The organism is Dankookia rubra (assembly GCF_004355005.1).
Taxonomy (GTDB): Bacteria; Pseudomonadota; Alphaproteobacteria; order Acetobacterales; family Acetobacteraceae; genus Paracraurococcus; species Paracraurococcus ruber_A.
The window spans coordinates 1-54,517 of sequence record NZ_SMSJ01000006.1; the positions used below are offsets into that span (position 1 = coordinate 1).

The 54,517-nt window shown below is 72.4% G+C and carries 55 protein-coding genes and 2 pseudogenes; 37 read left to right on the top strand and 20 right to left on the bottom strand.

All coding sequences use genetic code 11. The features are described from left to right. Window positions 1–98 precede the first annotated feature (98 nt). The 5 genes and pseudogenes from E2C06_RS41035 to E2C06_RS06975 form a co-directional block, all read left to right on the top strand. Window positions 99–213 (top strand): annotated as a pseudogene (locus tag E2C06_RS41035) (transposase); the annotation flags it as partial. Window positions 214–911: 698 nt separating this feature from the next. Continuing rightward, a complete protein-coding gene (locus tag E2C06_RS06960) occupies window positions 912–1,409 on the top strand; it encodes a hypothetical protein (protein ID WP_133287879.1) in 498 nt (165 codons plus the stop codon). A gap of 27 nt (window positions 1,410–1,436) precedes the next feature. Continuing rightward, entirely contained in the window at window positions 1,437–2,072 is a 636-nt protein-coding gene (locus E2C06_RS06965) for a hypothetical protein (RefSeq protein WP_133287880.1), read from the top strand. A gap of 53 nt (window positions 2,073–2,125) precedes the next feature. Further along, on the top strand, window positions 2,126–2,905 hold the full coding sequence (locus tag E2C06_RS06970; protein ID WP_133287881.1) for a DsbA family protein: 780 nt from the start codon (window positions 2,126–2,128) through the stop codon (window positions 2,903–2,905). 87 nt (window positions 2,906–2,992) lie between these two features. Next, window positions 2,993–3,241 carry a hypothetical protein gene (locus tag E2C06_RS06975; protein WP_133287882.1) on the top strand — a complete coding sequence of 83 codons (249 nt, stop codon included), beginning with the start codon at window positions 2,993–2,995 and terminating at the stop codon, window positions 3,239–3,241. Window positions 3,242–3,394: 153 nt separating this feature from the next. Here the strand turns inward: E2C06_RS06975 and E2C06_RS06980 are convergent, their stop codons facing one another. Further along, a complete protein-coding gene (locus E2C06_RS06980; protein ID WP_133287883.1) occupies window positions 3,395–4,381 on the bottom strand; it encodes a Bug family tripartite tricarboxylate transporter substrate binding protein in 987 nt (328 codons plus the stop codon). Here E2C06_RS06980 and E2C06_RS06985 point away from each other — a divergent pair. Next, the gene (locus E2C06_RS06985; protein ID WP_133287884.1) at window positions 4,380–4,835 is read left to right on the top strand and encodes a hypothetical protein; all 456 of its coding nucleotides are present in this window, start codon (window positions 4,380–4,382) and stop codon (window positions 4,833–4,835) included. The genes E2C06_RS06980 and E2C06_RS06985 overlap by 2 nt on opposite strands. Window positions 4,836–4,885: 50 nt before the next feature. Here the strand turns inward: E2C06_RS06985 and E2C06_RS06990 are convergent, their stop codons facing one another. Then, complete coding sequence (locus tag E2C06_RS06990; protein WP_193560432.1) at window positions 4,886–5,329, bottom strand: nucleoside deaminase; 444 nt, start codon at window positions 5,327–5,329, stop codon at window positions 4,886–4,888. A 46-nt stretch (window positions 5,330–5,375) separates the two neighbouring features. Here E2C06_RS06990 and E2C06_RS06995 point away from each other — a divergent pair, with 46 nt between their 5' ends. The 6 genes and pseudogenes from E2C06_RS06995 (at window position 5,376) to E2C06_RS07015 (ending at window position 13,415) form a co-directional block, all read left to right on the top strand. Further along, window positions 5,376–6,095 carry a gamma-glutamyl-gamma-aminobutyrate hydrolase family protein gene (locus E2C06_RS06995; RefSeq protein ID WP_133287885.1) on the top strand — a complete coding sequence of 240 codons (720 nt, stop codon included), beginning with the start codon at window positions 5,376–5,378 and terminating at the stop codon, window positions 6,093–6,095. Beyond that, a pseudogene (locus E2C06_RS38625) lies at window positions 6,088–6,885 on the top strand (pseudouridine synthase); the annotation flags it as partial. The gene E2C06_RS06995 and the pseudogene E2C06_RS38625, both read left to right, overlap by 8 nt. 138 nt (window positions 6,886–7,023) lie before the next feature. Further along, entirely contained in the window at window positions 7,024–7,593 is a 570-nt protein-coding gene (rsmD, locus tag E2C06_RS38630) for a 16S rRNA (guanine(966)-N(2))-methyltransferase RsmD (RefSeq protein WP_165982272.1), read from the top strand. Then, the gene (locus tag E2C06_RS07005) at window positions 7,590–8,747 is read left to right on the top strand and encodes a glycosyltransferase (RefSeq protein WP_133287887.1); all 1,158 of its coding nucleotides are present in this window, start codon (window positions 7,590–7,592) and stop codon (window positions 8,745–8,747) included. Before rsmD ends, E2C06_RS07005 begins: the two co-directional genes overlap by 4 nt. After that, window positions 8,740–11,436 (top strand): glycosyltransferase, encoded by a 2,697-nt coding sequence (locus E2C06_RS07010; RefSeq protein WP_133287888.1) that lies wholly within the window; start codon window positions 8,740–8,742, stop codon window positions 11,434–11,436. The genes E2C06_RS07005 and E2C06_RS07010 overlap by 8 nt, the downstream gene beginning before the upstream one ends. After that, window positions 11,433–13,415, top strand: coding sequence for a DUF6212 domain-containing protein (locus tag E2C06_RS07015; RefSeq protein ID WP_133287889.1), 1,983 nt, complete (start codon window positions 11,433–11,435; stop codon window positions 13,413–13,415). Before E2C06_RS07010 ends, E2C06_RS07015 begins: the two co-directional genes overlap by 4 nt. Window positions 13,416–13,530: 115 nt before the next feature. Here the strand turns inward: E2C06_RS07015 and E2C06_RS07020 are convergent, their stop codons facing one another. The 6 genes from E2C06_RS07020 to bdcA all read right to left on the bottom strand — a co-directional run bounded on the left by E2C06_RS07020 (window position 13,531) and on the right by bdcA (window position 18,614). Then, window positions 13,531–14,295 carry a sensor histidine kinase gene (locus E2C06_RS07020; protein ID WP_133287890.1) on the bottom strand — a complete coding sequence of 255 codons (765 nt, stop codon included), beginning with the start codon at window positions 14,293–14,295 and terminating at the stop codon, window positions 13,531–13,533. Window positions 14,296–14,344: 49 nt separating this feature from the next. Continuing rightward, window positions 14,345–14,650, bottom strand: a complete 306-nt coding sequence (gene rpmB / locus E2C06_RS07025; RefSeq protein WP_133287891.1) for a 50S ribosomal protein L28 — start codon at window positions 14,648–14,650, stop codon at window positions 14,345–14,347. A 122-nt stretch (window positions 14,651–14,772) separates the two neighbouring features. Next, complete coding sequence (locus tag E2C06_RS07030; RefSeq protein WP_133287892.1) at window positions 14,773–15,042, bottom strand: hypothetical protein; 270 nt, start codon at window positions 15,040–15,042, stop codon at window positions 14,773–14,775. Between the two features lie 110 nt (window positions 15,043–15,152). After that, a complete protein-coding gene (locus E2C06_RS07035) occupies window positions 15,153–17,057 on the bottom strand; it encodes an ABCB family ABC transporter ATP-binding protein/permease (protein ID WP_133287893.1) in 1,905 nt (634 codons plus the stop codon). A gap of 243 nt (window positions 17,058–17,300) precedes the next feature. Then, window positions 17,301–17,699, bottom strand: coding sequence for a nuclear transport factor 2 family protein (locus tag E2C06_RS07040; protein ID WP_133287894.1), 399 nt, complete (start codon window positions 17,697–17,699; stop codon window positions 17,301–17,303). A 201-nt stretch (window positions 17,700–17,900) separates the two neighbouring features. Further along, window positions 17,901–18,614 carry an SDR family oxidoreductase gene (gene bdcA / locus E2C06_RS07045; protein ID WP_133287895.1) on the bottom strand — a complete coding sequence of 238 codons (714 nt, stop codon included), beginning with the start codon at window positions 18,612–18,614 and terminating at the stop codon, window positions 17,901–17,903. A 72-nt stretch (window positions 18,615–18,686) separates the two neighbouring features. Between bdcA and E2C06_RS07050 the strand changes: the two genes are divergently transcribed. After that, on the top strand, window positions 18,687–19,280 hold the full coding sequence (locus E2C06_RS07050) for a TetR/AcrR family transcriptional regulator (protein WP_133287896.1): 594 nt from the start codon (window positions 18,687–18,689) through the stop codon (window positions 19,278–19,280). Between the two features lie 97 nt (window positions 19,281–19,377). Here the strand turns inward: E2C06_RS07050 and E2C06_RS07055 are convergent, their stop codons facing one another. Beyond that, window positions 19,378–20,319, bottom strand: a complete 942-nt coding sequence (locus tag E2C06_RS07055; protein WP_133287897.1) for an MYG1 family protein — start codon at window positions 20,317–20,319, stop codon at window positions 19,378–19,380. 359 nt (window positions 20,320–20,678) lie between these two features. Here E2C06_RS07055 and E2C06_RS07060 point away from each other — a divergent pair, with 359 nt between their 5' ends. Beyond that, the gene (locus E2C06_RS07060) at window positions 20,679–21,533 is read left to right on the top strand and encodes an NUDIX hydrolase (protein WP_133287898.1); all 855 of its coding nucleotides are present in this window, start codon (window positions 20,679–20,681) and stop codon (window positions 21,531–21,533) included. A 5-nt stretch (window positions 21,534–21,538) separates the two neighbouring features. On the opposite strand, the gene E2C06_RS07065 is transcribed toward E2C06_RS07060, so the two are convergent. The 4 genes from E2C06_RS07065 to E2C06_RS07080 all read right to left on the bottom strand — a co-directional run bounded on the left by E2C06_RS07065 (window position 21,539) and on the right by E2C06_RS07080 (window position 24,233). Continuing rightward, a complete protein-coding gene (locus E2C06_RS07065) occupies window positions 21,539–21,913 on the bottom strand; it encodes a hypothetical protein (protein ID WP_133287899.1) in 375 nt (124 codons plus the stop codon). 90 nt (window positions 21,914–22,003) lie between these two features. Next, window positions 22,004–23,125, bottom strand: a complete 1,122-nt coding sequence (locus tag E2C06_RS07070; protein ID WP_241671158.1) for an alpha/beta fold hydrolase — start codon at window positions 23,123–23,125, stop codon at window positions 22,004–22,006. 18 nt (window positions 23,126–23,143) lie between these two features. After that, the gene (locus E2C06_RS07075; protein ID WP_133287900.1) at window positions 23,144–23,932 is read right to left on the bottom strand and encodes an aldolase; all 789 of its coding nucleotides are present in this window, start codon (window positions 23,930–23,932) and stop codon (window positions 23,144–23,146) included. A 34-nt stretch (window positions 23,933–23,966) separates the two neighbouring features. After that, complete coding sequence (locus E2C06_RS07080) at window positions 23,967–24,233, bottom strand: hypothetical protein (protein ID WP_133287901.1); 267 nt, start codon at window positions 24,231–24,233, stop codon at window positions 23,967–23,969. Between the two features lie 79 nt (window positions 24,234–24,312). Between E2C06_RS07080 and E2C06_RS07085 the strand changes: the two genes are divergently transcribed. The 4 genes from E2C06_RS07085 (at window position 24,313) to E2C06_RS07100 (ending at window position 27,667) form a co-directional block, all read left to right on the top strand. Continuing rightward, on the top strand, window positions 24,313–24,921 hold the full coding sequence (locus tag E2C06_RS07085; protein ID WP_133287902.1) for a VOC family protein: 609 nt from the start codon (window positions 24,313–24,315) through the stop codon (window positions 24,919–24,921). Then, window positions 24,854–25,705: a methyltransferase domain-containing protein gene (locus E2C06_RS07090; RefSeq protein WP_165982259.1), complete on the top strand. Its 852-nt coding sequence runs from the start codon at window positions 24,854–24,856 to the stop codon at window positions 25,703–25,705. The genes E2C06_RS07085 and E2C06_RS07090 overlap by 68 nt, the downstream gene beginning before the upstream one ends. 202 nt (window positions 25,706–25,907) lie before the next feature. Beyond that, window positions 25,908–26,699, top strand: a complete 792-nt coding sequence (locus E2C06_RS07095) for an enoyl-CoA hydratase/isomerase family protein (protein WP_133287904.1) — start codon at window positions 25,908–25,910, stop codon at window positions 26,697–26,699. 2 nt (window positions 26,700–26,701) lie between these two features. Continuing rightward, the gene (locus E2C06_RS07100; protein WP_133287905.1) at window positions 26,702–27,667 is read left to right on the top strand and encodes a tripartite tricarboxylate transporter substrate-binding protein; all 966 of its coding nucleotides are present in this window, start codon (window positions 26,702–26,704) and stop codon (window positions 27,665–27,667) included. 135 nt (window positions 27,668–27,802) lie between these two features. Here E2C06_RS07100 and E2C06_RS07105 read toward each other — a convergent pair whose 3' ends face one another. Beyond that, complete coding sequence (locus tag E2C06_RS07105) at window positions 27,803–28,639, bottom strand: NAD(P)-dependent oxidoreductase (RefSeq protein WP_133287906.1); 837 nt, start codon at window positions 28,637–28,639, stop codon at window positions 27,803–27,805. A gap of 39 nt (window positions 28,640–28,678) precedes the next feature. Here E2C06_RS07105 and E2C06_RS07110 point away from each other — a divergent pair, with 39 nt between their 5' ends. The 16 genes from E2C06_RS07110 (at window position 28,679) to E2C06_RS07185 (ending at window position 43,744) form a co-directional block, all read left to right on the top strand. After that, complete coding sequence (locus E2C06_RS07110) at window positions 28,679–29,578, top strand: ABC transporter substrate-binding protein (RefSeq protein ID WP_133287907.1); 900 nt, start codon at window positions 28,679–28,681, stop codon at window positions 29,576–29,578. Beyond that, the gene (locus E2C06_RS07115) at window positions 29,575–30,297 is read left to right on the top strand and encodes a maleate cis-trans isomerase family protein (RefSeq protein ID WP_206664457.1); all 723 of its coding nucleotides are present in this window, start codon (window positions 29,575–29,577) and stop codon (window positions 30,295–30,297) included. The genes E2C06_RS07110 and E2C06_RS07115 overlap by 4 nt, the downstream gene beginning before the upstream one ends. 77 nt (window positions 30,298–30,374) lie before the next feature. Continuing rightward, complete coding sequence (locus E2C06_RS07120; RefSeq protein ID WP_206664458.1) at window positions 30,375–31,370, top strand: TRAP transporter substrate-binding protein; 996 nt, start codon at window positions 30,375–30,377, stop codon at window positions 31,368–31,370. Beyond that, window positions 31,371–31,868, top strand: coding sequence for a TRAP transporter small permease (locus E2C06_RS07125; protein WP_133287908.1), 498 nt, complete (start codon window positions 31,371–31,373; stop codon window positions 31,866–31,868). Then, window positions 31,865–33,145 carry a TRAP transporter large permease gene (locus E2C06_RS07130; protein ID WP_133287909.1) on the top strand — a complete coding sequence of 427 codons (1,281 nt, stop codon included), beginning with the start codon at window positions 31,865–31,867 and terminating at the stop codon, window positions 33,143–33,145. The genes E2C06_RS07125 and E2C06_RS07130 overlap by 4 nt, the downstream gene beginning before the upstream one ends. 21 nt (window positions 33,146–33,166) lie before the next feature. Then, window positions 33,167–34,138, top strand: a complete 972-nt coding sequence (locus tag E2C06_RS07135; protein WP_165982260.1) for a Bug family tripartite tricarboxylate transporter substrate binding protein — start codon at window positions 33,167–33,169, stop codon at window positions 34,136–34,138. 9 nt (window positions 34,139–34,147) lie between these two features. Continuing rightward, window positions 34,148–35,005: an FAS1-like dehydratase domain-containing protein gene (locus E2C06_RS07140; RefSeq protein ID WP_133287911.1), complete on the top strand. Its 858-nt coding sequence runs from the start codon at window positions 34,148–34,150 to the stop codon at window positions 35,003–35,005. After that, the gene (locus E2C06_RS07145; protein ID WP_133287912.1) at window positions 35,005–36,198 is read left to right on the top strand and encodes a CaiB/BaiF CoA transferase family protein; all 1,194 of its coding nucleotides are present in this window, start codon (window positions 35,005–35,007) and stop codon (window positions 36,196–36,198) included. Before E2C06_RS07140 ends, E2C06_RS07145 begins: the two co-directional genes overlap by 1 nt. Before the next feature lie 11 nt (window positions 36,199–36,209). After that, a complete protein-coding gene (locus E2C06_RS07150; protein ID WP_133287913.1) occupies window positions 36,210–37,070 on the top strand; it encodes an HpcH/HpaI aldolase/citrate lyase family protein in 861 nt (286 codons plus the stop codon). Between the two features lie 14 nt (window positions 37,071–37,084). After that, a complete protein-coding gene (fahA, locus tag E2C06_RS07155; RefSeq protein ID WP_206664459.1) occupies window positions 37,085–38,362 on the top strand; it encodes a fumarylacetoacetase in 1,278 nt (425 codons plus the stop codon). Window positions 38,363–38,432: 70 nt separating this feature from the next. Then, the gene (locus E2C06_RS07160) at window positions 38,433–39,542 is read left to right on the top strand and encodes a CaiB/BaiF CoA transferase family protein (protein WP_133287915.1); all 1,110 of its coding nucleotides are present in this window, start codon (window positions 38,433–38,435) and stop codon (window positions 39,540–39,542) included. A 71-nt stretch (window positions 39,543–39,613) separates the two neighbouring features. After that, on the top strand, window positions 39,614–40,822 hold the full coding sequence (locus tag E2C06_RS07165; RefSeq protein WP_206664460.1) for a lactonase family protein: 1,209 nt from the start codon (window positions 39,614–39,616) through the stop codon (window positions 40,820–40,822). Window positions 40,823–40,897: 75 nt separating this feature from the next. Beyond that, window positions 40,898–41,263: a nuclear transport factor 2 family protein gene (locus E2C06_RS07170; protein WP_133287916.1), complete on the top strand. Its 366-nt coding sequence runs from the start codon at window positions 40,898–40,900 to the stop codon at window positions 41,261–41,263. 5 nt (window positions 41,264–41,268) lie between these two features. After that, complete coding sequence (locus E2C06_RS07175) at window positions 41,269–41,670, top strand: hypothetical protein (protein WP_133287917.1); 402 nt, start codon at window positions 41,269–41,271, stop codon at window positions 41,668–41,670. A 39-nt stretch (window positions 41,671–41,709) separates the two neighbouring features. Further along, window positions 41,710–42,765, top strand: a complete 1,056-nt coding sequence (locus E2C06_RS07180; protein ID WP_133287918.1) for an Ldh family oxidoreductase — start codon at window positions 41,710–41,712, stop codon at window positions 42,763–42,765. A 16-nt stretch (window positions 42,766–42,781) separates the two neighbouring features. Beyond that, window positions 42,782–43,744 (top strand): Bug family tripartite tricarboxylate transporter substrate binding protein, encoded by a 963-nt coding sequence (locus E2C06_RS07185; protein WP_165982261.1) that lies wholly within the window; start codon window positions 42,782–42,784, stop codon window positions 43,742–43,744. Here E2C06_RS07185 and E2C06_RS07190 read toward each other — a convergent pair. From E2C06_RS07190 to E2C06_RS07205, 4 genes are all read right to left on the bottom strand, one after another. Beyond that, window positions 43,731–44,243: a GFA family protein gene (locus E2C06_RS07190; protein ID WP_133287920.1), complete on the bottom strand. Its 513-nt coding sequence runs from the start codon at window positions 44,241–44,243 to the stop codon at window positions 43,731–43,733. The two genes, E2C06_RS07185 and E2C06_RS07190, sit on opposite strands and share 14 nt — an antisense overlap. Before the next feature lie 5 nt (window positions 44,244–44,248). Continuing rightward, window positions 44,249–44,575 (bottom strand): hypothetical protein, encoded by a 327-nt coding sequence (locus E2C06_RS07195; protein ID WP_133287921.1) that lies wholly within the window; start codon window positions 44,573–44,575, stop codon window positions 44,249–44,251. 80 nt (window positions 44,576–44,655) lie between these two features. Further along, a complete protein-coding gene (argH, locus tag E2C06_RS07200; protein ID WP_133287922.1) occupies window positions 44,656–46,176 on the bottom strand; it encodes an argininosuccinate lyase in 1,521 nt (506 codons plus the stop codon). Next, window positions 46,173–46,706, bottom strand: a complete 534-nt coding sequence (locus E2C06_RS07205) for a MaoC family dehydratase (protein WP_277751795.1) — start codon at window positions 46,704–46,706, stop codon at window positions 46,173–46,175. Before E2C06_RS07205 ends, argH begins: the two co-directional genes overlap by 4 nt. Window positions 46,707–46,714: 8 nt before the next feature. Here E2C06_RS07205 and E2C06_RS07210 point away from each other — a divergent pair, with 8 nt between their 5' ends. Continuing rightward, complete coding sequence (locus E2C06_RS07210; RefSeq protein WP_133287923.1) at window positions 46,715–47,428, top strand: metallophosphoesterase; 714 nt, start codon at window positions 46,715–46,717, stop codon at window positions 47,426–47,428. Window positions 47,429–47,492: 64 nt separating this feature from the next. Here E2C06_RS07210 and E2C06_RS07215 read toward each other — a convergent pair whose 3' ends face one another. After that, window positions 47,493–49,007, bottom strand: a complete 1,515-nt coding sequence (locus tag E2C06_RS07215) for a Dyp-type peroxidase (RefSeq protein ID WP_133287924.1) — start codon at window positions 49,005–49,007, stop codon at window positions 47,493–47,495. A 191-nt stretch (window positions 49,008–49,198) separates the two neighbouring features. After that, the gene (locus tag E2C06_RS07220; RefSeq protein WP_133287925.1) at window positions 49,199–50,110 is read right to left on the bottom strand and encodes a DMT family transporter; all 912 of its coding nucleotides are present in this window, start codon (window positions 50,108–50,110) and stop codon (window positions 49,199–49,201) included. A 222-nt stretch (window positions 50,111–50,332) separates the two neighbouring features. On the opposite strand from E2C06_RS07220, the gene E2C06_RS07225 reads away from it, so the two are divergent. Together E2C06_RS07225 and E2C06_RS07230 are read left to right on the top strand one after the other, a co-directional pair. Continuing rightward, entirely contained in the window at window positions 50,333–52,726 is a 2,394-nt protein-coding gene (locus E2C06_RS07225) for a helicase-related protein (RefSeq protein ID WP_241671160.1), read from the top strand. Between the two features lie 70 nt (window positions 52,727–52,796). Continuing rightward, window positions 52,797–54,494 (top strand): DEAD/DEAH box helicase, encoded by a 1,698-nt coding sequence (locus E2C06_RS07230; RefSeq protein ID WP_133287927.1) that lies wholly within the window; start codon window positions 52,797–52,799, stop codon window positions 54,492–54,494. Window positions 54,495–54,517: the final 23 nt, after the last annotated feature.

Consider the following 54,517-nt stretch of genomic DNA (forward strand, 5'->3'; position numbering starts at 1 on the left):
CGGTCTGGTATCTCTGCAGCGGCCTCTCGAAGCCCTTCTTCGCCGAACTGCTCGCCACCTTCGCCCGTGAGACCTGCGCCGGCCGCGAGCGCAGCATCATCCTCGTGCTCGACAATGCCGGCTGGCATGGACCAAAGGGCCTGGTCGTTCCCGAGGGGATCAGCCTCGTCTTCCTGCCGCCCTACTCGCCCGAACTCCAGCCCGCCGAGCATCTCTGGCCGCTGGTGGATGAGCCGATCGTCAATCGGCACATCGCCTCGCTCGACGAACTCAGCACCACCATCGCCGCGCGCTGTCGTCAGCTCGATCCGGCTACCCTCCAGCCGCACACCGACTTCCACTGGTGGCCCAGGCCGGTTCAGCCGAGCTGATCACCCGGAGACGGTATCAGTGTGCAGGATCGTATAATGAAACTTTTATTGTTTCATGCTCTCATAGGCCACTATTTGGTTAATGTCGGTCGATCATTTCTCTGCATGGATGAATGATTGGTGGATCAGATGTTAGGTCATTGACTCCGCAAAAAAGGTTGGGTCCAATATCCCCGGTTCCCAGCGCGTAAAGCGTGCTTCCTGTTTGGAGTCTGGCATTATGATTCCACTTCTCTTATTTGTCGGATCTTCATTCGAGAGCCGCGCCTGACTATCGTATTGCTGCCGGATGCTGCATCTATGCGATCGAATTCATGCATTTCGGCGGCGGATCTCGGTGCGCGCTCTTCCGGGTCACGGTCGTTTCCTGAATGCCGATTCCGCGGTGGACAGGTCGGGGTGCTTGCGTGACCGGTGCCGTCCGATGGGGGCGGCCTGCGGCATCCCGCCATCCATGGCGACCGCGTGGGCATGGGAACCCTCTCGAGCGGAAGCCGCGCTGCGGCTTCGGCCCAAACGCCGGAACAAGGAGACGACCCTATGCTGCGTGGATCGCAAGGCAATGCCCTGGCATTCGCAACGCTCGCTGCCCTGCTCGCCTGCGTGGCACCTGCCGTGGCGACGGCGCGTTCGAGCCCGCAGGACGACGACGTGGTGCTGCCAGGCGTTTCCAACCTCGATGAATGCGGTGGCAACGTACCGTCCTGCAGCACGGTCAGGACGCCCGTGATCACCGTCAAGGCCGGACAGCAGCAGCGCGTCAAGGTCCTGTGTGGCAGTGATACCTTCTTCTGGAACTGGACGGCGCAGGGCAGCCCGTTGCTCTCCATAGTTCTCTGGTCCCAGTTCACACCCACCGCAGTACCGGTGCGGGACGCGCAGAACCGTCCAATCGGAGCGGTCTTTCTGATGGACGAGCAAACCGGCAGCCGAGACGGGAAGGGCCGGATCTCGATCGGCTGCTCGCCCGAGGACCCGACCGGCAGCCTTCTGACGCAGCGAACCCATATCACCAGCAATCCCAGGCGGTACCGTTAGGCCGTGGCGCTCTCCAGGAGGGAAGCGATGGACATGACCACGAACGAGGAATCGGTCTTCGCCGGAACGCCGGGTGCCGGCACGCGTCCGCCTGCGGCAGGCAAGGGCAGGGCGCGGATGGCCGTCGCGGTCGCCTTGGTCATGCTGACCTGGACCGCGGCTCCGCGTGCTCAGACGGTCCTGGGCGCACCGAGTAACCCATGCGACGGCAGCCAGGCCCCGAGCTGCCAGCAAGCGGTGATTTCCGGCGCGCTCGGCCCCGACAAATCCGAGTACATGGCTGCCTATTGCCCCGCCAGCGCACCCTATTGGTGGAGCCATTGGACGCATTCCGCGACGCACACCACCTCATTCACGCCCAATCCCATCGGCGACAGCGGTCTCGGCAAGGCCGATTTTCTCCTGACGAATTGGAATCCGGCGGACACCTCGCATTGGTCGATCGCCATCGATTGCTCCCCGATCAGCCCGAACGGGACCTGCACCGGCCCCACGCGCGAGGTGAGCGATCCTGGCTGCCCGGAAAGCGACCCGCAGCAGGTCTGCGACGGCAGCGACAACTGCTACAACGAATGGAACGAGACCTGCATCAACGGGACCACCGTCACGAATTACTTCTGCTCCCAGGTCCTGTTCGTGACGACATGCTTCACGTGCAACTGAGTGCCGCCCTGTCCCGCACCGGCCGGACGCGCTGAGCGAAGGGGGCACCGGCGATGGCGCGGCGTCGCATCGGCTTCGCACTCCTGCTTCTGCTGGCGGCGTTTGGCCAAGTGCGGCCAGGACGTGCCGCCGAGGCAGCGGACGGCGGCGAGGCCATCCCGCCGCTCTCGCGGCAACAGATCGAGCAGATCGTGCGCGACTTCCTCCTGCGCGAGCCTGACATCCTGTTCCAGGCGGCGCAGATCCATGAACAACGGCGGAAGAACCGGCCGGCCGCCGAACTCCGCGGAACGATCGCCGATGCCCGCGCCGCCCTGACCGATGCCCGGGCGCCGTCAATTGGCGCGCCGGCACCGAAGGTGACGCTGGTCGAATTCTTCGACTTTCGCTGCGTTTATTGCCGCCGCATGGCCGCGATGCTGGAGCAGATCGTCCAGGAGAACGACGACATAAGGGTGGTGTTCAAGGACCTGCCGATCCTCGGGCCGGTCTCGACCACGGCGTCGCAGGCGGCCCTTGCCGCGCGGCTGCAGCAGCCCGACCGGTACCACGTTTTCCACCAGGCCATGATGCGCGCCAACGATCTCTCCGGGGCACGCATCCTCGGCATTGCCGGAGAGCTTGGCCTCGACCTGGACCGGCTGCGCCGCGACATGGCAGGCCCGGAGGTAAGGAACGAGCTGGACGCCAACGGTGCGCTTGCGAAAGCCCTCGGCATTGCCGGGACCCCTGCCTTCATCCTGGGTGAGAGCTTGATACCCTCCTCCCTGTCGAAGCCGGACCTCCTGCGGCGGATCGAGGAGGTCCGCCGGGCGTGTGAGACAACCTGCTGAGGCGCTGCCCGCGACGGCGCCAGGGCCGCGCGGCGGCATGCCTGGCCTGTTGTTTGCTTGTGCCGGGCCGCATCCGGAGCATGGCCCATGTCCGACCGACACCGCCTGCCACCGCTGCGCGCGCCAGCGTCGCCGCCGCCGGGCATCGGCCACAATGGCGGCCCGCCGCTCGACCCGGACGAGACCGGGCGGCTGCACCTCTGGCGCCGCGCTAGCAAGCGCGCCTGGAAAGCGCCGCGGGAGGTGGCGCTGAGCCGCCTGGCCCGGGCGGAGAAACTCGGGATGAGCTACCGGGAGTACACGCTGGAGATCCTTGAGCGTGGCAAGTACCTGTAGGTCGGGGAGGGACAAGTATTCTCTACCCGACCCCCTCCCTTCCCTTTTGTGAGTCAGGCAGCCGTCGCGCAGCGAGTGCCGACTCATAGAAACCGATCAGGAGGTCCGGAGGAGAATACATTCTCCCCCGGCCTTGCTTCCTTCCGACCGGGACTACCCCTCGATCCGGATCCCCGTCAGCTCCACCAGCGCCCGCCACCGCGCCACCTCCGCCTGCTGGAAGGCGGCGAATTCCGCCGCTGGCAGCGGTGCCGGGGTGAAGCCGAGCCCGGCCAGCTTCGCCGCCATCTCCGGCTCGGCCAGGATGCGCGGCAGGGCGTCGGACAGCCGGGCGATGATCGTCCCGGGCGTCCGCGCCGGCGCCCAGAGGCCGAACCAGGCATCGACGGCCATGAAGGGCGCGCCCGCCTCGGCGAAGGTCGGGACCTCGGGCAGCTCGGCAAGCCGGGCCGCGGCGCCGATGCCCAAAGCACGCAGCCGGCCATCCTTCACCAGCGTCACCACCTGCGGCCAGGTGGAGACGAAGAAGTCCACCGTGCCGGAGATGGTGTCCGTCACCGCCTGGGCGCCGCCGCGGTAGGGCACATGCGTCGCCTCCAGCCCCTCGCGCCGGACGAAGCTCTCGGCGATGACGTGGCTCGCCGAGCCGACGCCGGAGGAGGCATAGGTCAGCCGCCCGCCGCCCTTTCCGCGCGCCGCGAGCTCCGCCAGGGTCCGCGCCGGGGAACTGGCCGGGACCACCAGCGCGTGGTGCACCTCGGCCAGCCGGCCGATTGGGGCGAAGTCCTCGGTGGGGCGGTAGGGCAGGTCGCGCACCATCGCCGCGTTCGCCGCATGGGTCTGGTTGTTGCCGAGGGCGAGGGTGTAGCCGTCCGGTGCCGCCGTCGCCGCCGCCAGGGTGCCGACCACCGCGGCGCCGCCCGGCCGGTTCTCCACCACGAAGCCCGCGCCGGGAATCGCGACCGCCAGCCGCTCGGCCAGGGTGCGCGCGAGCACATCGGTGCTGCCGCCCGGCGGGTAGGCCAGCAGGATGCGAACCGGCCGGCTCGGCCAGGCCTCCGGCACCCCCGCCGGGGCCTGGGCCCGCGCAAGCCCGGGGAGGCAGAGGGAGGCGGCGAGCAGCCGGCGGCGGGCAGTCATGGACAAGGGTTCCTCGGTCATTGCGGATGGTGGGTGCGGGCTTCTAGCCCAGGACGGGCGGGACGTCGCCCAGGGCGCGAAGATGCTGCGCGACAGCCATCACAGCCATGTGATTCAAGCCCTTGCCGGAAACGGCTCTCGGGTAACATTCGGTATTGTTTCTGCCGCGATTACGCCACGGCAGTTGTGCAATACTCATGCTGCAACCGGGGATACGAGCATGTCGATCGGCGGCATGCCCCCTTTTCGGGACGAGCAGGAGGTGAGCCGCATGGACAAGCGCGCCGATCCCTGGTCCGACTTCCTGCGACGGCTGCTGCTTTCGGCCAGCCTGGCCGGGGCCGCGCTGCCCGCCGCGGCGGCCGAGGAGCCCGACCAGCCCCAGGCCGAGGTTACCGAGGCCGAACAGCCCGCGCCGCAACTCGCCGGCGTCGAGGCACGCCAGCCCGGCTGACCGCCGCGCGGCCGCCGCCGCGTTCCGCCCCGGGCCGCGGCGCCCCCGGCCTAGCGCCGCGCCGCGAAGAAGTTTCGCAGCAGGGCGGCGCAGTCCGATTCGCGGAGGCCGCCCACCACCTCCGGCACATGGTGGCAACTCGGCGCCGCATAGACCCGCGCGCCATGGTCGACCCCGCCGCCCTTCGGGTCATAGGCGCCGAACGCCACCCGCCCGATGCGGAAGAAGCTCGCGGCCTGGGCGCACATCGGGCATGGCTCCAGCGTCGCCGTCAGGGTGCAGCCGGCCAGGAACTTGTCGGCCCGCCCCGCGGCGGCGGCCCGCAGCGCCAGCATCTCGGCATGCGCGGAGGGGTCGTGGCGGGCCTCGACCTCGTTCCCCGCCCGGGCCAGCACCGCGCCGGCGGCATCGGTGACCACCGCGCCGACCGGCACCTCCCCCCGCGCGGCCGCCGCGCGGGCTTCCGCCAGGGCAAGTTCGATGGGGCTCGGCATCGCGCGAGCTTGTACCGGCACGCCGATCAGGTCTAGCAACGCCGCCATGCGCACCCGCCCCGTCATCGGCGTCACCCTGGATGCGGAGGAGCCGGGCGGCTACTCCAAGCTCCCCTGGTACGCCCTCCGCAAGAACTACTTCTCCGCCATCGCCGCCGCGGGAGGCCTGCCGGTCGCCCTGCCGCACGATGCCGACCTGGCCGAGGCCTATCTCGACGAGATCGACGGTCTGGTCATCACCGGCGGCGCCTTCGACGTGGACCCGGCGCTCTACGGCGACGGCGACACCCACCCGACGGTCACGCTGAAGGCGGGGCGGACGGATTTCGAGCTGGCGGTCACCCGCGGCGCCCTCAAGCGCGACATGCCGGTGCTCGGCATCTGCGGCGGCCAGCAGCTGCTGGCGGTGGCGCTCGGCGGCACGCTGATCCAGCACATCCCGGACACCGTGGCGAACGCGCTGGAGCACGAGCAGCCCAACCCGCGGACCGAGCCCGGCCATCCCGTCGCCATCGCGCCGGACACGCTGCTGGCCCGCGTCGTCGGCACCGACCGCATGGCGGTGAACAGCGCCCACCACCAGGCGGTCGCCACCCCCGGGACCGGTGCCGTGGTGAACGCCCTCGCCCCGGACGGGGTGGTGGAGGGCGTGGAATCCGCCTCCCACCGCTTCGCCCTCGGCGTCCAGTGGCACCCGGAATATGCCGTCGACCCGGCCGACCCGCTGATCTTCCAGGCCTTCGTCCAGGCCTGCCGCCATGGATGACCTCGACGACGACGACATCGTCGACCAGCCCGAAGCCGAGCCGACCGAGCGCGGCGAGCGCATCGCCAAGTGGCTGGCCCGGGCCGGCGTCGCCAGCCGGCGGGACGCCGAGAAGCTGATCGGCGAGCGGCGCGTGAAGCTCGAGAACAGGGTGGTGGAGACCCCCGCCACCTTCATCCAGCCCGGCGACCTGGTGACGGTCGACGGCCGCATCGTCGCCAATGCCCAGCGCAGCCGCCTCTTCCGCTACCACAAGCCGGTCGGCCTGGTGACCACCCACCGGGACGAGAAGGGCCGCCGCACGGTCTTCGAGGCACTGCCGCCCGGCCTGCCGCGCGTCGTCTCGGTCGGCCGGCTCGACCTGAATTCGGAAGGCCTGCTGCTGCTGACCAACGACGGCGAACTGGCCCGCCGGCTGGAGCTGCCGGCCAATGGCTGGCTCCGCCGCTACCGCGTCCGGGTCAACGGCTTCGTCGATGAGCGCATCCTGGCCGGGCTGGCCCAGGGCATCACCGTGGAAGGCGTGCGCTACGGCCCGATCGAGGCCGGGCTCGACAGCCGGCAGGGCGCCAATGCCTGGCTGACGGTGGCGATCCACGAGGGCAAGAACCGCGAGGTGCGCCGGGTCATGCAGCACCTGAACCTCGCGGTGTCCCGCCTCATCCGCACCGCCTATGGCCCCTTCCAGCTGGGATCGCTGACCCGCGGCAGCGTCGAGGAGGTCAATCCGAAAGTGTTACGCGACCAGCTCGGCCTGAAAACCGACACCCCGGCGCAGGAACGGCTGCGCAAGGTGAAGGCGGCCGCCCGCGCCGAACGCTTCGCCGGCGGGCCGGAGCAGGCCGGGCCGCCGGGCGGGATGGCGCCCGCCGACGCCCCACTGCCCGGCGATCCCGACAAAGGCCGCGGAATAAGGGACGGCACGGCCTTGCGGATCATCGCCGGGCAGCACCGCGGCCGGCGGCTGCTGGCCCCCGCCGGCCAGGCCACCCGGCCCACCGCCGACCGGGTGCGGCAGGCGCTGTTCGACATGCTCTGGCACGCGCCGTGGTCGCCCTTCGCCGAGGATCGGGCACGGATCGAGGCGGCCCGGGTGCTGGACGCCTTCGCCGGCACCGGCGCGCTCGGGCTCGAGGCGCTGTCGCGCGGCGCCGGCTCCGCCACCTTCCTCGAGAACGACCGCGCCGCGCTCGCCGCGCTGCGCGCCAACATCGCCGCCTGCCGGGAGGAGGCCCGCTGCCGCGTGCTGCCGGCCGATGCGACCAGGCCGCCGCGCGCCCAGGCGCCCTGCGACCTGGTCTTCCTCGACCCGCCCTACCGGGAGGGGCTGATGGAGACGGCGCTGGCCGCGCTCTCGGCCGCCGGCTGGATCGCCCCCGGCGCCCTGGTCTGCGCCGAATACGGCGTCCCCCCGGCCGCGACCCCGCCCGGCTTCACCCTGCTGGCCGACCGCGCGCATGGCCCGGCGCTGCTGCTGGTGCTGGAAGCCGCGGCGTGACCACCGGCCTCGCCCGCGCCCTCGTCGCCCTGCCGTCGATGGGGCTGGGCGGGACCGAGCGGCACACCGCCGCCCTGGCCGAGGCGCTGGCCGCGGCCGGGGTCGCGGTGACCGTGGCACTGGAGCCGGCGCTCGACCCCGGCTTCGCCGCCATGCTCGGCGGGCCGGGCGCGGTGCGGCGGCGGCCGGCGCCGCTCGGCTGGCGGCCCGGGGCCAGCGTCGAGGCCAACATGGCCCGGCAGGAAGCGGCACTGGCCGAGGCGCTCGCCGCCAGCCGCCCCGACCTCGTCATCCTGCCGCTGCCCTGGCCGAGCCATGGCCTCGGCCTGTTCCGCGGGCTGCTGGCGGCCGGGCTGCCGGCGCTGGTCATCCACCACCTGGCGCCGCGCGAGCCGGAGCCGCCGCTGCCCGAGGCGGCGCTGGCCGTGCTCGCCGGGCTGACGGCAGCGCGCTTCCGCTGGGCGGCGGTCGCCGCACCCGTCGCCGCCCGCGCCGCGGCGCTGCTCGGCCTGCCCGAAGCCGGCTTCACCGTGGTGCCGAACGGCGTCCCGGTGCCGCCGGAGGACCCGGCCGGTCGCGCCGCCGCCCGCGCCCGGCAGCGCCAGCGGCTGGGCCTGGGACTGGCGGCGAAGCTGCTGGTCTTCGCCGGCCGGCTGGAAACGCCGAAGGGCGCCGACCTGCTGCCGGAGATCGCCACCCGGCTGGAGACGGCCGCCGGCGCCACCCTGGCCGTGCTCGGCGAGGGCTCGCTGCGCGCGCCGCTCGCGGCGAGCGCGGCGGGGCGGCGCGGCGGCCCGCTACGGCTGCTCGGCCATGTCCACGACGTACCGGACTGGCTGCTGGCCGCCGATGCGCTGCTGCTGCCCTCCCGGCTCGAGGGCTGCCCGCTGGTCTTCCTCGAGGCCGCGGTGCGGCGCTGCCCGGTGGTCGCCTCGGGCGATGCGCTTGAGGCCTTCGGGGCGGCGGCGCCACGTCTCGCGGCCATCGCACCGGCCGGGGGCATCGCGCACTTGACAGATCAAGCAGCCGTGAGGTTGAACGACCCGGCTTCCGCCCGGGCCGCCGTCGATGCGGCCCATCGCACCGCCGTCGCGCTGGACGAGGCCGCCATGCTCCGCCGCTATTTCAGCCTGATCCGGGCCGCCCTTGCCTGACGCCCTGCCGGTGATCGGTAACCCCCCTGCCGCGGCGGCGCAGGATCCGGCGACGGTGGCGATCGCCGTGATCATCCCCGCCTGGGGCCAGCCGGGCCTGCTGCCGGAAGCCCTGGCCTCGGTGCTGGCGCAGCGGGGCGCGCCGCCCACAGCCGCGGTGGTGGTGGATGACGGCTGCCCCTCGCCCTCGACCGCGGCCATTGCCCTGCAATACGCCGCGGCGCATCCCGGCCGGGTCTTCCTGCTGCGGCAGCGCAACCGGGGGCTCTCGGCCGCGCGCAACACCGGGACCGACTTCGCGCTGGCGGCCTTCCCGCAGGCGCGGGCGCTGTTCTTCCTCGATGCCGACAACCGGCTGCTGCCGGATTTTCTGGCGCGGGCCTGGGCGGCGCTCGGCGCGGCGCCGCCCGGGACCGGCTGGTTCTACCCGGACATCGACGAGTTCGGCGCGGCGCAGAACTGCGCCTGCGGCGGCGACTTCTCGCTGCTGCAGCTCATCGTGCAGAACTACTGCGAGGCCGGCAGCCTGGTGCGGCGGGAGGTCTTCGCGGCCGGCCCGCGCTTCGACACCGCCACCATGAAGGCGGGCTTCGAGGACTGGGACTTCTGGCTGCAGGCCGCCCGCGCCGGCTTCCGCGGCCAGCACCTGCCGGAGGCCGGCTTCCTCTACCGCCGCCGGCCCGAGAGCATGCTCTCGGCGGCCGAGCGGCAGCGCGACCACCTGCTGCGGCTGCTGCGGGAGCGCCACGCGCCGCTGCTGGCGCCGCGCGCGCTGGCGGCGCTGGAGGCGGCCGAGGCGCCGCGCTTCGCGCTGTTCGAGGTGGACCGGCCGGGCGTCGCGCTCTTCCTCGACCCCGCGCGGGCCGAGACGGTCGAGGCGCCCGCCTTCCGCCGTCGCCTGCTGGCGGCGGCGCAGGCGCCGGGCGCGGTGCATGCGCCGGCGATCTGCCTGCTGGCCGAGGCCGAGCCGCTCGCCCTGCTGCGCGACCAGCGGCTGCTGCCGATGCTGCTGTGGTGGGCGGAGCGGCTGCTGCGCGACCACGACATGGTGGCGCTGGAGATCGTGGCGGCCGACCGGCCGGAGCTCTCCTTCGAGTTGCGCGAGGACCCGGAGGCGGCGATCGCCGGCAGCGGCATCCTGCTGCTGGGCAACGAGCGGCTGATGCGCTTCGCCGCCGACCCGCTCTCGCCGGAGGTGGCGAGCCTCGATGGCGAGGTGCCGCTGCCGCGCATCGCCCGGCTGCGCCTCGGCCTGCCCGGCCCGGTGCCGGCGGCGGGCGCCGGGGCGCTGCGGCTGCTGCAGGCGGAGATCGCCGCGCTGGCGAAGCTGCGCGCGACGAGTGCCGGCCTGCCGGGGCCCTGGCGGATCGACTGGCGCGGCAAGCGCAGCGGCATGGCGATGGAAGCCCGCGCCGCCATCGGCCTCGGCGCCACGCTGCCCGTCCTGCCGGTGGCGGGGCGGCGCGACATCGGCTTCCTGCTTCCCTTGTTTGCCTTCGCCGGCCTCGAGAAGGTGGTGATGCGCCAGGCGCAGGTGCTGCGGGCGCGCGGCTGGCGGACGCATCTGGTGGTCGCCGGCGCGCTGCGGATGGAGTGGGGGCCGGAGGTCGCCGAGAGCTTCAACAGCGTCACGCTGTTCCAGGGCCTCGGCGAGGGGCGGCTGGAATTCGACATCGGCTATTTCGGCGGCACCACCTCCCGCATGGGGACCGATCCGGCGGCGGCGGATGCGATGGGCGTGCTGGCCCACTGCGACGCGGTGATCAACACCCATGCGGCCGGCTGCCACGCGCTGGTCGCGCCGCTGCGGCGGCTCGGGGTGAAGGTCTTCGGCGCGCTGCACCTGGTGGAGCGCACGCCCTGGGGCGAGCCGCATGGCAACCCGCACATGCTGGCGGCCTACGAGCACGCCTATGACGGCGTGCTGGTGATCTCGGAGGTGCTGCGCCGCTGGTGCATCGGCCAGGGCCTGCCGCGCGACAAGCTCCTGCTGGTCCGCAACGCGCCGGGCTATGCGACGGCGCCGGCGCGGGTGGCCGAGGCGCTGGCGGCGCGCGCGACGCGGGACGGCCCGCTGCGGGTGCTCTTCCTCGGCCGGCTCGACGCGCAGAAGGGGATCGACCGGCTGGCCGCGACGATCGCCGCGACGCGCGGCCCGGACGTCGCCTGCCGCGTGGTGGGTCGCGAGGTGCTGGGCGACGGCGCCCGGCCGCTGCTGGAGGTGCCGGTCGAGCCGCCGGTGCAGGACGCGGCCGCGCTCGACGCGCTCTATGCCTGGGCCGACCTGCTGGTATTGCCGTCGCGCTTCGAGGGGGTGCCGCTGGTGATCCTCGAGGCGCAGCGCCTGGGCTGCGCCGTCGCCGCCACCGATGTCGGCGCCGTCGCCGAGATCGTGGCGGATGGCGCCGACGGCGTGCTGGTCCCCGCCGACCTGGAGGAGGCGGCGATCATCGACCGCTTCACCGGGACCATCCACCGGCTGGCCGCCGACCGCGCCGCGCTGCGGGCAATGGGCGCCGCCGCCGCATCCCGGGCCGCCGCCCTGGATTGGGAGACATGCATGCAGGACCTCCTCGCCCGGCTGGACGCGCTGGTCCCGGGCAGCGTGCCAATGCCGGTGCCGGTACCGGTGATCGAGGATGCGGCGATGCACGCGCCGGCCTGGGTCGCGCCCCGGGGACGGCCATGACCCCCGGCGTCGCCCCGGGCCGGCTCGCCGCGCTGTTCGATGGCGGGCCGAAGCTGGTCCTGCTGCCGGGCCTTGCCTCGCCCGAGGCGCTGGCGCTGCCCGGCCTCGCGCTGTGGTGCCTGGCGGAGGACGGGGTGCTGCAGCCCTTGGATGCGCCCGCCGAGGGCCCCGGCCTGCCGCTGCCCGCCGCGCCCGGCCAGGTGCTGGGGATCGTCGCGCCGGAGGCCGCCGATGCCGCCCCGCTGCTGGCCTGGTGGCGGGAGGCGGCGCCCGGGGCGGTGCCGCCGGTGATCGAGGCCGCTTCCGGCGCCGCCGCCCTGCCGGCGCTTGCCGCCCGGGCCGTCGCCGCGCTGGCCGCCAGCGCCGAGGAGGGGATGGCGGCGCAGCAGGGGCTGGTCGCGCTGCGCCAGGAGCACGAGGCGCTGCGGGTCTCCCAGGCCGCGCTGCGCCGCGCCGCCGCGCAGGTCCAGCCGCCGGCGGTGCCGCTGCTGGTCGCCTCGGCCGAGCCGTCCGCCGGCGGGCATGCGGCGGCGGCCAGGGACGGCAGGCTGGCGCTGGGCCAGGCCCTCGGGGTGAAGCTCGAAGGCCTCGCCGCCATCGCGCTGCACCTGAAGGAGGCGCTGGCGGGGCCGGAGGCCATGCTGCGCGTGCGGCTGCATGGCGCCGAGAGCGGCCGGATCGCCGGCGCCTGGGTGCTGCCCGGGCGGTCGCTGGCGGCGGGCTGGCTGACGCTCGACCTGCCGGAGCCGGTCGGGCCGCTGCGCGAGACCGCCTGGCTGGAAGTGAAGGCCGAGCTCGGCGCCTTCGACCGGCTGGCGCTCTCGCTCGGCGCCGAGCCGGTGGCGCCGGGGCATGCCGCGGCGATCGCTGGCGGCGGCGGGGATGGCCGGGCCCTGGCCTTCGGGATCTGGACGGCGATGCCCGGGCGGCGGCTGGTGCAGTCGCCCTACTGGGATGGCGAGGCGATCGGCCTGCCGGCGCCGCCGACCGGCGCCCCGGCCGAGCTGCCGCAGCAGGTCTGGAACGCCGCCCGCATCCCCGAGGGGCGGGTGGAACGCGTGGCGATCGGCAGCCAGCCGGCCCGGCTGGTGGCCTCCCTCGTGCCTGGCGAGCAGGCGCTGGTGGTGCTGCCGGGGGTGCCGCTGAACGGGCTGGACCTGCTGCAGGCCGAGCTGGCGGTCGCGCTCGGCGATGCCGCCTGGCTGGAGGCCGCGCTCTGGCTGCAGCCGGAGGGGACGACGATCGGCGCCGCGGCCGAGCTCTCCACCACCGCGCCCGGGGCGCGCTGGTCCGGCTGGCATGCCGGGGTCTTCGCCGATGGCACCTGCCGGCTGGCGCTCGCCCTGCCGCCCGACCCGCCGCGGCGGGCGGTGGTGGCGCTGGTGCTCCGCAATGCCGGGACGGGCCCGGCGGAGGTGCTGCGGGTGGAGATCGCCCGGCTTTTCGGCACCCGCGCGGTGCAGCCGCCGCCGGAGGCCGCGCGGCGCGAGCCGCCGCCGCTGCGGATCCTGCCCGGCACCCTGGCCGAGGCGCCGGTCGCCGCCGCGGTGCGGCTGCTGGAGCGGTACCTGGTGCCGGGCGGCAGCTACCGACATATCGACCTGCTGATGGAGGGCGTCCGCGCCGGCGGGCATGCCTGGCCGCGGCTGCGCTGCAAGCTGGCGGTGAACGGCGCGGTGCCGGTGCTGGAATTCCGCCAGCGGCCCGACTGGCCGGTGGTCTTCGAGCACTGGCCGCAGACCCCGGCAGATGCCGCTGGCCCCTATCTGCAGCTGACCGAGGCGGTGCTGGCCGGCGGCTTCGCCGCGACGCTGGCCACCGACCGCGACCGGGCCACGCTGGCCACCGTGCTGCGGCTGCTGCCGGCCGTGGTCGCGACCGCGGCGCGGGACGCGACCACCAACCCGGAGGAATACGAGCGCTGGATCGCCAGCGCCCGGCAGTTCGCGGCGGCGGTGACGCTGGTGGAGCCGGGGTAGGGAAGCCTCTCACCCCGGCCGGTGTGTCGGCTGCCGACGCGCGGCGAGTGCCAGACCCGCAAGGAGGAAGGGTGGGGTTCGGGGGAGGGAATGCCTTTCCTTCCCTGACCTTCCTTCACGCTGCCAGCAACCTTTCCCGCGGCAGGGTCAGCCAGATCCGCCCGCCGATGCCGGGCAGGGCTTCCAGCGCCAGGCTGCCGCCATGCGCCTCGACCAGGGACCGGGCGATGGCTAGGCCGAAGCCCAGGCCCCGCGTGCCGGGCGGCGCCCCGGCGGCGAGGTCGGCGGCCGCTAGGCCGGCGCCTTCCTCCTCCACCACGATCGCCAGGGTGTCGTCCGAGAGGATGGGGCGGAGGTCGATCTGGTCGCCCTCCCGCGTCATGCGGGCGGCGCGGGCGAGGACCTGGGTGAGGGCGCCGTGCAGGGCGCGGCGGTCGGCCTGCAGCGTCAGGCCGGCGAAGTCCCCGGCGAGCCGCCAGTCCCGCCGCCCGGGGCCGAGCCGGATGGCGACCTCCGCCACCGCGTCTTCCAGCAGGGGGACCAGGGGCAGCGGCTCCGGCGCCAGCCGGCGCGGCCCGGCCTCCACCGCCAGGTATTCGGCGACGTCGTCCGACAGCCGCAGCATCTGCTGCGCCGCCGCCGCGACCGCGAGGCTCGGGTCGTCCGGCAGGGTGGCGGATTGGCTGAGCAGGGCGAGGCCCGGCCCCTGCAGTTCCTGCGCCACGAGGCCGAGGCAGCGGCCGCGGCCTTCCGCCTGGCGGCGCGCGGCATCCGCCGCGTCCTCCGCCGCGCGCAGGCGGCCGGCGAGGCGCCGGGCACGCAGCATCGACAGGGCGAGGAGCGGCGAGAGCAGGAGGCAGGCAAGAAAAAAGCCGGGCATGGGCCCGGCTTCTATCCGTCGCGGCGTTAAGAAAGCCTTATGGCGCGGCTCAGGCCGCGGCGGAGGCGGCCTTCTTGGCCTGGGCGCGAACGATGCGGCGCTTCAGGACCTGCGCTTCCTCGGGCAGCTTGCGGTTCGGCGTGCCGAGCAGGAAGGCGTCGAGGCCGCCATTGTGCTCGATCGTGCGGATGCCGTTCACCGTCAGGCGCAGCTGGATGCTGCTCGCCAGCACGTCGGAGAAGAAGGACGTCTCCTGCAGGTTGGGCAGGAAGCGGCGACGCGTCTTGTTGTTGGCGTGGCTGACGTTGTTACCCGTCAGGACGCCCTTGCCGGTGATGCCGCAGCGGCGGGCCATGATGCTAATCCCGAAAACAGCAGCGCGCGGCGGAGGCCGCCACGCGCGGGTGGTCGATGAAGGTTGCGGCGTATGGCCCGCGGCGGCGGGAGAGTCAAGCGCGGCGGGGCTATTGCCGCTTGCTACTGCTGCTGGCCGCCGCCGCCTGGCAACTGGTCGCGCATTTCCCGCAGCTCGCCGCTCTCGACCGACATCAGCGCGTTGCGCAGCACGCCGGCGATGGCGCGGTCGTCCATGGTGCGGGCCAGCAGGCCGAGCGCGCCGCCGAGCAGCGCCGAGGCGACCGAGACGGGCGCGATCTTCTGGTCGATCATGTATTCGATCGCCTTGTCCACCACCGAGCCGGCATGGCTGAGGTCATCCGGGGCCACGCCCTGGGGGTCGAGTTGCATGCAGCGCCCTCCTGTTCCGGTGCAGATAGGGCGGGCGGGGCCGGCGTGAAACCCCCGCCGGCGCAGCGCAACCCAGCGTTGCGCTGAGCGGGAGCGTCAGGCGCCGGGCCTCAGGTCGGGGCCGCCACCGCCGCGGCCCGGCCGACCCGCGGCTGGTCGAGGTCGGCGGCCACCTGGGCGGCCGCGGCGGCCTCGGCCATGGCGACCGCTTCCGACTGGCGCCGCCACATCTCGGCATAAAGGCCATCGGCGGCGATCAGCACGGCATGGGTGCCGCGCTCGGCGATGCGGCCGTCCTGCAGGACGATGATCTCGTCCGCCTCGACCACGGTCGAGAGGCGGTGGGCGATGACCAGCGTGGTGCGGTTGGCGGAGACCTGGCGCAGCGCCGCCTGGATCTCCTGCTCGGTCCGGGTGTCGAGCGCGCTGGTCGCCTCGTCCAGGATCAGGATGCGCGGGTCCTTCAGGATGGTGCGGGCGATGGCGACGCGCTGCTTCTCCCCGCCGGAAAGCTTCAGGCCGCGCTCCCCCACCATCGTCCGGTAGCCGTCGGGCAGGCGCATCACGAAGTCATGCACCTGGGCGAGCTTCGCCGCCTGGACCACCTCCTCCTCCGAGGCGCCGGGGCGGCCATAGGCGATGTTGTAGCGGATGGTGTCGTTGAACAGCACGGTGTCCTGCGGCACCACGCCGATGGCGGCGCGGAGGCTGTGCTGGGTGACCCGCTCGATCGGCTGGCCATCGACCAGGATGCGGCCGCCCGTGGTGTCGTAGAAGCGGAAGAGCAGGCGGGAGATGGTGGACTTGCCCGCCCCGGTCGGCCCGACGATCGCCAGCGTCCGGCCCGGCGGCACCGCGAAGGAGATGCCCTTGAGGATCTGCCGGTCCGGCCGGTAGGCGAAGCGGACATCCTCGAAGGCCAGCGCACCCGGGCCGGCGACCAGCGGCGTCGCCTCCGGCGCGTCGGCGACCTCCTGCGGCTCGCCCAGCAGGGTGAACATCGCTTCCGTGTCGGTCAGGCCCTGCTTGATCTCGCGGTAGGCGAAGCCGAGAATGTTCAGCGGCATGTAGAGCTGGATGAGGTAGGTGTTCACCAGCACGAAGTCGCCGACCGACATGTGCCCGGCGATGACGCCCTCCGAGGCAAGCAGCATCACCCCGGTCAGGCCGAGCGCGATGATGAAGGCCTGGCCGCTGTTCAGGGCGTTGAGCGAGGTCTCGGACCGCACATAGGCGCGCTCGTAGCGGGTCAGGCTCTCGTCGTAGCGGCGGATCTCGTGCGGCTCGTTGCCGAAGTACTTCACCGTCTCGTAGTTCAGCAGGCTGTCGATCGCCTTGGTATTGGCGTCCTGGTCGGTCTGGTTCATCTCCCGCCGGAAGCGCAGGCGCCAGTTGGTGAACATCAGGGTGAAGGCGACGTAGAGTCCGATGGTCAGCAGGGTGACCGCGGCGAAGGAGAAGTCGAACATTCCCCAGAGGATGCCGGCGACGAGGAAGATCTCGAGGATCGTCGGGATGATGTTGAAGAGCAGGAAGTTGAGCACGAAGGTGATGCCGCGCGTGCCGCGTTCGATAACGCGCGAAAGGCCGCCGGTCTGCCGGTCCATGTGGTAGCGCATCGACAGCGCGTGCAGGTGGGCGAAGACCGAAAGCGCGATGCGGCGGGCGGCGCGGGCCTGGACCTTGGCGAAGACGGCGTTGCGGAGCTCGCCGAAGGCGGAGCTCGCCATGCGCAGCAGGCCGTAGCCGATGACCAGCGCGACCGGGATGGCGAGCATCGCCGCGGCGCCGGATTTCGGCGCCAGCGCATCGACGGCGCGGGCATAGACCAGCGGGACCAGGACGTTCGCGGCCTTGGAGGCGATCAGGCAGACGACGGCGATGACGACGCGGCCGCGCAGGCCCGGCTCGTTGGCCGGCCAGAGCCAGGGCAGGAGGTTGAGCAGGGTCTGCCAGTGGCTGCGTTCGGCGGCCTGGGGGGTGGGCAAAGTGGGGGCTCTCCGGGGCGGCGGCATCCGGAGATAGGGCGGAATGGCCGATGGGGGAACGGGGCCGGGTGGCGGGTGGGGCGGCCGGCCGCCGGGGAGGCCGGGGACGTTGGCCCGCATCCGCCCCGAAGCAGGCCCGCCCGGCATCGATCGGGATGGCAGACGCGTGGCGCGGCGCGGCTCAGCGCCTCCCGCAGGCCCGCAGGCCGCCGGTATCGTCCACGGTCCGGCGCGGGGCCAGGCCGACCTGCGAGCCGGATGGAAAAGCGATCAGCGAACCGCCGGGTCGAGCAGGACCCAGAGGCGGGATATCCGCCCATCGACGACCTGCGCCGCGTCGGTGCCCGTCACGGCAACCTCCTCGCCCGGGCCGGCATGCCAGCGCAGGGTGCCGAGGCCGTGGTGGCCGACCGCCACGCCGTCCGCGTGGAAGGCGAAGCCCGGCCCGAACTGCTCCAGCAGGCGCCCCGCGACCTCGGCGATCGCCGCGCGCCCCGTCACGACCGCGGTGGGCTCGTACATCACGGGATCGGCGACGTAGAGATCCTCCATCGCCGCGGCGCGCCGCGCGGGATCGCGCTCGTTGAACACGCGCTCGAGGTTCGCGCGGAGGAGATGGCCGAAATCCGGCTCCGGCGCTCCCGGAACCGTCGGGTCGTTGGTGGACATGATCTGGCCTCGTCTCATGGATGGGGGGTTGCGCACAGGGGGGGCGGTGCCGGGACATCCGGCCGTGCCCGGTCGACCGTGCGACGGCCATGCGAGGACCCAGCGGATCGCGCGTCCTCCCGCGATCCGCTCCGGCCCCGGGACGACCCGCGCGGAGCCGGCCGGGACCGAGGGTGGCCCGGCCCCCGGCGTCGCGCCGGATCAGGCGCCGAAGCCGCCGTCGATCGTGTGCATGGCGCCGGTCACGAAGCCGGCTTCCGGCCCCGCCAGCCAGGCCACCATCCCGGCCACGTCCTCCGGCCGCCCATGCCGCTTGAAGGCCATGGCGGGGTGGACGAGGTCCTTGAACGGCCCGTCCGCCGGATTCATGTCGGTGTCGATGGGCCCGGGCTGGACCACGTTCACCGTGATTCCGCGCGGCCCGAAGTCGCGCGCCAGGCCGCGCGCCATGCCCTGCACCGCCGACTTGCTCATCGCGTAGGCCGAGATGCCCGGAAAGGCGGACCGGTCGCCGTTGACCGAGCCGATGACGATGATCCGGCCGCCCTCGGGCATCCGCCGCGCCGCCTCGACCGCCGCGTGGTAGGGCGCGGCGACGTTGATGCGGATCAGCCGGTCCACCGCGTCCGGGTCCAGGTCCAGTGGGTCGCCGAAGACGACGACGCCGGCATTCACCACCAGCACGTCGAGCGGCCCGCTGTCCCGCACCCGCGCGATCACCGCATCGCGGTCGGCGCTGTCCGTCACCACCGCCGTGCTGCCGGTCTCGCCCGCCAGCCGCTCCGCGGCGTCCTTCGAGCCGGCATAGGTAAAGGTCACCGCCGCGCCATCCGCCGCGAAGCGCCGCACGATTGCCGCCCCGATCCCGCGGCTGCCGCCGAGGACGAGCACGGACTTGCCCTGAAAACCGGCCATCAGGTTCTCCTTGAGATTCAACGTAGTGAACACTACATAAGTCTCCGGAAGGCTCCGTCAAGGCTTTTTATAGTGACTGCTACAATTTCTCCACGCCCACGCGGCCGGCCCCGCCGCTTCGACCCCGAGGCCGCGCTCGCCACCGCCCAGCGCCTGTTCCACGCCCGCGGCTACGATGGGGTGAGCGTCGCCGACCTCACCGAGGCGCTCGGCATCAAGCCGCCCAGCTTCTACGCCGCCTTCGGCAGCAAGGCCGGCCTCTACGCCCGCATCCTCGGCCGCTACAGCGCCGCCAACGGCCTGCCCCTGGCCGAGATCCTGCGTCCCGGCCGCCCCGTGGCCGAGGCGCTTGCCGCCCTGCTGGAGGAGGCCGCCCGCCGCTACGCCGCCGACCCGGCCGCCGCCGGCTGCCTGGTGATCGAGGGCGCGCGCTGCAACGACCCCGAGGCGCGGCAGGCCGCCCGCGCGCTTGCCGCCACCGCCGCGGACGCCATCCGCTGCTTCGTCGCCGCCACCCAGCCGGACGCAGCCGGGCGCCTGGCCGACTACGCCGTGACCGTGATGGCCGGCCTGTCCACCATGGCGCGGGAGGGCCACGGCCTGGACCGCCTGCTCGCCACCGCCCGCCTTGCCGGCCTTGCCCTCGCGCCTGCGCCGCAGGCCTGAGCGCCGCACCGGGCGATAGGCCGGGCGATCATCGGGACCGGCCGCGCCAGGCCTCCGCCTCGCGCGGCATGGCGCGGCCGGCAGCCGCGTCGCGGCGTCACCCCGCCATCGCCTTCCGCGCCATTGCCACCGCCCCCTCCCGCGACTTCGCCGCGCCGACGAAGCGCCGCAGATGCACGAACACGGCATCCGCCACCCCCGACGCCTCCGCCAGCGCCGCCGCGTCCAGCCCCGCCCAGGCCTCCGGCAGCGGCAGCCGCTGCTCGAAGGAGCCCGGCTCCGGCGGCATCGTGTCCACCATCCAATTGCCGTTCGAGGCGGGGGAGACGGTGAACAGCACCGGCAGCGCATGGGCGAAGACCACGTTCTTCCATGGCATGCCGCGGTCCAGCACCAGCAGCCGCGGGTCCTCGCCGGCCCGGTGCGCCGCCAGCACGCTGGCCTCGGCGGCGCGGCGCGCCCGCATCTCGTCCACCCGGCGGCGCAGCACGCCCGCGGCGAAATCCGTCGCCTCCAGGAAGGCGGCGTCGCCGGCGGTGGGGCCGCTGCCGGCCGGGTCGTCCCAGCTCGGGTTGAACTCGCCGATCAGCGTCGCCAGCCCCAGCGTGTCCCGCCGGGCATCGGCCACGCCGTTGTCGATCTCGTCGATCCGCCGCACCACGGTCGCCTCGACCTCGCCGGCGATGGCGGCGGCGAAGCCCTCCGCCCCGGCCGGCCGCAGCAGGGCGGCGACGGCCCGCTCGCCGAATTTCTGCCAGACCAGCCCGGCGGAGGAGAAGGGCGTGCCGTCCGCTCGCGTCGGGGCGCCGCGCTGGTGGTGGTCGAAGCGGTTCGCCGCCGGGTCGTAGGCGAAGCCGACATCCCAGACAATGCCGGCGGTCCCGATCAGCTCGGGCCTGCGGGTGCGGAGCAGGACGTGGTCCCGGCCGGCCTCGCCGAGGCCGAGCGCGAGGCGCAGCACCGCATAGGCGAAGACCTCGTCGCAATGGAACTTGCCGCCATGGGTCGCGAGGATGGGCAGCGGCGCGGAGCACGTCATGTGGGGGAGGATCCGATGCGGAAGGGGGCGGCGGCGCCAATCAGGCGCCGGTTCGCGGGCTGCCTAGCCCGGCTGGCCCGCCGCGTCGATGCGCCGCAGGCCGCGCCGTCCCACGGCACTTGTGAAAAGGATTATTTTCCTCTATTCTTCGTCGTTCGTTCCGACGGCGACGGAGGCAGCTTCCCCATGTCCAGGTCACTCCCGCCAGTCCGGCACCGGTCTTTCCTCATCGCGCGCCGGCGCCCCGGGGTTCCGGGGCCTTCGGCGGACGGCGACCGCCCCGGCCTTCCCGCCGCTTTGTCCGAAAACCCCCGGCCCGCCCCTTTGTCCGAATCCCGCGCCCGGCGTTCCCTGGTCCCATGAACCCCTTCCAGCGCCACATCGATGCCTGCAACGACCTGGCCTCCCCGGCCGGGCTGATCCCCTTCCGCATCGGCGCGGCGCAGGTCGGCTGGCTCGGCCCGGAGCTGGCCCGTGCCCTGACCTTCTTCCCGCGCGAGGTCCATTTCGACGCGCAGGGCGCCGCGCTCGCCAGCCGCCTCCGCAGCCCCGGCGTGCGGGCGGAGGCTCTGGCCGGCATCGCCCGCAGCCTCGCCGAGCGCGGCCATTTCACGCTGCGGGACGAGCCCTTCGACATCCGCGCGACGCCGGAGGGGCCGAGCCTCGCCACGCTCGACCGCGGCGCGCTGCCGGCCTTCGGCATCGCCGCGCAGGGGGTGCACGTGAACGGGCGGGTGATGCGGCCGGACGGGCTGCATCTCTGGATCGGCTGGCGCTCGAAGGCCAAGGCGGTGGCGCCGGGCAAGCTCGACAACCTGGTCGCCGGCGGCATTCCGGCCGGGCTGGATGCGGAGGCGACGCTGGTGAAGGAGGCGGCGGAGGAAGCGAGCCTGCCCGCCGGCCTCGCCCTGCGGGCCCGCTGGGTCGGGCGGATCTCCTACGTCATGCGGGAGGAGACGGGGATGCGGCGCGACCTGCTGCACTGCTTCGACCTCGACCTGCCCGAGGGCTTCGTGCCGAAGCCGAACGACGACGAGGTGGAGCGCTTCGAGCTCTGGCCCGCGGCGCGGGTGCTGGACGCGGTGCGGGACACGGACGACGTCAAGTTCAACGTCAACCTGGTGCTGATCGATCTTTTCCTGCGGGAGCGGCTGATCGATCCGGACGGGGCGGAGGGACGTGCCCTCCGCGCCGGGCTGCAGCAGGGGCCGTGAGGCCGCTACCAGCCATAGGCCGGGCGGTAGACCACGGCGGGCGGCGGCGCGTAGTAGGCCGGCGGCGGGGCGTAGTAGCCGACCGGCGGCGGCGCGTAGTAGGGCGCCGGGGCCGGTGGGGCGTAGTAGACCGGCGGCGGCGGCGCGGCGAAGGCGCCCGCGGCACCGAGCGCCAGCCCGCCCAGCGCCAGGCCGCCCAGGATGCCGGCGGCGATGCCGGCGCCATTGCCGCGATGGTGGTGGTAGGCGCGGGGCGGCGGGCCGCCCCAGCCGCCGCCATGGCCGCCGCCGCGGTGCCAGCCCTGCGCCTGGGCGGCGGGGGCGGCGAGCGTGGCGGCGGTGGCGAGAAGCGCAGCGGCGGCGGCAATACGGTACTTCATCTGTCGGACCCTCCTGGGTCGGTTCGGCAGATAAAACGCCCCGATCGCGCCGGGATCATGGCGGGAAGCCGGCGGATTGTGGCCCTTGCCTCAAAGACCCTTGAGGAACTCCACCAGGGCGGCGTTGACCTCGGCCGCGGCTTCCTGCTGCACCCAATGGCCGGCGGACTCGATCAGGACGGTGCCGCGCAGGTCGGGGACGCTCTGCGGCAGCGCCTCCACCGCGCGGCCGGCCCAGCCGAGCACCGGGTCGCGCCGGCCGGCGACGAAGAGGCCGGGGACCCGGATGCGGGCGCCGGCGAAGGGCGCCATGAGCTCCCAGTTCCGCTCGATGTTGCGGTACCAGTTCAGCCCGCCGCGGAAGCCGGTGCGGCGGAAGGTGTCGGCATAGAGCGCCAGCTCGGCCTCCGGCAGCCAGGCGGGCAGGGCGGGGGGCTCGACGAGGCTCGCCAGGAAGCCGCCCTCCGGCAGGTCGGGGTTCCAGCGCTGCGCTTCCGGCACGTCGCCCGAGAGGGTGTGGAAGGTGCGTCGCAGGGTGACCAGCGGGTCGCGCCGCAGCTCGTTGTCGGCGACGCCCGGTGCCTGGAAGTAGATCTGGTAGAAGCGGTGGCGGCCGGCTCGGCGCAGCATCCCGAAGGGGCTGACGGGCCCGCGCGGCGCATAGGGGACCGAGAGGCCGGCCACGGCGCGGAAGCGGTCCGGCCGCAGCAGCGCCGCGTTCCAGGCGACCGGCGCGCCCCAGTCATGCCCGGCGATCACCGCCTGGTCGAGCTGCAGCGCGTCCAGCAGCCCGACCATGTCGCCGACGAGGTGCAGGATGCTGTAGTCGGCGGCCGCGGCCGGCGCCTCGGTCCCGCCATAGCCGCGCATGTCGGGGGCGATGGCGCGGTAGCCGGCTTCGGCGAGCGCAGCCATCTGGTGGCGCCAGGAATGCCAGGCCTCGGGGAAGCCGTGGCAGAGCAGCACGGCAGGCCCTTCGCCCGCCTCCGCGACATGCAGGCGGATGCCGTTGGCCGCGACGGTCTGGTGGCGGATCTGCATGGCGGTGTTCCTGGCTGCGTGGCGGGGGCTGCCTTGCCGGTGCCGGCGATGCGCGCCCCGGGTATTCCCACCCGGGACGATCGCCAGCTTCAGCGGCTCGCGTTCGAAGGTGACCTCGGCACCGCTGCGGGGCTTCGTGTTCAGGGCGGAGGCAGGCGTCCGGGCGTCCACGCCCTCCCGCCATCCGCCTTAGCGCGCGAAGTCGGGCGCGTCCTGCGCCAGGATGCGCTTGACGCTGTCCAGGTGCAGCCGGGCGCTCTCGCGGTCGCCCTCCCGCATCTGCGCATAGGTCTTCGCCGCCAGCGCCGGCGGCACCGGCTTCAGCGGCCGGTTCATCGACATCGCCAGCCGCTGCACCTCGCAGGCGCGCTCGAGGTAGTAGAGGTCGTCCCAGGCCTCGGCGATGGTCGGGCCGAGCACCATCACGCCGTGGTTGCGCATGAAGACGATGTCGGCCTCCCCGATCGAGGCGGCGATGCGGTCGCCCTCCGCCTCGTCCAGCGCGAGGCCGGCATAGTCCTCGTCCACCACGGTGCGGCCGTAGAATTTCAGCGCGGTCTGCCCGGCCCAGGCCAGCGGCGGCCCGTCCAGCATGGTCAGCGCGGTCGCGTTCGGCATGTGGGTGTGGAAGCAGGCGCGGGCGCGCGGGACATTCTTGTGGACGCGCGCGTGGATGTAGAAGGCGGTCGCCTCCGGCACGCCCTCGCCGGCCACCACGTTGCCGTGGAAGTCGCAGACCAGCAGGCGGGAGGCGGTGATCTCGGCGAAGGCCCAGCCATAGGGGTTGACCAGGAAGAGGTCGTCGCGCCCCGGCACGACGAAGCTCAGGTGGTTGCAGATCCCCTCGTGCAGGCCGAGCTTCGCCGCCATGCGGAAGCAGGCGGCGAGGTCGATGCGCGCCTGGCTCACCGCATCCGCGTCGAGGTCGCTGTTGCGCAGGATGGCGGTCGCGGCGGCGCCGCCGAAGGCATGGGCCATGGTCGGTTCCCGATGGTGCGGCCGAAGGCTAGCCTCAGTACGGGTAGCTTCGCCATCCCTGGCGGCGGTGGCGCTGGTAGTCCCAGCGCTCGAACTGGTCCTGGGTCAGCGCGCGGCGGGTTTCCTTCGGGCCGTTCCAGAAGCGGTCGTTTGCTTCCTTCTCCCGCTGCCGGCCCCAGAAGGCATCCAGCTGGCGCTGCCGCTCGGCTGGGCTGGCGGGCGCCGGCGGGTCCTGCAGGACGGGTTGCGCCGCGGCGAGGCCCGGCAGCAGCAGCGCGGCAAGGAGGGCTCGGCGGACCATGCCCCGGCATATCGGGTGGGTCGGGGCGTCTCGCCAGGGCGTCGCTTGCGCCGTTCCGCGCGCGGCGGAAGGATGCGGCATGGCCGATGCCCCACCGCTCGCCGGCGTGCTCGAGACCGCGCTCTACGTCGACGACATGGCCCGCGCCCGCGGCTTCTACGAGACGGCGCTGGGGCTTGCGCCGATGTTCGCCGACGAGCGGCTTGCCGCCTATCCGGTCGGCGGCCGCAGCGCCCTGCTGGTCTTCCTGCGCGGCAGCACGACGGCGACGGTCCACCTGCCCGGCGGCACCATCCCGCCGCATGACGGGCAGGGCCCGGTGCATTGCGCGCTGGCCGTGGCGGCGGCCGACCTGCCGGGCTGGGAAGCGCGGCTTGCCCGGCACGGCGTCCCGGTCGAGGGGCGCACGCTCTGGCCGCGCGGCAGCACCAGCCTTTATTTCCGCGACCTCGACGGGCACCTGCTGGAACTGGCGACGCCGGGGCTTTGGCCGGTCTGGTGGCGGAGCCGGCGCCCAGGAACCGGCCGTGGAATCCCAGGAGGCGAACCGGCGGGCTTCCTCATTGACCCTGCGGATGCAGCATGCGACGTATGGTTGCCGACGAAAACATGGGTCCGTGATGCGCGCTCCTGCCACCGCCTACGAAGCCGACGTGCGGTGCAATCTCTGCGGCAGCAAGGCTCATGACGCCGTCAGCCACAATGCCGAATGGAACTGCACGCTGGTCCGGTGCGAGGGCTGCGGCCTGATGTTCTACAGCCCGCGGCTGCGGGAGGACTACACCGTCCCGACCTTCCTGAAGGGCGGCGACGCGAAGGCCGAAGCGGAGAGCATGGCCGATCGCGGCGTCTTCTTCGGCGAGACACAGGGCACGGCGGAGGAGCAGATCGCCACCCTGAAGGGCTATTTCTCGCACATCTTCCTCGAGCACCTGCGCCATTTCGCGGCGGTGAACGGCGACCGCCCGGCAAGGTCGATGTTCGAGGTCGGGACCTCCGTCGGCTGGTACATGGTCACTGCCCGCGAGATCGCCGCCCGCGACGGCGTCGCGCTGTCGACCGCCGGCTGCGACGCGAACATCTTCGCCGCCGAGGTGGCGCGGGAGCGGTTCGGGCTGGACGTGCGCGGGGAGGTCTTCTCGGACTATCCGGAGACGGCCGACCGGCTCGGTCGCTACGACCTCCTGCATGCCTTCGACTACATCGAGCACAGCTACACGCCGGCCGACGACCTTGCGAAGATGTTCCACTTCGCCGCGCCGGGCGCCGTCCTGGCGCTGAAGACCTTCCTGCACGAGCACGACCACGCCGGGTCCTATGCGCATCCGGTCTTCCACCACCACCACTTCACGGCGGACACCCTGCGGGCGGCCATCGAGAAGGCGGGGTGGCGCATCCTGGTGTTCGATGACGAGCGGGAGCGTGTCTACGCGCAGGTCACCGTCTTCGCGACCAGGGACCAGGCGGGCTGACCCGGCGCGCCGGCCCGGGATCAGGGGGCGAGGGCGGCGCCTTGCCGCGCGCGGTCCGGCCGGGCGGTCTCCGGGAATGCAGCTGGGCGCCGGATGGGCCGCGTCCGGGATGCCGGGGTGGCATCGTAAGCGCGGCGACAATCGGCTAAACCGGGACGAATGCCCGGCCAGCCAGGCCGTGGCGCGTCCAGGGAACCAAGCCATGCCGCTGCCAGGGCTCGAAGGCCTCGAATGCTACCGCGTCGAGGTCGCGGATTTCGTCGCCACCGTCACGCTCGACCGGCCCCCGGTGAATGCCCAGAACGGCAAATTCAGGGAGGAGACCTGCCGGCTCTTCGACGTGCTGCACGACAGCCCGGAGGTCCGCGCCGTGGTGCTGACCGGTGCCGGCCGTGCCTTCTCCGCCGGTGCTGACCTGAAGGAGCGGCCGGGGATGACCGAGCTGCGCGGCGCCTATCCCCGGCATAACCGCCTGGTCCGCGCCTGCTTCGACAGCCTGATCGAATGCGACAAGCCGATCGTCGCCGCGGTCAACGGCGCCGCCATCGGCGCCGGCGCGGTGCTCGCGCTCTGCTGCGACATCGTCGTGGTGGCCGAGGAGAGCTTCATGTCGATGACCGAGGTCGATGTCGGCCTGGCCGGCGGCGTCAAGCACGTGCTTCGCCATTTCGGCCAGTCCGACGCCCGGCTGATGCTGTTCACCGCGCGCCGCATCACCGGGCCGGAGCTGTACCGGATGAACGTCGCCTCGGCCTGCGTCCCGGGCGCCGAGCTGCTGGCGACGGCGCAGGGCATCGCCCGCGAGATCGCGCAAAAGGTGCCGCTGGCGGTGCGCGCGGCCAAGCGGTCCTTCACCCTGGCCGAGGACCTGCCGCTGCACGAGGGCTACCGCTACGAGCAATCGCAAACCGTGGCGCTGTCCTCCACCGAGGACACCCGGGAGGCGCAGCGCGCCTTCGCCGAGAAGCGCAAGCCGGTCTTCAAGGGACGCTGACGATGGTCCACCTTTCCCGCCGCACCGCGCTGGCCGGCCTCGGGGCGCTTGCCGCCGCGCCCGCCCTGGCGCAGCAACGCACCATCAAGGCCCTGCTCGGCTGGCCGCCCGGCGGGTCCTCCGACATCGTCGCCCGCACCTATGCCGAGCGGCTGCGGGCGCCGCTGAACGCCAATGTGCTGGTGGAGAACCGGCCGGGCGCCGGCGGGCGAATCGCGCTAGAGGCCTCCAAGGCCGCGCCGGCCGACGGCAGCCTGTATATCCAGACGCCCGCCTCGATGCTGACGATCTACCCGCATCTCTACAAGTCGCTGCGCTACGACGGGCTGACGGATTTCGTGCCGGTGACGACCGTCTGCGCCTTTCCCTTCGCCTTCACCGTGCGCGCCGATCACCCGGCGAGGACGCTGGCGGAGTTCATCGCCTGGGGGAAGGGGCAGCAGCAGATCGCCTGGGCCAGTCCCTCGCCCGGCACCATGCCGCATTTCGTCGGCGTCGACTTCGCCCGCCAGGCCGGGCTGCCGATGAACCACGTGCCCTATCGCGGCGGCGCCCCGGTGATGACGGACGTGCTGGCCGGCGTCATCACCGCCGGGATGAACGTGCTGTCGGAGCCGGTGCCCTTCCATCTCGGCGGGCAGATGCGGATCCTGGCGGTGAGTTCGCCGCAGCGGGTCCCCCGCCTGCCTGATGTGCCGACCTTCGCCGAGCTGGGCTTCCCCTCGCTGTCCCGGCAGGAATGGTTCGGCGTGCTGCTGCCAGCCGGCACGCCCGCCGGGGTGGTGCAGCCGCTGCATGCGGCGCTGGCCGCCGCCGCCGCCACGACCGAAGTGCGCGACGTGCTCACCAAGCTGGAATTCGCGCCCGAGATCATGGAGCCCGCGGCCTTCGCCGAGCGCATCCGGACGGAGCGCGAGAGTTGGGGGCCGATCGTCGCGGCGTCCGGGTTCAAGCCGGAGGAAGGGTAAGACAAGGTCGGGGAGGAAAACGTATTCCCTCCCCGAACCCCTCCCTTCCTTTTTGTGGGTCGGGTGCCGCCGCGCGGCGAGTGCCAGACTCAGAGAAATAGAGGAGGGTCCAGGGAGGATACTTCCTCCCCGGCCTTATGCCGGATCCTTCAGGAAGGCCGTCAGCGCCGCGGCCTTCTCCCGCGTCCCGGCCTGGTCGGCGGCCATCCCTTCATAGAATCCGGCGATCGCCTGGTAGATCTCCGCCGCCTCCGCGCCGGTGAAGTCGGCGATCTCCTCCATCTCGCCGACCCAGCGATAGGCCTTGTCGGGCATCGGCGGGACCATGCGGCCGAACCAGGCGAGCAGCTCTGGCTGGCTGCGCGCGAGCTCCGCCCGGAAGCCCTCCGCCGCGCCGGCCCGCGTCGCCGCCAGCATCATGGCGGAGGACAGCGCGACCAGCCCCTTGGTGATGCCGGCATAGGACATCTTCAGCGCCGAGGCGGCGCCGACCGGGCCGGGCGTCACCCGCACATCCAGCCCATGGTCGCGCAGCGGGCCGAGCCGCTCGGCCTCCGGCCCCGCGACGTAGAGCACGGGCGTATAGCCGTCCTCCCGCGGCGGGCCGCCGATGATGCCGCCATCGACGAAAGCCGCGCCGGTCGGGGCGAGGATGGCGGCGACCTCGGCCGCGGTCGCCGGGCTGACGGCGTTGCAGTCGACATAGATCGCCTTCCGGGGCGCGGCTTCCAGCGCCGGCGCCAGCCAGGCGGCACAGGCCTTGGCCTCGGCCGGCGGCAGGATGCTGAGAAAGATGTCGGCGCCGGCGAGCCCGGCCGCCGTCGCGTCGCGCATCCCGGCCGCCGCGGCGCGCTGCGCGCTGGCGGCGCTGCGGCCCGCCAGGCTGGTCAGCACCGTGGCGCCCTTGCCCGACAGGCGGCGGCCGATCCCGGCGCCCATGGCGCCCTGGGCGATGATGGCGATGACGGCCATGCTGTGCTTCCCTCCCGGTCAAAATGGGGAAGCGCCATCATGGACCAGCTGACGCTCGCCGTCGTGTCCCGCAATTACTTCAACCTGCCCTGCTGGATCGGGCTGCATGCGGGCCTGTTTGCCGCCGAGGGGATCGATCTCCGCATCGACCATATCGAGGGCATCGAGGAGGTGAACGACCGGCTGCGCGACGGCCGCGCCCAGCTTGCCTACGGGGTGACCGAGCACGTGATCCTGGAGGCCGAGGCGGGCGGGGCACTGCGGATCATCGGCGGCAACGTCAACCGGCTGCCCTTTTCCTTCATCGCCCGCGCTGGCATCGGCAGCTACGCCGGGTTACGCGGCAAGCGGATCGGCGTCTCCTCGCTGCGGGCGGGGTCGTCCTCGCTGATCATCAGGCTGCTGGCGCGGCACGGGCTGCACTGGCCCGGCGACTACGAGCTGGTGCCCTGCGGGCCGATCCTGGCGCGCTGGGACCTGCTGCGCTCCGGCGGGATCGATGCCGGGCTGCAGGGCGCGCCGCTCGACCAGATGGCCCTGGACGAGGGCTTCGTCAGCCTCGGCAACCCGCGCGACGAGGTGCCGGAATTCCAGTTCACCAGCCTCGATGTCGATGCCGGCTGGGCGGCCGGTCACCGCGACCTGACGCTGCGCTTCTGCCGCGGTTTCCTGGCGGCGCATGAGCGCTTCTACGCGGACCAGGCGACTGCCAGCCGCATCGCCATGCAGGAGAGCGGGATCGCCCAGCGCTACGCCGACCGCGCCTGGGCGGACTATACGCGGGACGCGATCTTCCCGCGCGACGGGCAGGCGAGCGAGGCCGGTGTGAAGGCGCTGATCGAGATCAGCAGCCTGATCCGCGAATTGCCGGCCCGCCCGCGCCACGCGGCGGACTACATCGACCGGACCTGGCTGGCCGAGGCGAGGGCTTCGCTGTGACGATCGACTACGGCGACCGCGCCCGGCTCGGCCTGCTCGTCCCCTCCGGCAACAGCGTGGCGGAGCCGGAGATCCACGCCATGCTGCCGGCCGGCGTCACCGCGCTGGTCACCCGGCTGGCGCTCACCGGCAGTTCCGTGGCCGAGCTGGAGGCGATGCTGGAGGCGCTCGAGCCCGCCGCCCGGCTGCTGGCGGATGCGCGGCCGGGGCTGATCGGCTTCCATTGCACCGCGGTCTCCACCTTCGCGCCCGAGCGCGCCGGCAGCATCCGCGCGCGGATCGAGGCCGCCGCCGGCCTGCCCGCCTGCAGCACCGCCGACGGCATCCTGGCGGCGCTGGCCCTGCTGCGCGTGCGGCGGCTGGTGCTGGTCACGCCCTATATCGAGCCCGTCCATGCGCGCGAGGTCGCCTGGCTGGCGGCGCATAGGATCGAGGTCGCCGGCGGCTCCTGCCTCGGCGTCAACACCAATGGCGAGATGGCGCGCATCCCGCCCGAGGCCATCGCCACGCAGGCGCGCGATGCCGTCCGCGCCGCGCCGGGCGCCGAGGCCTGCTTCGTCAGCTGCACCGCCATCCGCTCGGCCGGCCTGATCGCCGGGCTGGAGGCGGAGCTCGGCCTGCCCGTCATCACCAGCAACCAGGTCATGGCCTGGCATGCACTGCGGCAACTCGGGATTCCGCAGGCGGTCCCCGGCTATGGGTGGCTGATGGCGTCGTAGCGGCTTGTTGCGGCGGCAGAGGAACGTATCATCGGGCCAGGGACCGGCGCCAGGCCGGCCACTGGGGAAACGATCCGATGAGCCTGATCAGCCGCCGCGGCCTCGGCGCCGCCGCCCTCGCCATGGGCCTCGCGCCCGCCGTCCTGCGCGCCCAGGGCAGGACCGTGCTCCGCATCGGCTGGACCAGCGGCGACGGCGCGCAGGATCCCTATGCCGTCGGCGCCCGGGCTTTCCAGAAGGCGCTGGCCGACCGCGTCGGCGACCGGATCGAGGTGCAGCTCTACCCCAACCGCGCCATCGGCGACGAGCGCCCGCTGGTGGACGGCATGCGGCTCGGCACCGTTGACATGGGCGTCATCACCAATGCGGTGATCGCCCAGGTCGAACCGGCCTTCCAGGTCAACGACATGCCCTTCCTGTTCAGCTCGGAAGCACAGGCGCAGAAGGTGCTGGACGGCAAGGTCGGCACCTCGCTGAAGCAGCGGCTGGAATCGAAGGGCATCCTGCCGCTCGGCTTCATGGAAGGCGGCTTCCGCCACATGATCAACAATGTCCGGCCGATCGTGACGCCGGGCGACCTCAAGGGCATCAAGTTCCGCGTCCTGCAGAGCCCCATCTACATCGAGATGTACAAGAGCCTCGGCGGCAACGCGGTGCCGATGGCCTGGGGCGAAACCTTCACCGCGGTGCAGCAGGGCGCCATCGACGGGCTCGAGGTCCCGCTCGGCATCATCGACCAGAACAAGCTCTACGAGGTGACCAAGTACCTGTCGCTGACCGGGCATATCTATTCGATGATCAGCCTGCTGGTCGCCAAACGCAGCTTCGACCGGCTGCCGGCCGACCTCAAGACCGCAGTGGCGGATGCGGGGGCCGAGGCCACGAAGGTGCAGCGCGCCTCGAACGCCGCGGCGCAGGCAGTTTTCCGCGAGAGCCTCACGAAGCACGGCATGCAGGTGAACGAGGTGCCGGACAAGGCTGCCTTCCGAAAGGGCGTGCTGCCGATGTACGAGAGCTTCAAGGGCCAGATCGGCGCCGACGTGATCAAGGACGCCCTGGCGGCGGTGGAATAGGTGCCGCTGCTCGGCCCGCTGGCGCGCGGCATCGCCTGGGTGACGCGCGCCAGCATCGCGCTCTCGGCCGCGCTGATGCTGGCCGCCATCACCTACCAGGTGGTGATGCGCTATGTCTTCGGCGACACGCCGAGCTGGTCCGAGGAGCTGGCCGTGCTGCTGTTCAGCTGGTCGGTGCTCGGCGGCCTCGCGCTCGGGGTGCATGAGGGGTGGCACGTGCGGCTGACCGCCCTGCCGGACCTGCTGCCGCGCGGTCCCCGCATCCTGGCGGAGCGCGCGACGGATGCGGTGACGGCGGCGCTGGGCGTGTTCCTCGCCTGGTCCGGCTGGCGCTTCCTCGACATCACCTCCGGCAGCGTTTCCGCCGCCATCGGCTATCCCATCGAGATCCTCAACGTGCTGGCGCCGATCACCGGCCTGCTTGTGGCGCTGTTCGGGCTCGAGCGCATGCTGCGCCCGGGCGGCGCGCTTCCCCCGGCGGAGCAGCCGCTGGCATGAGCCCGATCGCCTGGTGCCTCACCGCGGGCTTCGCCGGGCTCGTCGTGCTCGGCTTCCCCTTCGCCATCGCCATCGCCCTGGCCATCACCGCGGCGTTGCTGATCGCCGATATCGAGCCCGCCTTCCTGGCCCAGTCGCTGATCAGCGGCAGCCAGCAGTTCAGCCTGCTGGCGATCCCCCTGTTCATGCTGGCGGGCGAGCTGATGACCGCGGGCGGCCTGTCGCAGCGGCTGGTCGACCTGGCCGGCACGCTGGTGCGGCACCGCACCGGCGGCCTCGCCATGGTCGCGGTGCTGGCGGCGGTGGTCTTCTCGGCGATCTCCGGCAGCGCGCCGGCGACGACGGCGGCGATCGGCTCCATCCTCATCCCCGCCATGGCGCGGGCGGGCTACGACCGCGGCTTCGCCGCCAGCATCGCCGTTTCGGCCGGCGTGCTCGGGCCGCTCATCCCGCCTTCCATCGCCTTCGTCATCTGGGGGATCGTGGCGGAGCAGTCGATCGGCAAGCTCTTCCTCTCGGGCGTCGTCCCCGGCCTGGCGCTGGCCGGCGGGCTGCTGGTGGTCTGCTGGGTCCACGCCAAGCGGAACCACGTGCCGAAGCTGCCCCGCGCGACCCTGGCCGAGACCTGGGCCGCCTTCCACGAGGGAAAATGGGCGCTGGCCTCGCCGCTGGTTGTGCTCGGCGGCATCTATGGCGGCATCTTCACCCCGACCGAGGCGGCGGCGATCTCCTGCGTCTATGCGCTCCTCGTCGGGCTGTTCGTCGAGCGCAAGTTGACCCTGCCGATGCTGCCGGCGATCTTCTCGAATTCGATGCGCACCAGCGCCATCGTCTGCGCCATCATCGCGGTCTCGACCGGCTTCGGCATCCTGGTGGCGCAGGAACAGATCGCCTCCCGCTTCGCGCATTGGATGGCGGACAACATCCAGCAACGCTGGCTGGCGCTGGCCTCGCTCAACATCGCCTTCTTCCTGCTGGCGGCGGTGATGGACGAGATCGCCATCATGGTGATCCTCGGGCCGATGCTGATTGCCATCGCCACCCGCTTCGGCGTGGACCCGATCCATTTCGGCGCGATCATCGTCACCAACGTCGCCATCGGCATGGCGGCGCCGCCGATCGGCTATTGCCTGTTCATCGGCATGGCGATGAGCGGCCTGTCGCTGGCGCGGATCTCCCGCGCCATCTGGCCGCAGATCCTGCTGATGCTCGTGGTGCTGTTCCTGACGACCTACATCCCCGGATTCGCCCTCTTCCTCCAGCCGGCGGGGCGCTAGGATGCGCGCCAGGAGATGTCCATGACCGCTTTCCCGACGCGCCGCCTGCTGCTCGGCGGCATGCTCGCCGCGCCGGGCCTGGCCCGCGCCGCCTGGCCTGACCGGCCGATCCGCCTCGTCGTCCCCTTCGGCGGCGGCGGCCAGACCGACATTGTCAGCCGGGTGACGGCGGAGGCGCTGTCGGCGCGGCTCGGCCAGCCGGTGCTGGCGGACAACCGCCCGGGCGGCAACGGCAACCTGGCAGCGGAGACGGTCGCGCGCGCGGCGCCGGACGGCTATACCGTGCTGGTCGCCGGCGCAGGGACGAACAGCGGGCTGAACGCGCTGCTCTACAAAGGCATCACCTACGATGCCGAGCGCGACTTCACGCCGGTCGGGATGTTCTGCACCACGGCGAACATGCTGATCGTGCACAACTCGATTCCCGGTGACGATTTTTCTGCCGTGCTGGCCTGGATCAAGGCCAATCCGGGGCGCTTCACCTATGCCTCGGCCAGCGTCGGCGCCATCACCCACCTGATCATGGAGGATATCGGCGCGCGGCTGGGCCTCGAGATGGTGCACGTACCCTACCGGCAAAGCACCCAGGCGATGGCCGACATGCTGGCCGGCCGCGTGCATGCGCGCTGCCTCGGCGTGCCGGAGGCGGAGGCGATCCGTGGCGCCGCGGGCGTGCGGCCCGTCGCGCTCACCACGCCGGCGCGGCAGCCGGAATGGCCCGGCATCCCGGCGATGGGCGAGAGCATTCCGGGCTTCGAGGCCAGCGCCTATTTCGGCCTCGCCGTGCCGTCCCGCACGCCGCCCGAGGCGGTGCAGCGGCTGAACGCCGCCATGAACGACGCGCTGCGCGACGAGACGGTGCGCGCCGCCTACGCCCGCGTCGGCGCCGATGCCGCCGCGCCCAATGCGCCGGAGGAATTCGCCGCCCGCGCCCGCCAGGACGCGGTGCGCTGGGGCGGCATGATCCGCCGGTTGAACCTGATCGCCGAATAGGATCGCATAATGTCCGAGACGCTTAGCCCCGAGCTGCAATCCTGGGTCGGCCGCACCCGCGTGGTGGAGGAGGATGTCGGCCTGGCTGCGGTGCGCCGCATCGCCGGGATGCTCGACATGGATCCCGCCAGCTTCAGGAACGGCGACCTGCTGCCGCCGCACTGGTTCACCCTGTTCTTCGCCGATGCTCCGCGCCAGAGCGAAATCGGCCCCGACGGCCACCCGAAGCCCGGCGTCGTCCTGCCGCCGATCCCGCTGCCGCGCCGCATGGGTGCCGGGCGGCGGGTGACGATCCACGACAGCCTGCGGGTCGGCGATGTCGCCAGCAAGACGGCGGAGGTCGCCGCGATCGTGCCGAAGCAGGCGCGCACCGGCTTCATTACCGTGCTCACCATGCGCCATACCATCCGCCGCGGCGGCCAGGTGATCGCGGTGGACGAGTTCGATGCCATTTACCGGGAAGCGGTGAAGCCCGGCGAGAAGAGCGGCACGGGCGCGCCGATGTCGGCGCCGAACGATCCCGCCTGGGGCATGACAAAGCACCTGACCGCGCCGTTGGTCTTCCGCTACTCCGCCATCACCTGGAACGCCCACCGCATCCACTACGACGCGGATTATTCCCGGCAGGAGGAAGGCTACCCGAACACGGTCCAGAATGGCGGCCTGACCATGCAGCTGCTGCTGGACGCGGCGGTGGCGCATACGCCGGGCAGCTTGCGCGGGTTCTCCGCGCGGCTGACCCGGCCGATCCATGTCGGCGACACCATCACCTTGTGCGGCCATGCGGCGAAGGACGGCAAGGTACTGGCCTGGGTGCAGGACCGGGACGGCAACCTCTGCGCCCAGCTCGACTGCGAGTTCGCCTGATGGCCGGTGGGCCGCTTGAGGGGGTAAGGGTGGTGGATCTGACGACCGTCGTCGTCGGGCCGATCTGCACGCGCACGCTGGCCGACCAGGGCGCCGAGGTGACCAAGGTGGAGGCGCCGGGCGGCGACATCCTGCGCTACCTCGCGGCCGGGTCGCGCTCCCCCGCCATGTCCGGCAAATTCATGAACTTCAACCGCAACAAGCGCGCCATCACGCTCGACATCAAGAAGCCCGCAGGGCTCGCGGCGCTGAAGCGGTTGATCGCCGCGGCGGATGTCTTCGTCTCCAACGTCCGCCCCGCCGGGCTGGCGCGGGCGGAGCTCGATCCCGCCTCGCTGGCGCAGCTGAACCCGCGGCTGATCCATTGCGGCATCGTCGCCTTCGGCGAGGGCGGCCGCTACGCCGGGCGTCCGGCCTATGACCCGGTGATCCAGTCGCTCTCCGGCGTCGCCGGCACCTTCGAACGGGCGACCGGCGAGCCGCGATTCGTGCCGATGGTGATGACCGACCACATCACCGGCCTGGTCGCCGCGCAGGCGATCGGCTTCGCGCTCTACCGGCGCGAGAAGACCGGGCAGGGCGAGGCGATCGAGGTGCCGATGTTCGAGACGGCAGCGAGCTTCGTGATGAGCGAGCATCTCGGCGCCGCCACCTTCGATCCGCCGGAAGGCCCGACCGGCGATGCCCGCCTGCTGAGCCCGGACTACCGGCCGCTGCCGACCAGGGACAGCTACATCACCGTCCAGCCCAACAGCAACCCGCAGGCTTTCGCCTTTTTCGACGCGATCGGCCGGCCGGAGCTGAAGGACGACCCGCGCTTCAACACGCCGATCGCCCGCACCGAGAACGCGGCGGAGTATTTCCGCGTACGCGTCGACGGGCTGGCGCGGAAAACCACCGAGGAATGGCTGGAGATCTTCGCCGCGGCCGACGTGCCGGCCGCGCGCTATAACAGCCTCGACGACCTGCTGGATGACCCGCACCTGCAGGATGTCGGCTTCTGGCAATTCGACGAGCATCCGACCGAGGGCCGCATCCGCCGCACCCGAACGCCGGTGACCTTCGCCGGCGGCATGCGGGCGGAGACGCTGCCCGCGCCGCGCCCCGGCACGCAGACCGATGCCATCCTGGCGGAGGCCGGCTACAGCGCGGCCGAGATCGCCGCGCTGCGCGAAGCCGGCGCCGCGCAATGAGGACCACGCCCATGACGCTGCCGAACTGGCGCTCCCTGCTCTTCGTCCCGGTGACCGCCGAGCGCTTCGTCGCCCGCGCGCATACCCGCGGCGCCGACGTCATCATCCTCGACCTCGAGGACAGCATCCCGCCGCCGGAGAAGGACGCGGCGCGCGCCGCGCTGCCGGCCGCGGTCGCGGTGGTCGGCCAGGGCGGCGCCGAGGTCGCCGTGCGCATCAACCGGCAGCTGGAAATCGCCATCCCCGACATCGCCGCCGCGGTTCGGCCCGAGGTCACCGCGCTGATGCTGCCGAAGGTGATGGGGCCGGAGCACATCAGGCTGCTGTCGGAAGTGGTCGGCGCGCGCGAGGCGGCGCTCGGCCTGCCCATCGGCCGCACCCGCTTCATCGCGCTGGTGGAGACGCCGCAGGCGCTGCCGCACCTCTACGCCATCGCCGCGGCCGATCCGCGCATGGCGGCGATGGCGGTGGGCAGCGAAGACCTCTCGACCGAGCTCGAGGCGGTGCCGGGTGCCGACATGCTGTATCCTTTCGGCATGATGGTCGTCGCCGCCACGCGGGCGGCCGGCATCATGCCGCTGGGCTCGATCGGCGCCTTTGCCGATTTCAAGGATCTGGATGGCTACCGCGCCGCCCTGAAGCGATCGCGCAAGCTGGGCTTCGCCTGCACCTCCTGCATCCATCCGCTGCACGTGCCGATCATCAACGAGGAATACGGCGTGGCGCCGGCCGAAGCCGACCGCGCCCGCCGGCTGATCGCGACTTTCGAGGAGGCTTTGGCCAAGGGCGCCGGCGCCGTTGCCTTCGAGGGCGCGATGATCGACCTGCCCGTCGTGGAACGCGCGCGCCGGCTGCTGGCGCGGGCACGGTGACGAAGGAGATGAGCATGGACGCCACCCACGACCCGCAGCGGCGCAGCTTCGTCGCCTCCGCCAATGGTCACGCGGATTTCCCGATCCAGAACCTGCCGCTCGGCATCTTCAGCCCGCGCGGCGGCGTGGCGCGCGGCGGCGTGGCGGTCGGCGACAGCATCCTCGACCTCCCCGCCGTCGCGCCTCTGCTGGCGGGCGAGGCGCGGCGCGCGGCGGAAGCGGCCGCGGGCGATGCGCTGAACGCCCTCTTCGCCCTCGGTGGCGGGCCGCGACGGGCCTTGCGCGCGGCGCTATCCGACCTGCTGGCGGAGGGCAGCGCGCAACAGGCGGCGGTGCGGCCGCACCTGCACGACGCCGCGGCCTGCACGCTGCACCTGCCTGCCAGGATCGGCGACTACACGGATTTCTTCGCGGGCATCCACCATGCCAGCAATGCCGGCAAGCTGTTCCGGCCGGAGAATCCGCTGCTGCCGAACTACAAGTATGTCCCGGTCGCCTATCACGGCCGGGCCTCCTCGGTGCGCGTCTCCGGCAGCGACGTCCGCCGACCGAAGGGCCAGCGCAAGCCGGCGAACGAGACGGTGCCGAGCTATGGCCCGAGCCGCAACCTCGACTATGAGATGGAGTTCGGCATCTGGATCGGCGCCGGCAATGCGCAGGGCGAGCCGATCCCGATCGCCGGGGCGGCCGACCACATCGCCGGCTTCTGCCTGCTGAACGACTGGTCGGCGCGCGACATCCAGGGCTGGGAGGCGCAGCCGCTCGGCCCCTTCCTGGCAAAGAACTTCCATACTTCGATCAGCCCCTGGGTGGTCACGCCGGAAGCCCTGGCGCCTTACCGCATCGCCCAGGTGCCGCGGCCAGAGGGTGACCCGAAGCCGCTCGATTACCTTTGGGACGAAGCCGACCAGGCGCAGGGCGCGCTCGACCTGGCCGTGGAGGTCCTGCTGCATACGCAGAAGGGCGGGCCCTTCCGCCTCTCGCTCTCCAATACCAGCCATCTCTACTGGACCTTCGCGCAGATGCTGGCGCACCACGCCTGCGGCGGCTGCAACTTGGCGCCGGGCGACCTCTTCGGCAGCGGCACCATCTCCTCCCCGACCGAGGACGGCTTCGGCGCGCTGCTGGAGATCACCCAAGGCGGCCGCAAGCCCATCGCCCTGCCGAACGGCGAGGAGCGGCGCTTCCTCGAGGATGGCGATACGGTGGTCTTCCGCGCGCAGGCCAAGCGGGACGGCTACGTCACCATCGGCTTCGGCGAATGCCGCGGCACGATCCTCCCCGCGACATGACGATCCGGTCGGCGGAGCGCCGCAGGGCGCAAAGCCGTGCACCCACCCGCGCTCCGAAGGAGCCATGGAGATGAGCGTCCTTTCGGGGATCAAGGTCGTCGAGCTCGGCCAAGTGCTGGCCGGGCCCTTCGCTGGTGCCATCCTCGCCGATCTCGGCGCCACCGTCGTCAAGGTGGAAAAGCCCGATGGCGGCGACGATGCGCGGCAGATGGGCCCCGCCTTCCGCCACGGCGACGCGCTGAACTTCCACGAGTTCAACCGCGGCAAGCGCAGCGTTACGCTCGACCTGAAATCGGCCGAGGGCGTCGCGGCGCTGCACGACCTGCTCGCCGATGCCGATATCCTGGTGCACAATCTCCGCCCCGGGGTGGCGGAGGCGCTGGGCATCGGGCCGGATCCCGTCACCGCGCGGCACCCGCGGCTGATCTACTGCGCCATGGGCGCCTTCGGCCACAAGGGGCCGCTCGCGCACAGGCCGGGCTACGAGCCGCTGTTCCAGGCCTTCGCCGGCCTTTCCTCGATCACCGGCGAACCCGGCGGCCCGCCGGTGCGGATGGGCGCCAGCGTGGTGGACCAGGGGACGGGCATGTGGACCGTCATCGGCGCGCTGGCCGCGCTGCAGCAGCGCGCGCGGACCGGGCGCGGCTGCGTGGTAAATACGTCCCTGTTCGAGACGGCGCTGATGTGGGGCGGACAGAAGATCAGCGCCTATGTGAACCAGGGTTCACACCCGGTGCGCCACGCCTCCGGCCATCCGAACTTCGTCCCGTACCAGGCCTTCGACTGCGCCGACGGGCCGCTGCTGGTCTGCTGCGGCAATGACCGGCTTTTCCGCAAGTTCGCCGATGTGCTCGGCCGGGATTGGCCGGCCGACCCGCGCTTTGCCACCAACCGGCAGCGGCTGGCGAATCAGGCCGCGCTGCTGCCGGAGATCGCGGCGCTGCTGCGCCTTCGTCCACGCGCCGAGCTGGCCGAGGCGCTGGTCGCCGCCGGCGTGCCCTGCTCCCCGGTCAACACGATCCCGGAGGTTCTGGCGGAGCCGCAGACCGCGGCGATGGAGATGCTGCAGCCGGTGCCGGGCGAGGATTTCTCGCTCGTCGCCATGCCGCTCTCCTTCGATGGCGAGCGCCCGCGCATCCGCCACGGCGCGCCGCGGCTGGGCGAGACGCCGCCCGGGTGAGGATTGCGCCGCGGCGCTGCCGCGCCGCATGCTGATGCCCGGCCGGCAAACGGTCCTCGGGAGGAAACAGCATGAACCAGGTCACGGGCGCGCCCGGGCGGCGCGCCATCCTGTCCGCCGCGATTGCCTCGCCGGCATTGCTGCCGGCGGCACCATCCTCAGCCGCGGAGAAGAAGACAATGGCCGCCGCCGCGCCCCTGCATGCCTATGTCGGCACCTTCACCACGGCGCAGCGGAAGGCGCGCGGCGAGGGGATCGGCGTCTTCCGCGTCGATCCCGCCACCGGCAGCTGGACGCATGTGCAGACGCTGGGGGAGCAGGTGAATCCCTCATTCCTGCATCTCTCGCGCGACCAGCGCTTCCTCTATGCGGTGCATGGCGATGGCGATTACGCCACTGCCTATGCCGTCGATCCCGCCAGCGGCCGCATCCGCGAGCTCAACCGCGCCGCGACCGGCGGCAAGAACGGCGTGCGGCAGGCGATCGACCCTGCCGGTCGCTGGCTGGTGGTGGCGAATTACGGCAGTGGCACCGTCGCCGTGCTGCCCATCCAACCGGACGGCATGCTCGGCGACCAGCAGCAGCTGGTGGAATTGCCGGGCAAGCCGGGACCGCACAAGGTGGAGCAGGCGATCTCCCACCCGCATGACGTCGTCTTCGATCCCTCCGGCCGCTTCGTCGTCATCCCCGACAAGGGGCTCGACCGCACCTTCGTCTTCGCGCTCGACGGGGCCACGGGCCGGCTCTCGCCGGCGGGCAATGAGGGCTTCATGCAGGCGCGCGCCGGGGCCGGGCCGCGGCACATGGCCTTCCACCCGAAGCGGCCCGTCGCCTGGGTGCTGAACGAACTCGACAGCACAGCCACCACCTGCCGCTGGGATGCCAGGGCGGGCACGCTGACGCCGGTGCAGACCATCACCACGCTGCCGACCAACTTCAATGGCGACAGCACCTGCGCCGAGATCGCCGTCTCGGCCGATGGGCGCTTCGTCCATTGCTCCAACCGCGGGCATGACAGCGTGGTGAGCTACGCCGCCGATCCGCAGACCGGCGTGCTGAGCGCGATCGGCTGGACGCCCAGCCAGGGCAGGGGGCCGCGCTACATCGGCCTCTCGCCCGATGGCCGCTTCTTGCAGGCGGCGAACGAGCAGGGCGACAACGTCGTCACCTTCCGCGTCGACGCGAAGACGGGGAAGCTGACGCCCACCGGGCAGAACCTCGCCTGCAAGAGCCCGGTCTGCATCGTTTACGCCGGCGGCGGCACTTTACCCCGCGCGTAATCGCGGCGGCGCGCCCGGCCTGGAATCCTGCCCGCGTGCCCGGCATCCCGCCGGGCCGCTCGGAGGGCCCAGACCATGTCCGAACATTCGCCGCTGATCGACCGCTACATCGCCTGCTGGAACGAGGCCGATGCCGCGCGCCGGCAGGCGCTGATCGCCGAAACCTTCGCCGAAGGCGCGACCTATTGCGACCCGATGCTGCAGGGGGAGGGCCATGCCGGCATCGCCGCGCTGATCGCCGCGGCGCAAGGGCATTTCCCGGGGCTGCGCTTCAGCCGCCGGGGCGAGGCCGACGCGCACCATGACCGCCTCCGCTTCAGCTGGGACCTAGGGCCCACGGGCGCGGCACCGGTCGCCGGCGGCACCGACATGGCGGTGGTCGCGCCGGATGGCCGGCTCGCCGCCGTGACCGGCTTCATCGATTTCGCGCCGAAGGGGTGAGCGCCATGGAACGCATCGTCCCTTCCGACTTCCTGCGCCGCGTGCTGCTGGCGGACGCGGCCTGCAGCGGCGCCATGGGGCTGCTGCTGGCGCTCCTCGCCGGACCGCTTTCGCGCTGGTTCGGCCTGCCCGCGGCACTGCTGCTGGAGGTCGGGTTGTTCCTGCTGGCCTTTGCAGCCTTCGTCGCGGTGCTCGGCCTCCGCCAAGCCTCGCCGCGGCTGCTGGTCTGGCTTGTGATCGTGGGCAACGCGCTCTGGGCGCTGGACAGCGTCCTGCTGCTGGTCTCCGGCTGGGTCGCGCCGACCGCGCTCGGCGGCACCTTCGTCGTCGCCCAGGCGCTCGTCGTCGCCCTGCTGGCGGAGCTGGAATATACGGGCCTGAGGCGTTCCGCGCCCCTCGCCGCCTGAGCGCGCAGCGTATAGGCTCGGCGGTCAGGGAGGCCATTCATGACCGCAGGCAACGTCAGCTACGACCAGCTGCGCGACTTCATCGCCGGCATCTACCAGGCGGCGGGCGTGCCCGCCGCGGATGCCGGCACCGTTGCCGGGCTGATGGCGCAGGCGGACGTGATCGGCGCCGATGGCCATGGCGTCTTCCGGCTGCCGCAGTATATCCGCAGGATCCGCGCCGGCGGGATGAACCCCCGCGCCGTGCCGCGCGTCGTCGAGGAACGCCCGGCCTCGGCGCTGATCGACGGCGACAACGGGCTCGGCCATCTCGCCACCAGCATGGCGGCGCGCACGGCGATCGGGAAGGCGCGGACGCAGGGCGTGGCATGGTGCGGCGTCCGCAACGGCAACCATGCCGGCCCGGCCAGCCTCTATGCGCGCATGGTGCAGGAAGCCGGGATGATCGGCCTCTACCTCGCGGTCGGCAGCGCCAACCACCTGCCGCCCTGGGGCGGACTGGAGCTGCTGCTGTCCACCAACCCCATCGCCGTCGCTGTGCCGGCCGGGGAGGAACCGCCGATCGTGCTCGACATGGCGACCACCGTCGCCGCCTATGGCAAGGTGAAGGTCAAGGCGCAGCGCGGGGAGGCGATGCCGGAAGGCTGGATGATCGACCACCAGGGCAATCCGCTGACTGACCCGAAGCGCGCCAACGAGGGCCTGCTGCTGCCGATCGGCGGCTACAAGGGCTATGGCCTGGCGCTGATCTTCGGCCTGCTGGCCGGCACGCTGAACGGCGCGGCGATGGGCCGCGACGTCGTGGACTTCAACGCCGACGACACGACGGTGACGAATACCGGCCAGGCGGTGCTGGCGATCGACATCGCCGCCTTCGGCGACCCGGCGGAATTCCGCCGCAGCGTCGATGCGCTCTCGCGCGACCTGCGCGGCAGCAGGCGGCTGCCCGGCGTCGACCGCATCTGGCTGCCGGGCGAGCAGAGCCGGCTGACGCGCCTCAAGCGCGAGGCGGAGGGCGTGCCGATTCCGCCGGCGCTGCGCAGCCAGCTCGATGCGCTGGCGCGCGATCTCGGCGCCGCGGCGCTCGCGGCCTGAAGGGGAGGGACCGGCCATGCTCCGACGCATCCTGCTCGCCGCCGCGCTGCTGCCCTTCGGGGTGCAGGCGCAGGAGGCGCCCTTTCCCAGCCGCCCGATCACCCTGCTGGTCGGCTTCGCGCCCGGCGGCGGCACCGATATCCTGGCCCGGCTGATCGCGCCGAAGCTGTCGGAGGAACTGGGCCAGCCCGTGGCGGTGGAGAACCGCACCGGCGGTGGCGGCACCATCGCCGTGGTGGCGACGGCACGGGCGAAGCCGGATGGGCACACCGTCACCCTCGGCACCGTCAGCAACAACGTCCAGGTGCCGCTGGCGATGAAGGCGCCGCCCTTCGATCCGCTGCGCGACGTGACGCCGCTGACCCAGGTGGCCAGCGTGCCGCTGGTGATGACGGTGCCGGCGAGTTCCCCGGCGCGGGACGTGCAGGGCTTCGTCGCGCTGGCCAAGGCCAATCCGGGCGGGTTCAACTTCGCCAGCAACGGCGTCGGCACCAGCCAGCACATGGCGGCCGAGCTGTTCATGCTGGCGACCGGCACGCGCATGGTCCATGTGCCCTATCGCGGCAGCGGCCCGGCCTCGATCGACCTGGCGGCCAATGTGGTGCAGGTGAATTTCGACACGCTGTCGACCGTGTTGCCGCATATCCGCGGCGAGCGGCTGCGCGGCCTGGCGGTGACGACCCGGGCGCGCTCGGACCAGCTGCCCAGCGTGCCGACGATGATCGAGAGCGGCCTTGCCGGCTACGACATCGACCTCTGGTACATGCTCTTCGGCCCGGCCGGCCTGCCGGATGCGGTGGTGCTGCGCTGGTCGGAGGCGCTGGGCCGCGCGCTGCGGGACGAGACACTGCGGACCCGGCTGCGCGAGTCAGGCTTCGATGCGAAGGGCGGCACGCCGGCCGAGGCCGCGGCGCTGGTCCGCGCCGACATCGCCCGCTACGGCGAGGTGGTGCGCCGTGCCGGGATCAGCCTGGACTAGGACCTTGCCCCTGTGGCGGGTGGCCAGCGACGGACCGCAGCCAGGCGAGGCCGTCCTCGGGCTGAGTCTCGAACCGGGCGTCGCCTTCGGGCAGGATGACCCAGGGCTGCGCGCTGCGGGTCCAGAAATGTGCGGTCGGTCGCAGCCAGGCGGTATCGTCCAGCGTGCCGGCGCGGACCACGACGAGGCTGCCCGCCGCCGCCGTGCCCGGCCTGGCGCCGTTGCAGATCCAGGTCCCGCAACCTCGGCAGACCCAGCGGGTCACCACGCGCCCGCTATCGGCGGGACGCTGGAGGGCCTGCACCTCCCCGCCGGTGAAGCGGCACGCCTCCGCGGCGATGACGAAGGCCGCGGAGAAGGCGCTGCCCGTGAGGCGCTGGCAGGCGGTGCAGTGGCAGGTATAGGCGGCCAGTGGCGGCCGGGTGATTTCGTAGCGCACCGCGCCGCACAGGCAGCCGCCGGTCTGCGGCAGGGTGATCGGACCACCTTCGTCCGCCATCTGCCTTAGCGTCGTCTCGCGGGGGCCTGCTGCGGTGGCGCGGGCGGCGCGCTGTCCGCCGGCGGCACGATGTAGCGCGGCTGTTCATAGGTGACGATCGGCGGCGCGTAATAGGCGGGCGGTGCCAGGACCACCGGCGGCGGGTAGTAGGCTGGCGGATAGTAATAGGCCGGCGGCGGGTAGTAGTAGGGCCGCGGCCCCCAATAGGCGGGCGGGCCGACATAGACGCCGAAGCCGCCGCCATGCCAGCCGCGCGCCCCGGCGGCATGCGGGGCGAAGGTCACGGCAAGGCCGAGCGCGGCGGCAAGCCAGGCGGCGCGACGGATCGACATGATGCACCTTCCCGGGGCGGCGCCCGATGCGGCCTCTTCGATACACATAATGCGCCGCTGCCGCAGGTCAAAGCCGGAGGTCAGCGCGCCGCGGGACCGGCCATCTCCCGTGCCGCCGCTAGGCAGCGGTCGCGCGCCGCGGCGATGCGGCGGGCGATGGCCTCGACCGCCGCGGCATCCCGCGCCAGCGCGGCCTGCCGCGCCGCGAGCAGCCGGGCGATCTCGGCCGGCGCCGGGCCGCCGAGCACCGTGCGCGCCCGGATATTCGCCGCCGGGTCCAGCGCCTGGGCCACCGCCGCCTCGGGGACCCCGAGAGGCCTGCCGAACAACGCCGTGGCGGCACGGTCGAGGTCGGCGCTGCGGATGGCATCCGCCGGCAGCCCGGCCGCGAGCGCATCGCGCACCACGAGCGCCACCACGTTGTGCGCCATGCGGAAGGACATCCCGCTCTCGCGCACGATGACATCGGCCAGCTCGGTCGCGCTGCCGAAGCCCTCGGCCGCGGCGCGGGCCATGCGTTCGGGCCGCAGGGTGAGGCCGGCGAAGACCTCCTCCATCACCGCCAGGATGCGGCGGCTGCGCAGCGCCGCGTCCAGGATCGGCTCGTTCACCGCGGTCACCGCGTCGCCCACATCGGCGAAGGGGGTGTTCTTGTTGCAGGTGAGGGCGGCCGTGAGCGCCCCCTGGATCATCCCCGCCGCAGCGCGGACATGCTCGAGCGCCGCCGGGTTCTTCTTCTGCGGCATGATGGAGGAAACGGCCGAGTGCCGGTCCGCCATTTCCACGAAGCCATATTCCCAGGTGGACCAGGATATCAGGTCGGTCGCCAGCCGCGACAGGAAGGTGGCCAGCACGGCCAGCGTCGAACAGGCTTCCAGCCCGTCGTCATGCGTGCTGACCGCGTCGTAGGCGATCTCGAGCGGGCCGGCGAAGCCGAGCAAGTCCGCGGTGAGGCCCCGGTTGAGCGGGAAGGCGGTGGTGGTCAGCGCCCCGGCGCCGAGCGGGCACCGATCGGTGTGGGCCAGGGCGCCCGCCAGCCGCGCCTGGTCCCGCGCCAGCACGTCGGCGGCCGAGAGCAGCCAATAGCCGAAGGTGACGGGCTGGGCGTGCTGGCTATGGGTGTAGCCGGGCATCACTACCCCGGCGTGTTTCTCCGCCAAGCGCAGCAGCGTGCCGCGCAGGCCGAGCAGCGCGCGCTGCACCGCGATCAGGTCGCCGCGCAGCGCCATCCGCCAGGTGGTGGCGTTCAGGTCGTTGCGGCTGCGCCCGGTATGCAGCCGTCCCCCAACGTCGGGGCCGAGCGCCTGGACGATCCGCCGCTCGACATAGGAATAGAGATCCTCCGAGCGATGGTCGACCGGCACGCTCTCCGGCCCCTGCGCCGCAAGGTCCAGCACGGTGCGGAGGCAGGCGGCGATCGCCTCCCGCCCCACGATTCCCTGGCGTTCCAGCATCAGCCCATGCGCGCAATGCGCCCACATCTCGTGGTCGAAGACCGCGGCCTGGGCGCGGGCGACGGCTGGGCGGTAGTAGCTCTCGACCAGCAGGGCGGAGGGCGGTTCCTTCACCCGCTCCCGCAGGCCGACCTCTGGCTCGCTCACTCGTAGACCAGCGACAGGGTCTCGGCGACCAGGGCCGGACGGTCGCTGCCCTCGACCTCGACCGTCGCCTCCATGGTGACGCGGGCGCCGCCCTGGATCGGCTCCAGGGCCTTCAGCGTCAGGTGGCCGCGGATGCGGGATCCGGCCGGCACCGGCGCGGTGAAGCGCACCTTGTTCGAGCCGTAGTTCACCCCGCGGCTGCGCTGCTTCACCTTCCAGATGCCGTGGTTCAGCTTCGGCAGCAGGGAGAGCGTGAGGTAGCCATGCGCGATGGTCTTGCCGCCCGGCATTTCCTTCTTCGCGCGCTCGACATCGACGTGGATCCACTGGTGGTCGCCGGTCGCCTCGGCAAACTGGTCGATCATCGTCTGGTCAACCACCAGCCAGTCGCTGCTGCCGAGCTTCTGGCCGATATGCTTCGGCAGGTCGGCGATGGTCTCGATCTCGAGCATGGTTTCCTCCGTCTTGCTTGGACGGAATTCCTGCCACGCCCCGCCGGGCTTGGCCAGCGGCGCGCGGCGGGGGATCATGCGGCGTGATGTTCGATTTCCAGCCCGCCCCCGGAAGCCTGCCGCCCTGCCACCGCGCCTATGCGATCGGCGACGTGCATGGCTGTGACGACCAGCTGGCCAGCCTGCATGCAATGATTGCGGCCGACTTGGCGGCGCGGCCGGTGGCGGCGCCGTTGCTGGTGCACCTCGGTGATTATGTCGATCGCGGGCCGGACAGCGCGGGGGTGGTGGCGCGGCTGGCCGGCGGGTCACCGCTGCCGGGGGTGCCGGTGGTGAACCTGATGGGCAACCACGAGCGCACCATGCTGGACGCGCTGCATGGCGAGCGGGCCGCAGTGACGGACTGGCGGATCAGCGGCGGGCGGGAGGCGCTGGCGAGCTGGGGGCTGGACGCCGATGGCGATCCTGCCCTTTGGGCCGCCGGCATCCCGCCGGCGCATCTGGACTTCGTGCGGGGGCTGGCGCTGCACCACCGGCTCGGCGGCTACCTTTTCGTCCATGCCGGGCTGCGGCCGGGGCTGGCGCTGGAGGAGCAGTCCCCCGACGACCTGATCCGCATCCGCCATGCCTTCCTGAACTCCGAGGCGGATTTCGGCGCCGTGGTGGTGCATGGCCATTCCCCGACCCGCGGCCCGGTGGTCCGGCCGAACCGGATCGGGATCGATACCGGCGCGGTCTTCGGGCGGGAGCTGACCTGCCTGGTTCTGGAGGAAGACCGGCTGGCCTTTTTGCAGGCCTGACGGTCAGGCCCGATGGTGCGGTCCGCCCGGCCGGGAACCCCGGCCGGGCGACGTCGCGGCGATGCTACAGCCCGACGCCCCGCAGGAAGGACAGCGACGGCGCGAAGAAGTACTCGCCGCCCTTCATGTGCACGAACTGGGCGAAGCTCTGCACGCTCGGGCTCGCGCCCTGCGTATGCCCGTCCAGGTAGGTGTGCTGCCGCTGCGACGCCGTGCCGGTCTGGCCGATGACCGGGTCCACCCCGGTCGGCGGCCGGCCCTTCGCGGCATTGAGGTTGCCGACGAAGTCCGGGTTGTCCGCCCAGGACTGCTGGGTGAACTCGAACTGCGCCTCCAGGTCGGCCATGTAGGCCATGAAGAGCAGGCCGGAATCATGCACCGGCTCCCGCCCCGCATCGTCGAATTCGCGGCCGTCCTTGCTCATCGGCCGCTTGGCGCCATAGGTGATGCCGCGCCGCGCCATGATCGGCTTGCGGTCGCCGGTATTGTCCGGAAGGTTGAGCTCGCGCTGGATGTCGCCGCGCGGGTTGGTCTTGCGGATATGCGCGTGGAAAGGGCATTTCGCGCCATCCGGATCGCCGGCATAGGTGAAGCCGTTGGGCACCGCCTGCTCCTGCTCGGACGGGTGCAGCACCAGCGGCGTGCCATCCTCGAACCGCCCCACCACCATGGCGCCGGCGCGGTCCAGTTGGACCTGGGTCGCGTTGGCGCCGAACAGCGCCTTGCCGAGGTCGTCTTCCGCCTTGTTGAAGCCGCGGACATCCTGTTCCAGCTTGCGGAAGACGAAGTAGCTGCCGGCCGAGTGGGACCGCCGCCCGTTCGGGTCGGCGACGATGAACTGGGACGGCTTGAAGCGCGGCGACCAGGGTGCGCCGGTGTCGCCCGCGCCGCGCGGCTCGGCGGCGACGCTGGCCTCCTCCGGCTCCAGATCCTCCTCGAGGAAGAGCGGCTGGCTGCGGCCATCGACATAGCCGAAATGCTCGACGCCCTCGGGCTTGGCGTTCGGGCGGAACTGACGGGTCTGCTGCAGCCCGCGCTCGATCACCAGGATGCGGACGCCGGTGCCGTTCAGCCAACCCTCGACGTCCTCGAGGTCGCGGGTGACGGCGGCGGCGTCTGCATTGGCGACCAGGAACATCGCGTCCGGCGCATGGTCGCGCCAGCCCACCTTGTCCCAGGCGGCGCGCGGCGGATCGTTCAGGATGGACTGCCGCGCCGCCATGCCGGCGGCGAAGGCCGCACCCGCCGGCATCGTGGCGTGCCCGCCGAGCGCGGTGTAGCCGCCGGCACTGAGGAACAGGCAGCGCACCGGCCCGCCATCGAGATGGGGCGGGTAGCGCTTGTTGGTGCGGAGCTGGGCATAGGCGCTGGTGCAGTAGCGCCCGAGCGTCCGCACCACCTCGGCCACGGCGTCCGGCGTCATGCCCTTGAAGCTGAGGAAGAGATGCGCGGCGTGGTGCCTGCCATGGCCTTTCAGGATGTTGGCCTGCAGGTCCTCCAGCAGGTCGCGCAGGTCGGGGTCGGTTGCCGCCGCCTTCCAGCGGATCGGTGCGTCGAGCAGCGGGTTGAGGCCTGGCATCTTGCCGTCTCCTTGAAAATGCGTGCGGGAAAACTTGAGATCAGAAATCGTCCTTCCGGCCACCGCGGGATCACTGCCGCCCTGGGGCAGGGCGCTGCCGGCCTTGGCCGGACGGCACGGATCGATCCTTAGGCCGCGCGAGCGCCGCGGCGATGTGCGCCGGCGCGCATCCGGTCCGGCGCGGCGTCCGGTCAGCCCCGCCGGCGCGCCTGGCTCCAGCCGATCCACAGCCCTGCCGCCATGATGATCGCGGCGCCGATCCAGATCCCGGCATCCGGCCAGTCGCCGAAGATGAACCAGCCGACCAGGACCGAGCCGATCAGCTGGAAATACTGGAAGGGCGAGATGATGTTGGCCGGCGCATAGCCGAGCGCCTTGGCGACGCAGTAATGGCCCGTCGCCCCCAGCACGCCCATGCCGCAGAACATGGCGATATCCGCCCAGCCCTGCGGCGTCTGCCAGACGAAGGGCAGCACCAGCAGCATGCCGAAGGCCCCGACGACCGAGCTGAACAGCGCCGAGGTCTCCGGGCTGTCCACCCCCGCCACCCGCCGGGTCAGGATCTGGTACATCGCGTAGCAGCAGGCGCTGAGCACCACGAGCAGCGAGGCCCAGTGGAACAGCGCCGTCCCCGGCCGGATCACGATCAGCACGCCGAGGAACCCGAAGCCCAGTGCCGCCACCCGGCCGGGCGTCGTCCGCTCCCCCAGCATCGGCCAAGCCAGCAGCGCCACGATCAGCGGCGCCGTCAGGCTGATGGCGGCGGCCTTGGCGATCGGGATGAAGGTAATGGCGAAGAAATGACAAAGGTTTGAGGTGAACAGCATCGCCGAGCGCAGGAACTGCACCCCCGGCCGCCGGGTCCGCAGCACGCCGAGCCCGTAGCGCGGCAGGAAGGCCGCCAGCAGGAACACGATATGCCCGAAGGCCCGGGCCCAGGAGACCTGCAGGCTGGAATACTCGGCCCCCAGCAGCTTGGCGAAGCTGCTCATGACCGGGAAAAGCAGGCCCGAGGCGCACATGAAGAGGATACCGAGCAGGATGCGCTGGGCGGGGTAGGGGGCGGCCAAGGCCGATGGGGACGGCCTGGATTGCTCGGTCACGCGCTCTGCTGCCCGCTTATTGCATGGCTGCACACGATGGGGCGTGACGCTTTTCCTGGCAACGCCCGCGCGGAACACTATATAAGCTCCAACGCCGGCTGGGGGCGTGTTGCGCCCCCGTTACGCCATACAGGCCCATGAACGGCCTACGGCTTGCATCCGGCAGCCCATCTGGCCCGTTCCATGGCGCAACCCCCAAGGGGGTCGCGGAGAGTACCACGTTTGACCACACCCTATGATGTTGCCCTCGAACCGGCGGATGCGCCGGACGAAGCCCCGCCGCATGCCGTCTCGCCCGCCGAAGCGGCGATCATCGCCTCCGGCCTCGAGGTCGAGGCGCGCGAGCTGCCCGCGCTGATCCGCCGCGTCGAGCGGCGGCTGCCGGCCGATGCCGCTGCCGTTGGCGCCGCGCTGCGCGAGGTGCGCCGCCGTGCCTGGGTCTCCCGGCTCAACCATCTCGCCAGCAAGGCCGGCCGGACCTGGGTCCGCCGCGCCGACGCCGAGGCCGCGGCCGGGACGATCACCGAGCTGACGCCGGAGGACGAGACGCTCCTCGTCGCGCTCGACGCGGCGCTCGGCAACCGATTCCGCAGCCTCGGCCACACGCCCGAGGAGACGCTGGAGGCGATCGTCGCCGAGCTGGCCGAGACCGCCAAGGGCGCCGCCGCCGGCACTCTGGCGCCCGACCGGCATGCCGAGCTGGCGCGCGAGGTCGCCGCCGCCTTCGGGCTGAAGGGCGAGGAATCGCTGCCCTTCCTGGAAGCGGTCGGCGCCACCGAGGCGCGCCGCCGCCGCGAGGTGCGCGAGGCCGAGACCGCCGCCCGCGCCAAGCGGCGCGAGGAGGTCCAGCGCCTCCGCACCTGGGAAAAGAGCCTCGTCGAATTCCGCGACGTGTCCGGCCTGCTCGGCTGCGTCGAGAAGGAGGCGCTGCGCTGGGTCGCCGCCGGGCTGATCCCGGTCGCCCGCCGCATCCCGCAGAAGGGCGGGCGGGAGAAGTGGGAGTTCGACCCCGCCGAGCTGGCCAGCCTGCGCGCCCTGGTCCCGCAATGGCGGGAGGCCGACAAGACGGCCCTCGACGCCAAGCGGCGCACCGGCGTCTCGGCGCCGCCGATCAAGCTCGGCCGCGGGGCGAGCGCCGCCATCGCGCGCGTCGCGGCGCTCGACCGCTATGCCGGCCACTTCGCCACCGCCCGGGCGCTCAACCGGCGCATCACGCTGATCACCGGCCCGACCAATTCGGGCAAGAGCCACACCGCGCTCGACCGCCTGGCCAAGGCGGAGAACGGCATGGCGCTGGCCCCGCTGCGCCTGCTGGCGCATGAGTTCCGCGATGCGCTGCAAAGCCGCGGCGTGCCCGCCTCGCTCTCGACCGGCGAGGAGCGCATCCCCGTCGCCGGCGCGCGGCACCTGGCCGCCACCGTCGAGATGTGCCCCTTCCACCTGCCGGTGGACGTGGCGCTGATCGACGAGGCGCAGATGCTGGGCGACCGCGACCGCGGCGCCGCCTGGACCGCCGCCATCATGGGCGCCCCGGCACGCGACGTCTTCGTGCTCGGCGCGCCGGAGGCGGCGACGCAGGTGCGGCGGATCGCCGCGCTCTGCGGCGACCCGATGGAGGAGATCAGCCTCAAGCGGAAGGGGCCGCTGACCGCGGCGAGGACGCCCATTCCGCTCGGCGACCTGCAGACCGGCGATGCCATCGTCGCCTTCTCGCGCCGCGACGTGCTCGACATGCGGGCGGAGCTGGTCCGCCGCGGCCGCCGCGTCGCGGTCGTCTACGGCGCGCTCAGCCCCGAGGTGCGGCGCGCCGAGGCGGCCCGCTTCCGCGACGGCGATGCCGATATCCTGGTGGCGACCGATGCCATCGGCATGGGGCTCAACCTGCCGATCCGCCGGGTGATCTTCTCGACGCTCAGGAAATTCGACGGCGAGATGCGGCGCGAGCTGAACACCCAGGAGGTCAAGCAGATCGGCGGCCGCGCCGGCCGCTACGGCCGCTTCGAGGAGGGCGTCGTCGCGGTGCTGGCCGGCGGCGGCAGCCCGGAGTTCATCCGGACGATGCTGGAAGCCGACCCGATGCCGCCGGAGGACCCGCGCCCGCTGGTCCAGCCGGATGCCGACATCATCGCCAACGTGGCGCAGGAGATCGGCTCGGACAGCCTGTTCGGCGTGCTGGCGCGGATCAAGCGCGCCGTGCTGCGGCCGGACGACCCGAACTACCGGCTGGCCGACCTGACCCAGGCCATGGCGGTCGCCGGCGCCATCGACGGCGTCGCCGGCCTGACCCTGCTGGAGCGCTGGACCTACGCGATGTGCCCGGTGGATGAGCGCGACAACGGCACCGCGCGCCTCGCCCGCTGGGCGATCGAGCACGGCGCCGGCCGCCCGGTCCAGCCGCCTTCCGCCGGCCGCCTGCCGGCGCCGGAACGTGCCAGCCGGGACGAGCTGGAACGTGCCGAAAAGACCCACAAGCGGCTGGTCGCCTGGCGCTGGTTGGCGCTGCGCTTTCCGCAGGCCTATGTCGCCCGCGACGAGGCCAATGGCGAGACCGAGCGGCTGGACCGCTGGATCGAGGACGTGCTGCGCCAGCAGCGCCGCTCGAAGCTGGTCGCCTGATGCACCCCATGCCCATCCCTTTCTTCCGTTTCGAGGGGCCGCTCGCCGCCCCGAGCCGAGTACCGCACTGATGCCCTTTCCCGCCCTTCCCGCCACCCTCCTCGCCGCGCTGACCGAGCGCGGCTATGCCGAGCCCACCCCCGTCCAGGCCGCGGTGCTGCAGCCGGAGACCGCCGGCCGCGACCTGCTGGTCTCAGCCCAGACCGGCTCCGGCAAGACCGTCGCCTTCGGCCTGGCCATGGCCGCCGAGCTGATCGGCGAGGCCGAGCGCCTGCCGCCTCCTGGCGCGCCGCTGGCGCTGGTGGTCGCGCCGACGCGTGAACTCGCTTTGCAGGTGCAGGCCGAGCTGACCTGGCTCTATGGCCCGGCCGGCGGCCGCGTCGTTTCCGGCGTTGGCGGCACCGACCCGGTCGCCGAGCGCCGGGCGCTGGCCCGCGGCGCGCATATCGTCGCCGGCACGCCGGGGCGGCTGCGCGACCACCTCGAGCGCGGCAACATCGACCCGAAGTCGATCCGCGTCGTCATCCTCGACGAGGCGGACGAGATGCTCGACATGGGCTTCAAGGAGGAGCTCGAGGCGATCCTCGAGACCACCCCCGCCGAGCGCCGCACCTTGATGTTCTCGGCCACCGTGCCGCGCGGCATCGCCCAGCTCGCCAAGCAGTACCAGCGCGACGCGCTGCGCATCTCGGCCGGCGACGAGGGCGCGCAGCATGGCGACATCGACTACCGCGCGCTGCTGATCGCGCCGCACGAGACCGAGCGCGCCGTGGTCAATGCGCTGCGCTTCTTCGAGGCGCGGGCTTCCCTCGTCTTCTGCCGCACCCGCGCGACCGTCACCCGGCTGCACGGCAACCTGGCTGAGCGCGGCTTCGCCGCCGTGGCCCTGTCCGGCGAGCTGTCCCAGGCCGAGCGCAACCGCGCCCTGCAGGGGCTGCGCGACGGCCGCGCGCGGGTCTGCGTGGCGACCGACGTCGCCGCGCGCGGCATCGACCTGCCGGATCTCGGCCTGGTCATTCATGCCGACCTGCCGACCGACCCGGAGACGCTGCTGCACCGCTCCGGCCGCACCGGCCGCGCCGGGCGCAAGGGCACCTCGGTGCTGCTCGTCCCGCACAACCGCCGCCGCGCCGCGGAGCGCCTGCTGCAGGATGCGCGGCTCCGCGCCACCTGGGGCCCGGCCCCCTCGGCCGAGGCGATCCACGCCCAGGACGATGCCCGCATCCTGGTCCAGGCGCTGGAGAAGACCGGCGAGGATGCCGGAGACGGCGATCTGGCCCTGGCCCGCAAGCTGCTGGAGGACCGCGCGCCCGAGGCCGTGGCCGCCGCGCTGATCCAGGCGCTGCGGGCGCCGCTGGCCGCACCCGAGGAACTCGCCGCGGTGACCGACCGCGGCCCGGCAGGGCCACGGGTGCCGCGCGAAGCCGGCCCGAACCAGGAAGGCGTCTGGTTCCGGATGAATCTCGGCCGGGCCAACGGCAATGCCGACCCGCGCTGGGTGCTCCCCTTCCTTTGCCGCCGCGGTCATGTGACGCGGCAGGAGATCGGCCGCATCAAGGTGCAGGACCGCGAGACGCAGTTCGAGGTCGCCCCCTGGGCGGCCGAGCGCTTCGCCGCCGCGGCGCAGCGCCCGGGCGACGAGGAGGACGCGCATATCCGCATCTTCCCGCTGCAGGGCGGCGCGGTGATCGAATCGCCGCTGCGCCGCCCGCCGCTGCGCGGGCCGCGCCCGGCGCTGGAGCAGATCCGCCGCCGCGCGGTGCGCTGAACCACCAGGGATGGTGCCGGGGG

Bases quoted from the DNA above. Each gene is read 5' to 3' on its own strand.
- E2C06_RS06960 (WP_133287879.1), top strand. From the start codon at position 912: ATGCTGCGTGGATCGCAAGGCAATGCCCTGGCATTCGCAACGCTCGCT.
- E2C06_RS06965 (WP_133287880.1), top strand. From the start codon at position 1,437: ATGGACATGACCACGAACGAGGAATCGGTCTTCGCCGGAACGCCGGGT.
- E2C06_RS06970 (WP_133287881.1), top strand. From the start codon at position 2,126: ATGGCGCGGCGTCGCATCGGCTTCGCACTCCTGCTTCTGCTGGCGGCG.
- E2C06_RS06975 (WP_133287882.1), top strand. From the start codon at position 2,993: ATGTCCGACCGACACCGCCTGCCACCGCTGCGCGCGCCAGCGTCGCCG.
- E2C06_RS06985 (WP_133287884.1), top strand. From the start codon at position 4,380: ATGGACAAGGGTTCCTCGGTCATTGCGGATGGTGGGTGCGGGCTTCTA.
- E2C06_RS06980 (WP_133287883.1), bottom strand. From the start codon at position 4,381: ATGACTGCCCGCCGCCGGCTGCTCGCCGCCTCCCTCTGCCTCCCCGGG.
- E2C06_RS06990 (WP_193560432.1), bottom strand. From the start codon at position 5,329: ATGCCGAGCCCCATCGAACTTGCCCTGGCGGAAGCCCGCGCGGCGGCC.
- E2C06_RS06995 (WP_133287885.1), top strand. From the start codon at position 5,376: ATGCGCACCCGCCCCGTCATCGGCGTCACCCTGGATGCGGAGGAGCCG.
- E2C06_RS07015 (WP_133287889.1), top strand. From the start codon at position 11,433: ATGACCCCCGGCGTCGCCCCGGGCCGGCTCGCCGCGCTGTTCGATGGC.
- E2C06_RS07020 (WP_133287890.1), bottom strand. From the start codon at position 14,295: ATGCCCGGCTTTTTTCTTGCCTGCCTCCTGCTCTCGCCGCTCCTCGCC.
- rpmB (WP_133287891.1), bottom strand. From the start codon at position 14,650: ATGGCCCGCCGCTGCGGCATCACCGGCAAGGGCGTCCTGACGGGTAAC.
- E2C06_RS07030 (WP_133287892.1), bottom strand. From the start codon at position 15,042: ATGCAACTCGACCCCCAGGGCGTGGCCCCGGATGACCTCAGCCATGCC.
- E2C06_RS07035 (WP_133287893.1), bottom strand. From the start codon at position 17,057: ATGCCGCCGCCCCGGAGAGCCCCCACTTTGCCCACCCCCCAGGCCGCC.
- E2C06_RS07040 (WP_133287894.1), bottom strand. From the start codon at position 17,699: ATGTCCACCAACGACCCGACGGTTCCGGGAGCGCCGGAGCCGGATTTC.
- bdcA (WP_133287895.1), bottom strand. From the start codon at position 18,614: ATGGCCGGTTTTCAGGGCAAGTCCGTGCTCGTCCTCGGCGGCAGCCGC.
- E2C06_RS07055 (WP_133287897.1), bottom strand. From the start codon at position 20,319: ATGACGTGCTCCGCGCCGCTGCCCATCCTCGCGACCCATGGCGGCAAG.
- E2C06_RS07060 (WP_133287898.1), top strand. From the start codon at position 20,679: ATGAACCCCTTCCAGCGCCACATCGATGCCTGCAACGACCTGGCCTCC.
- E2C06_RS07065 (WP_133287899.1), bottom strand. From the start codon at position 21,913: ATGAAGTACCGTATTGCCGCCGCCGCTGCGCTTCTCGCCACCGCCGCC.
- E2C06_RS07075 (WP_133287900.1), bottom strand. From the start codon at position 23,932: ATGGCCCATGCCTTCGGCGGCGCCGCCGCGACCGCCATCCTGCGCAAC.
- E2C06_RS07080 (WP_133287901.1), bottom strand. From the start codon at position 24,233: ATGGTCCGCCGAGCCCTCCTTGCCGCGCTGCTGCTGCCGGGCCTCGCC.
- E2C06_RS07085 (WP_133287902.1), top strand. From the start codon at position 24,313: ATGGCCGATGCCCCACCGCTCGCCGGCGTGCTCGAGACCGCGCTCTAC.
- E2C06_RS07090 (WP_165982259.1), top strand. From the start codon at position 24,854: ATGCGCGCTCCTGCCACCGCCTACGAAGCCGACGTGCGGTGCAATCTC.
- E2C06_RS07095 (WP_133287904.1), top strand. From the start codon at position 25,908: ATGCCGCTGCCAGGGCTCGAAGGCCTCGAATGCTACCGCGTCGAGGTC.
- E2C06_RS07100 (WP_133287905.1), top strand. From the start codon at position 26,702: ATGGTCCACCTTTCCCGCCGCACCGCGCTGGCCGGCCTCGGGGCGCTT.
- E2C06_RS07105 (WP_133287906.1), bottom strand. From the start codon at position 28,639: ATGGCCGTCATCGCCATCATCGCCCAGGGCGCCATGGGCGCCGGGATC.
- E2C06_RS07110 (WP_133287907.1), top strand. From the start codon at position 28,679: ATGGACCAGCTGACGCTCGCCGTCGTGTCCCGCAATTACTTCAACCTG.
- E2C06_RS07120 (WP_206664458.1), top strand. From the start codon at position 30,375: ATGAGCCTGATCAGCCGCCGCGGCCTCGGCGCCGCCGCCCTCGCCATG.
- E2C06_RS07130 (WP_133287909.1), top strand. From the start codon at position 31,865: ATGAGCCCGATCGCCTGGTGCCTCACCGCGGGCTTCGCCGGGCTCGTC.
- E2C06_RS07135 (WP_165982260.1), top strand. From the start codon at position 33,167: ATGACCGCTTTCCCGACGCGCCGCCTGCTGCTCGGCGGCATGCTCGCC.
- E2C06_RS07140 (WP_133287911.1), top strand. From the start codon at position 34,148: ATGTCCGAGACGCTTAGCCCCGAGCTGCAATCCTGGGTCGGCCGCACC.
- E2C06_RS07145 (WP_133287912.1), top strand. From the start codon at position 35,005: ATGGCCGGTGGGCCGCTTGAGGGGGTAAGGGTGGTGGATCTGACGACC.
- E2C06_RS07150 (WP_133287913.1), top strand. From the start codon at position 36,210: ATGACGCTGCCGAACTGGCGCTCCCTGCTCTTCGTCCCGGTGACCGCC.
- fahA (WP_206664459.1), top strand. From the start codon at position 37,085: ATGGACGCCACCCACGACCCGCAGCGGCGCAGCTTCGTCGCCTCCGCC.
- E2C06_RS07160 (WP_133287915.1), top strand. From the start codon at position 38,433: ATGAGCGTCCTTTCGGGGATCAAGGTCGTCGAGCTCGGCCAAGTGCTG.
- E2C06_RS07165 (WP_206664460.1), top strand. From the start codon at position 39,614: ATGAACCAGGTCACGGGCGCGCCCGGGCGGCGCGCCATCCTGTCCGCC.
- E2C06_RS07170 (WP_133287916.1), top strand. From the start codon at position 40,898: ATGTCCGAACATTCGCCGCTGATCGACCGCTACATCGCCTGCTGGAAC.
- E2C06_RS07175 (WP_133287917.1), top strand. From the start codon at position 41,269: ATGGAACGCATCGTCCCTTCCGACTTCCTGCGCCGCGTGCTGCTGGCG.
- E2C06_RS07180 (WP_133287918.1), top strand. From the start codon at position 41,710: ATGACCGCAGGCAACGTCAGCTACGACCAGCTGCGCGACTTCATCGCC.
- E2C06_RS07185 (WP_165982261.1), top strand. From the start codon at position 42,782: ATGCTCCGACGCATCCTGCTCGCCGCCGCGCTGCTGCCCTTCGGGGTG.
- E2C06_RS07190 (WP_133287920.1), bottom strand. From the start codon at position 44,243: ATGGCGGACGAAGGTGGTCCGATCACCCTGCCGCAGACCGGCGGCTGC.
- E2C06_RS07195 (WP_133287921.1), bottom strand. From the start codon at position 44,575: ATGTCGATCCGTCGCGCCGCCTGGCTTGCCGCCGCGCTCGGCCTTGCC.
- E2C06_RS07205 (WP_277751795.1), bottom strand. From the start codon at position 46,706: ATGATCCCCCGCCGCGCGCCGCTGGCCAAGCCCGGCGGGGCGTGGCAG.
- E2C06_RS07210 (WP_133287923.1), top strand. From the start codon at position 46,715: ATGTTCGATTTCCAGCCCGCCCCCGGAAGCCTGCCGCCCTGCCACCGC.
- E2C06_RS07215 (WP_133287924.1), bottom strand. From the start codon at position 49,007: ATGCCAGGCCTCAACCCGCTGCTCGACGCACCGATCCGCTGGAAGGCG.
- E2C06_RS07230 (WP_133287927.1), top strand. From the start codon at position 52,797: ATGCCCTTTCCCGCCCTTCCCGCCACCCTCCTCGCCGCGCTGACCGAG.